This window comes from Streptomyces sp. NPDC051738 (genome assembly GCF_044453205.1).
GTDB lineage: Bacteria > Actinomycetota > Actinomycetes > Streptomycetales > Streptomycetaceae > Streptomyces.
The window spans coordinates 289,943-342,824 of the sequence record NZ_JBITCM010000011.1; the positions used below are offsets into that span (position 1 = coordinate 289,943).

At 71.1% G+C, this 52,882-nt stretch carries 46 protein-coding genes (1 of these 46 only partly in view); 17 read left to right on the forward strand and 29 right to left on the reverse strand.

Annotated elements, in window-relative coordinates; genetic code table 11:
* Positions 1 to 310 carry the beginning of a cholesterol oxidase substrate-binding domain-containing protein gene (locus tag ACIA8X_RS26390; RefSeq protein ID WP_393443363.1) on the reverse strand. 1,382 nt of this gene lie to the left of the window's left edge, so the window shows 310 of its 1,692 coding nt (coding positions 1-310); its start codon is at positions 308 to 310; its stop codon lies off the left edge, out of view.
* Between the two features lie 137 nt (positions 311 to 447).
* Between ACIA8X_RS26390 and ACIA8X_RS26395 the strand changes: the two genes are divergently transcribed.
* The gene (locus tag ACIA8X_RS26395) at positions 448 to 1,431 is read left to right on the forward strand and encodes an aldo/keto reductase (RefSeq protein ID WP_399459230.1); all 984 of its coding nucleotides are present in this window, start codon (positions 448 to 450) and stop codon (positions 1,429 to 1,431) included.
* Between the two features lie 85 nt (positions 1,432 to 1,516).
* The gene (locus ACIA8X_RS26400) at positions 1,517 to 1,999 is read left to right on the forward strand and encodes a DUF6328 family protein (RefSeq protein WP_399459231.1); all 483 of its coding nucleotides are present in this window, start codon (positions 1,517 to 1,519) and stop codon (positions 1,997 to 1,999) included.
* A 29-nt stretch (positions 2,000 to 2,028) separates the two neighbouring features.
* Here ACIA8X_RS26400 and ACIA8X_RS26405 read toward each other — a convergent pair whose 3' ends face one another.
* Positions 2,029 to 3,072: a hypothetical protein gene (locus ACIA8X_RS26405; protein WP_399459232.1), complete on the reverse strand. Its 1,044-nt coding sequence runs from the start codon at positions 3,070 to 3,072 to the stop codon at positions 2,029 to 2,031.
* A 146-nt stretch (positions 3,073 to 3,218) separates the two neighbouring features.
* Here ACIA8X_RS26405 and ACIA8X_RS26410 point away from each other — a divergent pair, with 146 nt between their 5' ends.
* Positions 3,219 to 4,655, forward strand: a complete 1,437-nt coding sequence (locus tag ACIA8X_RS26410; RefSeq protein ID WP_399459233.1) for a serine hydrolase domain-containing protein — start codon at positions 3,219 to 3,221, stop codon at positions 4,653 to 4,655.
* Here the strand turns inward: ACIA8X_RS26410 and ACIA8X_RS26415 are convergent, their stop codons facing one another.
* From ACIA8X_RS26415 to ACIA8X_RS26445, 7 genes are all read right to left on the reverse strand, one after another.
* On the reverse strand, positions 4,656 to 6,275 hold the full coding sequence (locus ACIA8X_RS26415) for a serine/threonine protein kinase (RefSeq protein ID WP_399459234.1): 1,620 nt from the start codon (positions 6,273 to 6,275) through the stop codon (positions 4,656 to 4,658).
* A gap of 155 nt (positions 6,276 to 6,430) precedes the next feature.
* Positions 6,431 to 7,390 (reverse strand): threonine/serine dehydratase, encoded by a 960-nt coding sequence (locus ACIA8X_RS26420; protein ID WP_399459235.1) that lies wholly within the window; start codon positions 7,388 to 7,390, stop codon positions 6,431 to 6,433.
* Positions 7,391 to 7,529: 139 nt separating this feature from the next.
* On the reverse strand, positions 7,530 to 8,600 hold the full coding sequence (locus ACIA8X_RS26425) for a polyprenyl synthetase family protein (RefSeq protein WP_393443349.1): 1,071 nt from the start codon (positions 8,598 to 8,600) through the stop codon (positions 7,530 to 7,532).
* Positions 8,597 to 9,712, reverse strand: a complete 1,116-nt coding sequence (locus tag ACIA8X_RS26430; protein ID WP_393443347.1) for a tetratricopeptide repeat protein — start codon at positions 9,710 to 9,712, stop codon at positions 8,597 to 8,599. Before ACIA8X_RS26430 ends, ACIA8X_RS26425 begins: the two co-directional genes overlap by 4 nt.
* Before the next feature lie 203 nt (positions 9,713 to 9,915).
* Positions 9,916 to 10,593 carry an AIM24 family protein gene (locus ACIA8X_RS26435; RefSeq protein ID WP_393443345.1) on the reverse strand — a complete coding sequence of 226 codons (678 nt, stop codon included), beginning with the start codon at positions 10,591 to 10,593 and terminating at the stop codon, positions 9,916 to 9,918.
* Between the two features lie 76 nt (positions 10,594 to 10,669).
* Positions 10,670 to 12,055, reverse strand: a complete 1,386-nt coding sequence (locus ACIA8X_RS26440; protein ID WP_393443343.1) for a CAP domain-containing protein — start codon at positions 12,053 to 12,055, stop codon at positions 10,670 to 10,672.
* An 88-nt stretch (positions 12,056 to 12,143) separates the two neighbouring features.
* The gene (locus ACIA8X_RS26445; RefSeq protein WP_393443341.1) at positions 12,144 to 13,316 is read right to left on the reverse strand and encodes a serine hydrolase domain-containing protein; all 1,173 of its coding nucleotides are present in this window, start codon (positions 13,314 to 13,316) and stop codon (positions 12,144 to 12,146) included.
* 231 nt (positions 13,317 to 13,547) lie between these two features.
* On the opposite strand from ACIA8X_RS26445, the gene ACIA8X_RS26450 reads away from it, so the two are divergent.
* From ACIA8X_RS26450 to ACIA8X_RS26470, 5 genes are all read left to right on the forward strand, one after another.
* Entirely contained in the window at positions 13,548 to 14,735 is a 1,188-nt protein-coding gene (locus ACIA8X_RS26450) for an ROK family protein (RefSeq protein ID WP_393443339.1), read from the forward strand.
* Positions 14,736 to 14,758: 23 nt separating this feature from the next.
* Positions 14,759 to 16,570, forward strand: a complete 1,812-nt coding sequence (locus ACIA8X_RS26455; RefSeq protein ID WP_393443337.1) for an alpha-galactosidase D — start codon at positions 14,759 to 14,761, stop codon at positions 16,568 to 16,570.
* Between the two features lie 62 nt (positions 16,571 to 16,632).
* A complete protein-coding gene (locus ACIA8X_RS26460; protein WP_399459236.1) occupies positions 16,633 to 19,011 on the forward strand; it encodes a glycosyl hydrolase family 95 catalytic domain-containing protein in 2,379 nt (792 codons plus the stop codon).
* Positions 19,008 to 20,198 carry an SGNH/GDSL hydrolase family protein gene (locus ACIA8X_RS26465; protein ID WP_393443333.1) on the forward strand — a complete coding sequence of 397 codons (1,191 nt, stop codon included), beginning with the start codon at positions 19,008 to 19,010 and terminating at the stop codon, positions 20,196 to 20,198. The genes ACIA8X_RS26460 and ACIA8X_RS26465 overlap by 4 nt, the downstream gene beginning before the upstream one ends.
* Before the next feature lie 107 nt (positions 20,199 to 20,305).
* The gene (locus ACIA8X_RS26470) at positions 20,306 to 20,920 is read left to right on the forward strand and encodes a hypothetical protein (protein WP_399459237.1); all 615 of its coding nucleotides are present in this window, start codon (positions 20,306 to 20,308) and stop codon (positions 20,918 to 20,920) included.
* A gap of 53 nt (positions 20,921 to 20,973) precedes the next feature.
* Here the strand turns inward: ACIA8X_RS26470 and ACIA8X_RS26475 are convergent, their stop codons facing one another.
* Genes ACIA8X_RS26475 through ACIA8X_RS26485 form a run of 3 tightly spaced genes read right to left on the reverse strand, consistent with a single transcriptional unit; the run spans position 20,974 to position 24,486 of the window.
* A complete protein-coding gene (locus tag ACIA8X_RS26475; RefSeq protein ID WP_399459238.1) occupies positions 20,974 to 21,327 on the reverse strand; it encodes a UBP-type zinc finger domain-containing protein in 354 nt (117 codons plus the stop codon).
* Positions 21,328 to 21,340: 13 nt separating this feature from the next.
* Positions 21,341 to 22,813, reverse strand: a complete 1,473-nt coding sequence (locus ACIA8X_RS26480) for an ATP-binding protein (protein WP_399459239.1) — start codon at positions 22,811 to 22,813, stop codon at positions 21,341 to 21,343.
* Positions 22,810 to 24,486: an FAD-dependent oxidoreductase gene (locus ACIA8X_RS26485; protein WP_393443325.1), complete on the reverse strand. Its 1,677-nt coding sequence runs from the start codon at positions 24,484 to 24,486 to the stop codon at positions 22,810 to 22,812. The genes ACIA8X_RS26480 and ACIA8X_RS26485 overlap by 4 nt, the downstream gene beginning before the upstream one ends.
* Before the next feature lie 229 nt (positions 24,487 to 24,715).
* Between ACIA8X_RS26485 and ACIA8X_RS26490 the strand changes: the two genes are divergently transcribed.
* The gene (locus ACIA8X_RS26490) at positions 24,716 to 25,597 is read left to right on the forward strand and encodes a universal stress protein (RefSeq protein ID WP_399459240.1); all 882 of its coding nucleotides are present in this window, start codon (positions 24,716 to 24,718) and stop codon (positions 25,595 to 25,597) included.
* Position 25,598: 1 nt separating this feature from the next.
* On the opposite strand, the gene ACIA8X_RS26495 is transcribed toward ACIA8X_RS26490, so the two are convergent.
* The 4 genes from ACIA8X_RS26495 to ACIA8X_RS26510 form a co-directional block, all read right to left on the reverse strand.
* Entirely contained in the window at positions 25,599 to 26,834 is a 1,236-nt protein-coding gene (locus ACIA8X_RS26495; RefSeq protein WP_399459241.1) for a DUF4032 domain-containing protein, read from the reverse strand.
* Positions 26,835 to 26,875: 41 nt separating this feature from the next.
* Positions 26,876 to 27,622 (reverse strand): MBL fold metallo-hydrolase, encoded by a 747-nt coding sequence (locus ACIA8X_RS26500; RefSeq protein ID WP_393443319.1) that lies wholly within the window; start codon positions 27,620 to 27,622, stop codon positions 26,876 to 26,878.
* A 49-nt stretch (positions 27,623 to 27,671) separates the two neighbouring features.
* Positions 27,672 to 28,865 (reverse strand): acyltransferase family protein, encoded by a 1,194-nt coding sequence (locus ACIA8X_RS26505; RefSeq protein ID WP_399459242.1) that lies wholly within the window; start codon positions 28,863 to 28,865, stop codon positions 27,672 to 27,674.
* A gap of 110 nt (positions 28,866 to 28,975) precedes the next feature.
* Positions 28,976 to 29,605 carry an alpha-ketoglutarate-dependent dioxygenase AlkB gene (locus ACIA8X_RS26510; protein WP_399459244.1) on the reverse strand — a complete coding sequence of 210 codons (630 nt, stop codon included), beginning with the start codon at positions 29,603 to 29,605 and terminating at the stop codon, positions 28,976 to 28,978.
* Between the two features lie 127 nt (positions 29,606 to 29,732).
* Here ACIA8X_RS26510 and ACIA8X_RS26515 point away from each other — a divergent pair, with 127 nt between their 5' ends.
* Both ACIA8X_RS26515 and ACIA8X_RS26520 read left to right on the forward strand, forming a co-directional pair.
* Positions 29,733 to 30,359: a TetR/AcrR family transcriptional regulator gene (locus tag ACIA8X_RS26515; protein WP_393443313.1), complete on the forward strand. Its 627-nt coding sequence runs from the start codon at positions 29,733 to 29,735 to the stop codon at positions 30,357 to 30,359.
* 48 nt (positions 30,360 to 30,407) lie between these two features.
* Complete coding sequence (locus tag ACIA8X_RS26520) at positions 30,408 to 32,081, forward strand: FAD-binding dehydrogenase (protein ID WP_399459245.1); 1,674 nt, start codon at positions 30,408 to 30,410, stop codon at positions 32,079 to 32,081.
* Between the two features lie 22 nt (positions 32,082 to 32,103).
* Here ACIA8X_RS26520 and ACIA8X_RS26525 read toward each other — a convergent pair whose 3' ends face one another.
* Positions 32,104 to 32,454, reverse strand: a complete 351-nt coding sequence (locus ACIA8X_RS26525) for a DUF488 domain-containing protein (protein ID WP_399459246.1) — start codon at positions 32,452 to 32,454, stop codon at positions 32,104 to 32,106.
* Between the two features lie 127 nt (positions 32,455 to 32,581).
* On the opposite strand from ACIA8X_RS26525, the gene ACIA8X_RS26530 reads away from it, so the two are divergent.
* Positions 32,582 to 33,322: a hypothetical protein gene (locus tag ACIA8X_RS26530; protein WP_393443308.1), complete on the forward strand. Its 741-nt coding sequence runs from the start codon at positions 32,582 to 32,584 to the stop codon at positions 33,320 to 33,322.
* An 8-nt stretch (positions 33,323 to 33,330) separates the two neighbouring features.
* On the opposite strand, the gene ACIA8X_RS26535 is transcribed toward ACIA8X_RS26530, so the two are convergent.
* Together ACIA8X_RS26535 and ACIA8X_RS26540 are read right to left on the reverse strand one after the other, a co-directional pair.
* On the reverse strand, positions 33,331 to 33,564 hold the full coding sequence (locus ACIA8X_RS26535; RefSeq protein WP_393443306.1) for a WhiB family transcriptional regulator: 234 nt from the start codon (positions 33,562 to 33,564) through the stop codon (positions 33,331 to 33,333).
* Positions 33,565 to 33,670: 106 nt separating this feature from the next.
* Positions 33,671 to 34,888 carry a saccharopine dehydrogenase family protein gene (locus ACIA8X_RS26540; protein ID WP_399459247.1) on the reverse strand — a complete coding sequence of 406 codons (1,218 nt, stop codon included), beginning with the start codon at positions 34,886 to 34,888 and terminating at the stop codon, positions 33,671 to 33,673.
* Between the two features lie 128 nt (positions 34,889 to 35,016).
* Between ACIA8X_RS26540 and ACIA8X_RS26545 the strand changes: the two genes are divergently transcribed.
* On the forward strand, positions 35,017 to 35,721 hold the full coding sequence (locus tag ACIA8X_RS26545; protein WP_399459248.1) for a TetR/AcrR family transcriptional regulator: 705 nt from the start codon (positions 35,017 to 35,019) through the stop codon (positions 35,719 to 35,721).
* A 110-nt stretch (positions 35,722 to 35,831) separates the two neighbouring features.
* Here ACIA8X_RS26545 and ACIA8X_RS26550 read toward each other — a convergent pair whose 3' ends face one another.
* Positions 35,832 to 36,755, reverse strand: a complete 924-nt coding sequence (locus ACIA8X_RS26550) for a LysR family transcriptional regulator ArgP (protein ID WP_399459249.1) — start codon at positions 36,753 to 36,755, stop codon at positions 35,832 to 35,834.
* An 82-nt stretch (positions 36,756 to 36,837) separates the two neighbouring features.
* On the opposite strand from ACIA8X_RS26550, the gene ACIA8X_RS26555 reads away from it, so the two are divergent.
* Both ACIA8X_RS26555 and ACIA8X_RS26560 read left to right on the forward strand, forming a co-directional pair.
* On the forward strand, positions 36,838 to 37,452 hold the full coding sequence (locus ACIA8X_RS26555; protein ID WP_393443298.1) for a LysE/ArgO family amino acid transporter: 615 nt from the start codon (positions 36,838 to 36,840) through the stop codon (positions 37,450 to 37,452).
* A gap of 79 nt (positions 37,453 to 37,531) precedes the next feature.
* Complete coding sequence (locus ACIA8X_RS26560; RefSeq protein WP_393443296.1) at positions 37,532 to 38,839, forward strand: MFS transporter; 1,308 nt, start codon at positions 37,532 to 37,534, stop codon at positions 38,837 to 38,839.
* Positions 38,840 to 38,868: 29 nt separating this feature from the next.
* On the opposite strand, the gene ACIA8X_RS26565 is transcribed toward ACIA8X_RS26560, so the two are convergent.
* The 4 genes from ACIA8X_RS26565 to ACIA8X_RS26580 all read right to left on the reverse strand — a co-directional run bounded on the left by ACIA8X_RS26565 (position 38,869) and on the right by ACIA8X_RS26580 (position 43,526).
* Entirely contained in the window at positions 38,869 to 39,324 is a 456-nt protein-coding gene (locus tag ACIA8X_RS26565; RefSeq protein ID WP_393443294.1) for a cyclic nucleotide-binding domain-containing protein, read from the reverse strand.
* Between the two features lie 304 nt (positions 39,325 to 39,628).
* Complete coding sequence (locus ACIA8X_RS26570; RefSeq protein ID WP_393443292.1) at positions 39,629 to 39,850, reverse strand: hypothetical protein; 222 nt, start codon at positions 39,848 to 39,850, stop codon at positions 39,629 to 39,631.
* A 35-nt stretch (positions 39,851 to 39,885) separates the two neighbouring features.
* Positions 39,886 to 42,135 (reverse strand): FUSC family protein, encoded by a 2,250-nt coding sequence (locus ACIA8X_RS26575; protein ID WP_393443291.1) that lies wholly within the window; start codon positions 42,133 to 42,135, stop codon positions 39,886 to 39,888.
* 5 nt (positions 42,136 to 42,140) lie between these two features.
* Positions 42,141 to 43,526, reverse strand: a complete 1,386-nt coding sequence (locus ACIA8X_RS26580) for an NAD(P)/FAD-dependent oxidoreductase (RefSeq protein WP_393443289.1) — start codon at positions 43,524 to 43,526, stop codon at positions 42,141 to 42,143.
* A gap of 286 nt (positions 43,527 to 43,812) precedes the next feature.
* Between ACIA8X_RS26580 and ACIA8X_RS26585 the strand changes: the two genes are divergently transcribed.
* Together ACIA8X_RS26585 and ACIA8X_RS26590 are read left to right on the forward strand one after the other, a co-directional pair.
* On the forward strand, positions 43,813 to 44,415 hold the full coding sequence (locus tag ACIA8X_RS26585) for a hypothetical protein (protein ID WP_393443287.1): 603 nt from the start codon (positions 43,813 to 43,815) through the stop codon (positions 44,413 to 44,415).
* 10 nt (positions 44,416 to 44,425) lie between these two features.
* Positions 44,426 to 44,998 (forward strand): fibronectin type III domain-containing protein, encoded by a 573-nt coding sequence (locus ACIA8X_RS26590; protein WP_393443285.1) that lies wholly within the window; start codon positions 44,426 to 44,428, stop codon positions 44,996 to 44,998.
* Positions 44,999 to 45,004: 6 nt separating this feature from the next.
* Here ACIA8X_RS26590 and ACIA8X_RS26595 read toward each other — a convergent pair whose 3' ends face one another.
* The 5 genes from ACIA8X_RS26595 to ACIA8X_RS26615 all read right to left on the reverse strand — a co-directional run.
* Positions 45,005 to 46,909: an AMP-dependent synthetase/ligase gene (locus ACIA8X_RS26595; RefSeq protein WP_393443283.1), complete on the reverse strand. Its 1,905-nt coding sequence runs from the start codon at positions 46,907 to 46,909 to the stop codon at positions 45,005 to 45,007.
* A gap of 130 nt (positions 46,910 to 47,039) precedes the next feature.
* Complete coding sequence (gene glgB, locus ACIA8X_RS26600) at positions 47,040 to 49,253, reverse strand: 1,4-alpha-glucan branching enzyme (RefSeq protein ID WP_393443281.1); 2,214 nt, start codon at positions 49,251 to 49,253, stop codon at positions 47,040 to 47,042.
* Positions 49,254 to 49,256: 3 nt separating this feature from the next.
* Positions 49,257 to 50,618, reverse strand: coding sequence for a maltokinase (locus ACIA8X_RS26605; protein WP_393443279.1), 1,362 nt, complete (start codon positions 50,616 to 50,618; stop codon positions 49,257 to 49,259).
* A 41-nt stretch (positions 50,619 to 50,659) separates the two neighbouring features.
* On the reverse strand, positions 50,660 to 52,378 hold the full coding sequence (treS, locus tag ACIA8X_RS26610; RefSeq protein WP_399459250.1) for a maltose alpha-D-glucosyltransferase: 1,719 nt from the start codon (positions 52,376 to 52,378) through the stop codon (positions 50,660 to 50,662).
* 5 nt (positions 52,379 to 52,383) lie between these two features.
* The coding region (locus tag ACIA8X_RS26615) for a DUF3459 domain-containing protein (RefSeq protein WP_399459251.1) at positions 52,384 to 52,882 on the reverse strand (499 nt) is incomplete at its 5' end.

A 52,882-nucleotide genomic window follows, 5' to 3' on the forward strand; every position in this document is an offset into this window, starting at 1 on the left:
TGCCCTGGGAGATCGTCAGTGGTGACCAGCCGTGCGAGGCACCCCGGGCGCGTACCCTCCAGCCGTGCCGCCAGGCCCAGTTGACGGCGGCGACCACCTGGTCCGGGGTGTCCGGTGCGCAGGCCCACAGCCCGTCGGCGGTGATCTCGCCCACCCAGTTGCGGTACGCGGAGCGGTACAGCGTCACATCGGCAGGGAAGTCCGGTAACTCCTGTGCCGCGACGGCCGGATCCGCAGGGAGCAGGATCGGTACGGCGGCCAGGGCGGCGGCGGTGCGCAGGAAGCCCCTGCGACTGAACTCGTCGATCATGGGCTCACGCTAGGGACCGGCTCGGCGGTCACCACTCGCACGTACCACCCGTTCACTCGTGTGAGTGAATGATTCACAGGTGGCGGCGCGGAGGGGCCCGTTCCGCGCATGCGCATGACGAATGACACACTGACGCCATGGACGAGCGTGTAATCGGCAGGTTGGGACGGCGGGCCTCCGTCGTCGGTCTCGGGACATGGCAGCTGGGCGCCGACTGGGGAGACGTCGACGACAAGGAAGCCCTCGCCGTGCTGGACGCGGCGGTCGAATCGGGGGTGACCTTCTTCGACACGGCCGACGTGTACGGCGACGGACGCAGTGAGCAGACCATCGCCGCCTTCCTGCGCGGCAGGCCCGAGCTGGACATCTTCGTGGCGACCAAGATGGGCCGCCGCGTCGACCAGATCCCCGAGAACTACGTCCTCGACAACTTCCGCGCCTGGAACGACCGTTCCCGGCGCGACCTCGGCGTGGACCGCCTCGACCTGGTCCAGCTGCACTGCCCGCCGACACCGGTCTACTCGACGGACGAGGTGTTCGACGCCCTGGACACCCTCGTGGAGGAGGAGCGCATCGCGGCGTACGGCGTCAGCGTGGAGACCTGCGAGGAGGCGCTGGCCGCGATCGCCCGGCCGGGCGTGGCCAGCGTGCAGATCATCCTGAACGCGTTCCGCATGAAGCCCCTGCGCGAGGTGCTGCCCGCCGCCCGGGAGGCCGGCGTCGGCATCATCGCCCGGGTCCCGCTGGCCTCCGGCCTGCTGTCGGGCAAGTACACCAAGGACACCGTCTTCCCCGCGAACGACCACCGCACCTACAACCGGCACGGCGAGTCCTTCGACCAGGGCGAGACCTTCTCCGGCGTCGACTACGAGTCCGGCGTGGAGGCGGCCGTCGAGTTCGCCGCCCTCGCACCCGAGGGCTTCACCCCGGCCCAGCTGGCGCTGCGCTGGATCATCCAGCAGCCGGGCGTGACCACCGTGATCCCGGGCGCCCGCTCGCCCGAGCAGGCCCGTGCGAACGCGGCCGCCGCCGCGCTCCCGGACCTGTCCGACGAGACGCTGGCCGCGATCCAGGACCTCTACGACCGGCGAATCAAGGAACAGGTGGAAAACCGCTGGTAGACGCGGCACGGCTCCAGGGGCGGCCATACCGCCGCTCCCGGACCCGCGCCGTTTGAGTTTTTCGCGCCGTGGTTACCCGGACCGTATGACGGAGCAGCAAGAGCGGACGGGACGCGACGAGACAGAGGAAGAGCGGGCCGACCGCAAGTGGCTCGAACTCATCCAGGAGGTCCGGGTGGCCCAGACGGGCGTCCAGATCCTCTTCGGCTTCCTGCTCACCGTCGTCTTCACCACCAAGTACGACACCCTCAGCGACACGGACCAGACCATCTACATCGTGACGGTCGTCCTGGGCGCCGCCGCCACCGGCGCCCTGATCGGTCCCGTGTCCCTGCACCGCGTGGTGTCGGGGCGGCGCATCAAACCGCAGGCCGTGGACTGGGCCTCCCGGCTTACCTCCGTCGGCCTGGTCCTGCTGCTGGCCACGATGGCGTCCGCGCTGCTGCTGATCCTGCGGGTCGCCATGAACGATGACTTCGTGCCCTGGCTGGTCGCGGGCGTGGTCGTCTGGTACGTGGTGTGCTGGTTCGTGCTGCCTGTGTGGACACGCCACCGCTACACACAGTGAGCGGTGGCGCGTCGATGGAGTGAGCGCGGCTACTCCTGTCGCGCCGCGCCCTGCCGCGTCCCGCGCAGAGCCGCGATGGCCGTGGCGATGGCCTGCTGAAGCTCCTCCAACTGCTGGACCATGTCGTCCTCGACGAACTCCTGCACATCGTCGAAGGTCAGCTCCTCGAAGACCTTCGTCGCCTTCTGCAGGCTGCTGTAGAACTTCGTCCGCCGCTCCTGCACCCGCAGCTCGGGGTCGGCCTCCACGGCCTCGACGACGAGCGACTTCATGGTGTCGTAGGCCTCCGTGGCCCACTCACCGGTGTCCTCGTCCTCCTCCAGCTCGTCGATGAGCGACAGATGCCGCTCGGCCTCCTGGCGCAGATCCACGGGCGCGTCGACGGTCTGCCCGGCCGGCGTCTTGATCTGACCGGACTCGGCGATCTGGCGGACGTAGCCGATCCGGTCGGCCGACCGGCTCTCGGTGGCCACGGCCTTCTTCAGGTCGTCGGTGCGGACGACGTCCCGCGCCAACTCGGCCTGCAGATCCGGGTCTTCGCGGACCCGGTCCAGGAGCGCCTGGCGGGCCGCACGGGCGGTGGAGGGGTCGGCGAGGATGGCAGCGCGCAGTGCGGTGGGGTTCTCGGCGACCTCCAGGGCCTTCGTCGGGCGGATGCCCTCGGCCTCGGCGGCCTCGGTGATGGCGGTGCCGCGCTCGGAGGTGGCGCTGTTGCGGGAGACGTAGTAGCTGAGCCACACGTCGGCGTCCGGCAGCTCCACCTCCTGGCCCGGCGCGAGCGCCTCGAAGTGCGGGACGAGGCCGTCGTCGGCGGCCCGGTCCCAGGCCTTGTAGTAGCGCATGACGCGCTCCGGGGAGCATCCGGCGAGTTCGGCGAACTCCTTCGCGGACACCTTCGCCGTCTCGTCCGCGCCCTGGCCACCGGGTCGCACGCTGCGCGCCACCATCAGGCCGAAGGCCCACCCTCCGGTCCGCGCGTAGACGCCGAACTCGCGGGCGTCCCGCGCGACGAGGTCGGACAGCGGGGCCGGGGGCGCGGGGGACGTCTCGGGCGGGACGAACGCAAGGGTCACGGATGACTCTCCTGAGCAGTGCTGATCGGATCTGCACATGTGAACAGGGCTGATCGGACCGCACATGTGTAGAGAGGCAGCCTATATGCATGCCCGGCAGCGCCTATTGCCTAGATCGTCGCCGGGCCGTGGGAGAGGATGCCCGCATGAGTGTTCGCCCGCTGCCCTCGGCCGCCCCCGCCGCCCAGGGCGTCGACGCCTCCGGTGTCCTCGCCTTCCTCGACGCCCTCGACGCCGCCCCGGACATCGAGCCGCACAGCCTGATGATCCTGCGACACGGCCGGCTCGTCGCGTCCGGCTGGTGGGCGCCGTACACCCCCGAGCGCCCCCAACTCCTCTACTCGATCAGCAAGAGCTTCACCGCGACCGCCGCCGGGATCGCCGCCGCCGAGGGGCTGATCCGGCTCGACGACCCGGTGATCTCGTACTTCCCGGAGTTCGAGGCCGACATCACCGATCCGCGCAGCCGCGCGATGCTCGTGCGGCACGTGGCGTCCATGGCCAGCGGGCACGAGAGCGACACCCTCTTCGCGGCCTACGGCCTCGACAGCGAGGACCTCGTGCGCGGGTTCCTGCTGATACCGCCGCCGCGCGACCCGGGCACCGTCTTCGCGTACAACCAGTCCGCCACCTTCACCCTCTCCGCCATCGTGCAGCGGGCGAGCGGTCAGTCGCTGACCGAGTACCTCCGGCCGCGCCTGCTGGATCCGCTCGGCATCGGCGACATCGCGTGGTTGAGCGACCGCAGCGGCCGCGAGTTCGGCTTCAGCGGGCTGCACGCCACCACCGACGCCATCGCCCGGCTCGGCCAGCTGTATCTGCGGGGTGGGATGTGGGAGGGCGAACGGCTGCTGCCCGAGTGGTGGGTGGCCGAGGCCACGCGTGCGCAGATCCAGAACGCCGGCGTCAGGCCCGGGGAGGACTGGCAGCGGGGCTACGGCTTCAAGTTCTGGATGTCCCGGCACGGTTACCGCGGTGACGGCGCGTACGGTCAGTTCTGCCTGGTGCTGCCCGAGCAGGACGCGGTGATCGCGACGACCGCGGACACCCGGAACATGCAGGCCGTGCTGAACCTCGTCTGGGAGCATCTGCTGCCTGCGTTCGGGCCCGCGCCCCTGACCGGCGGCGAGGCGGCGGACGCGGCCCTGGCCAAGCGGCTGGCGGACCTCGCGCTGCCGCCCGCGGCCGGCAAGACCGCACCGCCCGAGCGGGCCGAGGCCTGGTCCGCCGGCGCGTTCACGCCGGACGGCGGGGTCTGCGAGCACCTGCCCAAGCTGACCGCGATCGACCTCGCGCCGGGCGAGGACGGCTGGACACTGACCCTGACCGAGGACGGCCACCCGCTGCGGGTGCGGCTCGGGGACGCCGGGTGGACCGTCAGCGACGAGCCGCTGCCCACCGCGGTCAGCGGCGGCTGGACCGACCCGGACACCCTCGTCGTGGACGTCGCCTTCCTGGAGACCCCGCACCACCTGGACGTGACGTGCTCGCTCAAGGACCGTACGTTCAAGGCGAGTTGGCGCACCGAGCCGCTGCACCACCCGCCCCTGCGGGCGATGCGCGCACCTCGGCCGTCGGCCTGATCAGTCCTCGGGCACGCGGAAGGTCCGCAGGACGACGTCCAGGGCCTCCCGGTTGCCGGCGTCGTCCCAGTCGGCCTCCGGGGTCGTCCAGCGCAGCGAATAGCCGCGGTGCTCGCCGATGAGGAAGCCGCGGCCGAAGGTGCGGACACGGGTGTCGTCCAGGTCGGCGAGCCATTGGATGTCGGCGGCCTCGTAACCCTGGTACGTGGTCGCCTCGATGTCACCGACACGCTCGTAGCCGACGCCGGACCGCTTGAGACCGGGCTCGACGGCGTCGCGCCAGACGGCGACGGGGTCGGGACCCACGCGCTCGCTGTAGGTCACCGCGAGGGTGCGCGGATCGTCGGCCGCGCCGAACTCCACCCGGTACGCGAGGCTCGCGGCGCGCGTCGTGCGCAGCGGCTTCCAGCCCTCGGGGAGGGCGACGGAGAAGCCTTCCGGTGACGTGTACGTCCGGAAGCCGTCGGGCAGAGCGGTGCCCGAGGGGGACGCGGTGGGCGAGGGGGACGCGGTGGGCGGCGGGGGCTCCGTCGTTTCCTTCGTGGGGGACGGGGTGGGCTCCGTGGTGGGGGCCAGGCTCGTGGGTTTCTTCGCGGAAGCCGACGGGGTCGGTGCCGCGCCGGCCGCCGACGAACCTCCGTCGTCCTCCCGGCCGTTGGTCACGACCAGGACCGCGGCCGCGACCGTGACCACGGCGAGGGCGGTGCCGGCGACCATGGCACGTCTGCCCCAGCCCGGGCCCACGGCGTACCGACCACGCAACCGGGGTCGTGCCGTCGTCGCCTGCAAGGGAGCCTCGGGGTCCTCGCTGAGGACACGCACGAACGTGTCGCGGATCACCGGTCTGCTCAGCCGCTCCCGGGAGTCCTTGCGCAGCAGCCCCTGCACGGCCTGGGTGAGCGGCCCGGCACGCACCGGGGCCCGCAGCGGAAGCCGGTCCACCCCCTTCAACGTGGCCTCGGGCCGGTCCCGCTCGCGATACGGCGGGCGGCCCTCGACCATCGTGTAGAGGATCGCGCCGAGCGCCCACAGATCGGACGCCGGCCCGATGCGCTCGTCACGGGCCTGCTCAGGGGACGCGTACGACGGTGCGGCGACCCGGGGCGCGAGGGTCGCGCCGGCCAGGCCGAAGCCGGTGACGACGAGGGGGCCCTCCTCGCGCACGAACACCTGGCCCGGGCTCAGCTCGCCGTGCGTGATGCCCGCGACGTGCGCCGCCTCCAGCACGTCGAGCAGTTCGAGGCCGATGCGGGCGGCCCGTACGTAGTTGAACGTGCCCTGCTGGGCGAGGAGTTCGCCCAGCGGCGTGCCGTCGATCCACTCGGTGACCAACCACAGGCTCCCGGACTCCTCGACGGCGTCCAGGACGGTCGCGACCCGGCCCGGACGCAGCAGGCCCATCCGCTCGGACGTCCGCAGGATGCGCGAGGTCGCCCGGCGCCTGGCGTCCGGGCACGGATCGTCGGGCAGCCCGACCTGGGTGAGGAGACACGGGTGTTCGGTCTCGATGTCCTCGCCGTAGTAACTGACGCGGTTCGTCTCGCGATGGACGACATCGACGAGTCGATACCTTCCCGCGACCAACTCGGCTGTGGAGACGCGCGCCTTGACCATGGCCATCCCTCGTTGAACCGTGGCTCTCATTTCTCACAGGAAGTACGAGAGGTGTGGCCGGAAGCGTTCAACGAAATCCTCAACTAAAGGGCGCTTCTTTTCCTTTGCTTCTTACGCGTGAGTAAGCTCGCCAAAAGGCAAGGGAATTGAGCCGCAATGCTTCAGCGAAGGCCGAAATCCGCAGCCCAGCGCAGCACGTCCGCGGTCGTCGCGTTGCCCCCGCACACGACCAGCCCGAGCCGGGCGCCGTCCCCGACCCGCTCCAGCACGCGCCGGGCCGCGGGCAGCAGGCACCCGGCGGCCGGCTCGGTCCACACCTTGGCGTGCTCGGCGAGATCGAGCACGCCCCGCACCGCCTCCCGGTCCGGGACCACGAGCACCTCGTCGACCACGGCGGACACATGGTCGTACGTCAGCTGCGACACACTCGGCGCGCTCAGCGTGGACACGATCGAGGACAGCGCCACCGGCACCGGCCCGCCCGCCGCCAGCGCCTCGGACATCGCCTCGGCGCCCTCGGTCTCCACACCCCAGATCCGCACGCCCGGCCGGCGGGCCCGCAGCGCCACCGCGACACCCGCGATGAGCCCACCGCCCCCGACGCTGACGAGTACGTCCGTGAGGTCGCCGGCGTCGTCGGCGAGCTCCAGCCCGACGGTGCCCTGCCCGGCGATCACCAAGGGGTCGTCGAAGGGGTGGACGAGCGTCAGCCCTTCGTCCCGCAGCCTCGTGACGAGCGAGAACGCGCCGTCAATGTCGTCCGTCAGCCGTACGGAGGCTCCGGCGTCCCGGGCGATCCCGACGGCGCGGGCGGGCGCCGAACGCGGCATCACCACGGTGGCCTTCACCTCCAGGTCGGCGGCCGTCATCGCCAGGGCGATGCCGTGGTTGCCGCCGCTGACCGCCACGACCCCGGCGGCGCGCTGGGCGTCGGTCAGCGACAGCAGCTTCGCCGTCGCCCCGCGGGCCTTGAACGAGCCGGTGCGCTGGAGGAGTTCGAGCTTGGCCGTGACCGGAACGCCGAGCAGGGCCGTGAGGCCGGGGCTGGACACGGTCGGGGTGTGCACGACGTGTCCGGCGATGAGGCCGGCCGCGGCTTCGACGTCCGAGATCCCGATCAAGGCAGTCACCTTTCCGGCGCGGGGCTGTGATCCGTGCCGCTTCGCACCCTGACCGGGGGAGGGGTGCCGGTCAACCCGGTTCCGCCGCGCGCTCCACGGTGGCGTGCCGATCACCGCCGTACAGCGGTGAGCGGGGCCTTCACAGATCGCGCCGCACGAGGAAGCCGATCAGCGACCGCAGCTCCCCGGCAACCTCTGCCTCCAGCGGAACCTCGGCGAGAGCCGCCTCGGCGGCGGTCACCTGACGCCGTGCCTCGGCCAGCCCGGCCGAGCGGCCACCCAGCTCCTCGATCAGCGCGGCCGTACCGCCGGGGTCGGCGGCGGACTCCAGCACCGAGGGGAGCCGACCGGCGGCGGGGGAGTCGAGCGCGGCCAGTACGGGGAATGTCTTCTTCCGCTCCCGCAGGTCTCCGTGCACCGGCTTGCCGGTGACGGCGGGGTCGCCCCAGATGCCCAGCAGATCGTCGACCACCTGGAAGGCGACGCCCAGATGACGTCCCGCACGGTCGAGGGCGGAGACGGTCGCGGGCGGTGCGCCGCCCAGCAGGGCGCCAAGGGCGGCCGCACAGCCCAGCAGGGAGCCCGTCTTGTGCTCGGCCATCGCCCGGTACTCGTCCGGCCGCACCCGCTCGGGCCCGGTCCACGGACGCGTGGCGAACAGCAGGTCGTCTGCCTGCCCGCGCACCAGGTCCTGCAACGCCACGGACAGCAGCCGCACCGCCTGCGGACCCGCCGGTGCCGCGGCGAGCGTCTCGACGGCCAGCGCGAACAGGGCGTCGCCCGCGAGGACGGCGGGCCCGGTGCCGTACGCCTTCCACACGGTGGGGCGGCGGCGCCGGATCGTGTCGCCGTCCATGATGTCGTCGTGCAGCAGGGAGAAGGCGTGCACCAGCTCCACCGCTACCGCCCCCGGCACCCCGACCTGCCCGGGAGCACCGGCCGCCTCGGCCCCGAGCACGGCCAGGGCCTGCCGCACGCCCTTTCCGCCGGAGGCGACGGCAGGCGCGCCGCCCACCTCGCACCAGCCGAAGGTGTACGCGGCCATCTCACCGACCCAGGGATGCATCCGCCCCACGGCGTCGCGCAGCGCGGGCCGCACCAAGGCACGGCAGCGGTCGAGGACTTGGTGGGCGTCGGCCGGTGCCTGCGCCGACGGGGTGACCGGAAGGGCGTCGAACGGAGTCCGCACCGCCGAAGGGAACGTCGTCACCGTACGGCCACCGCCCCGGCGCCCGCCCCCGCCATCGCCGAGGCTTCCTCCTTCTCCGAGGCTTCCTCCTTCTTCGCGGCAGCGTCCTCCAGGGTGTCGAACTCCGCCTGCGCCCGAGCGACCATCTCCCGCGCGTGCCGCAGCCCGATCCGCTCCAACACCCCTGCCAGCTCGGTCAGTTCGGCGGCCGTCTCGGCCCGATCGCGCCCCAGCCGGGCCCGTGACTTGGCCAGCCCGAGTCGGGACAGCGCCTCCCCGCGCGGCTCGCTCATGGCGCGGAACTCCGCGAGCGCCTGCTCGTACAGGGCGCGGGCCTCGGCGTAACGCCCGGCGCGGTACAGGACGTTGCCGCGCATCTTGTGGTTGTAGGCCAGCGCGCTGGAGAGCTTCATCGCGCGGCAGGTGGCCTCCGCCTCGGACAGCAGAGCCAGCGCCCGCTCGACGTTCCCGTCCCGGACGGAGACGATGTCGGCGAGCCCACGCAGCGCCCAGGCGTGACCGCGCCGGTCCTCGGCACGGGCGGCGATCTCAGCGGCCTCCTCGAACAGGGCGAACGCGGTGTCGTACGACCCGGTCTGGCGATGGATCTGGGCGATGCCCTCCAGCGCCCACACCGTGTGCCGCGCCTCACCGCGCCGCCGGGCCTCGGCCAGCAGCTGCTCGTGCAGCCGGTGGACCGCCTCGTAGTCGCCCTGGATCCGGCCGGTCTCCGCAAGGCCGGCCAGCGAGTAGCCGCGTACGACGATGTCGCCGCCGCGCTCACCGAGGTCCGCCGCGAGCTGCAGGAGCCGCCGGGCCAGCGGGAACGCACCGCGCTGCCGGGCCAGGGTGCCGCCGCTCCACAGCGCCCAGGCCATCGCCCCGGTGTCGCCGGCCTCCCGGGCGGCGCGGTAGCTCGCCTTCCACGCCCGGTCCGCGTCCCCGATCTGCCCCAGCCGGCGGTGCGCCTCGGCGACCGCGAGCCCCGAACGCGCCGCCTCGCCGTGCTGTCCGGCCCGCTCGGCGGCCTTCAACTGCTCGGTGCCGGCGGCCAGTACGTCGGTCAGCGAGGAGTTGACGGACAGGGTGGTCAGGGCGCCCTGGTACTCCGGGGCGAATGCCTTGCCGTACATGTATGCCTCTCGATCCGGTATACACGCCATCTATACGCTGGGTGTATACATGGGCGGTATAGTGCGTCGAAAATGAGCCCTGGCCAGAAGGCCAGGGCGTCATCGGTGACGGTCACCTGATGGTCTTCACTTGTTGTCGATCAAGACGTCGGCAGAGCGGACAGGGTTGCTCGTGAGGCGCAGATCACCTCGCGAGGGTGGTGTCAGTGCTGCTGGGGCTTCTGCGGTGTCGCCTCACTCGGCCGTACGACGACGTAGCCCTGGCCCTGCAGCATCAGCTGGACGGCCTCCCCGGAGCCGCCGCGCAGCATCGAGCCCAGGGACTGCGAGCGGTGCAGCGAGGTCTGCAGCCCGGCGGTCCAGCCGACCACCGCGTCCGTGTCGACGTACACCGGGTACTGGGGTGAGACGGGGATCACCAGGGGGTTGCCCTCGCAGACCAGCCCCAGCCTGCCCTGGCCCGTGAAGACGCTGTTGAACAGTCCGCCGCCGGTGATGCCCGCACCCTTCACCGTAGCTATCCGGTACGACAACGAGGCGTCGAAACACAGGACGTTGCGGCCGTTGACCGTGAACTCGTCGCCGGGGTCGACGTCGACGATGAAGCAGTTCTGCGCCTCGTGCGCGAACCAGGCCTCGCCCTGCCCCCGCACCGCCATCAGCGGCAGCCCCTCACCGGTCACGGCCCGCTTGAGCATGCCGCCCACGCCCTGGCCCTTGCGCTCGAACTGGAGGTTGCCGCGGTAGGCGACCATCGCGCCCTGGCGGGCGTGCATCTCGCCGTTCACCGCGTACTTGACGCACTTGGCGTTCTCGATCGTCATGCCCGGTGCCGTGGCCGGCTGGACCATGTGCTCGCTGGAAAAGAGGTCACCCTTCATACGGGCATCCTGTCCCGGACGGTTACGTTCCGACCAGATCGCGGTGTGTCGCCGTCTGAGCCTGCTTCTGGGCCCGTCAGGCGCCGAAGAGTTGTGTCCAGTACGTGCCCGCGGGACCGCCGCCCGCGAAGCCGATCCCAATGTGCGTGAAGTCGCGCTTGAGGATGTTGGCGCGGTGGCCCGGGCTGTTCATCCAGCCCTCCACGACCTCGGCGGGGGAGCGCTGGCCGCAGGCTATGTTCTCGCCGATCGCGCGCATGCGGGAGCCCGCGGCGGCCGCACGGTCCCAGGGCTGGGTTCCCTCCGGCGAGGTGTGGGAGTAGAACGCGCGGACCGCCATGTCGGTGCTGTAGGCCTGTGCGGCGGTGCCGAGCGCGGGATCGACGGCCAGGGCGCGCAGCCCGGCCCTGGCCCGCTCGCGGTTGGTGAGGTCGACGACCTCCGCCGCCGTGCGGGACAGGTCCCCCGGCGTGAGAGGCCTGGCCCACAGCGCGGTCCAGTACGTGTCGCCCGAGCGGCCGCCCCTGACGTACGCCACGGCGGCGTGGGTGAAGGCCGGGTCGTGCAGGGTGCGGCGGGGCTGCTCGGTGCGCAGGCAGTACGCGACGAACTCGGCGGGGGTGCGCGGGCCGGAGACCAGGTGTTCGCCAACGGTGAGATACGCGTACCCGGTGGCGGTGACGCGCTGGTACACGGAGACGCCGTCGCGGCCCTCCACACCGAGCCGGCCTGCCGCGGCCATGGCGGCGGCGTGGGCCTGAGCGGCGGTGGCGAGGCGGGCGTCGAGAGCGACGGGCGGTGAACCGGCACCGGCGCGGGCGGAGTTGACCAGGCCGAGGAAGCCGTCGGGATCGGGGGAGGCGACATGCGGGGCGGTGACGGCGGACAAGGTCTGCATCGTGCTCGTGGGCCGTACGACGGGCATCGGCGCAGCGCCGGCCACGGGCGGCGCGGGTGCCGACGGGACCGGCGACGGCGTGGCGTCCTCGACGACGTCAACCCCGAAGTCGCGCGCGATCCCGGCCAGTCCGTCCGCGTACCCCTGCCCGAGAGCCCGCAGCTTCCAGCTGTCGCCGCGCCGGTAGATCTCCGCGAGCAGCAGCACGGTCTCCTGTCGCGGGCGTGGCGGGGCGAACCGGGCGATCGGGCGGCCACCCGGGCCGGTGACGTGGAGCGTGGGGGCGGGCAGGCGGCCCAGGGGAGTGCCGGGGTCGGCGGGGCTGACGACCACCGTGACCCGCGTGGCCCCGTGCCGCAGTCGCGGCGGATCGACCGTCAGGGTGTCGCCGTGGAGCCGGGCGCCCGGCGCGGACGGCTGGTTGTAGAACACGAAGTCGGCATCGCCCCGGACCTTGCCGTCGTCGTCGGTGATGAGCGCGGACACATCGAAGGGGCCGGGCACCCGGACGGTCACACTGCCGCCCGGGAGGGGCAGATTGCCCCCGGGAACCAACTCGCTCATCGTGCCGTCCTGGTGGGTGGTTCGAGATCCGGTGGGGATGTCCGGAAAACGTCCAGCGGATCTCGCGGGTTCCCACCCGACGTGCGCGCTACTTCACCTGCTTGCCGCAGAACGCGGACTCCAGGGTGCCCAGCATGGAGTTGAGGACCGTGCCGTTGTTGGAGGTGTTGGCGAGCGCGGTGAGGCTGCGCTTGCCGTCCTTGGAGGCGAAGGCGTAGGTGTAGTAGCCCTGGACGGCGCCCGTGTGACCGTACACGGAGATCCCGCATGACAGATGACGGCGCCGCAGGCCCAGCCCGTACTCCTGCTTGGTCCCCGACGGCACCCATCGCTGCATCTGGGCCAGCTGTGCCCGGGAGGTCAGCCGGCCGCCGAGCAGCGCCGACAGGAAGGTGTTGAGGTCCCGCGTGGTGGAGATGACGGCGCCCGCGCTCTGCGCCCAGGACACCGTCTGCTCGGTGGCGTCGACGAGCTTCGCGCCGGCGGCGTCGGGAGTGAGGTACCCGCGCGCGTGCCGACCGGGGATCTTCGTGCCGGGGTGCACATAGAAGGTGTCGCGCAGGTGGAGCGGCTCGATGATCCGGTTCTGGTACTCGGTCCGCACGGAGTGCCCGGTCAGCTTCTCGATGAGCATTCCGGCGACCACGAAGTTGGTGTTGGAGTAGGAGTACGCGCCGCCCGGCTTGGTGGTCCGCGGCTTGCTCAGGGACCGGTTCACCAGCTGCCGGTAGGTGAAGACCTTCTTCCGGACCGCCTCGAAGCCGGGAACCGTCCGCGCGAACATCTCGTTGGTGTAGTCGTGCAGGCCGCTACGGTGGCCGAGCACATGCCGGACCGTGATGCGGTCATCGGGCAGCAGCCCCGGCAGATAGCGGTTGACCGGGGTGTCGAGCTTCAGCTTCTTCTCGTCGGCCAGTTGCAGCAGGACGACCGCCGAGAAGATCTTGGTGACGCTTCCGATGCGGAACCGGTCGGTGTTGCTGATCTTCCGTCCGGTTTCGCGATGGGCGACGCCCGTGGCCGCCCAGTGGACCGAGCCGCCGTCGTCGAGCCGCGCCATCGCGCCTGGGGCACCCTGCCCGCGCACCGTGCGCAGGACGTTCCACAGGCCCGTGACATCGGGTTTGGGCAGGGCGGCCGCCGAGGACTCGGCCCTGGTGGTGGCGCCGGGCGCCAGGGCTGTGGCGTGCGCGGGAACCGCCAGGAGCGACACCACGGCCGCCGTCACCGCCGTACCCCTGACCACCGTTGCTGAGACCATCCGGCTGACTCCCGTCTCTGTCGATGTGCTGCCGACCTTTGATGCAGATGTGCTGCTGAACACGAGAACGATCACCTGCACGCGGGGCAACCTTCTCGCATCCCGTCACATCGCCACAGACGACGCACAGTTGGACAGTCAGGTATCACCGGGTGGGAGTCCTTTGAGGCTCCCTGTGGGAATCCTGTTTCTTTTATTGACGGCGGAAAATAAGACCTCTAGGTTCCGGACATGCCCTCGATCCGCCGCGCCGAGACGTTCCCGGCGAACACGCCGGCCGCCTCGCAGATCTTCACCACGGTCCTGAGCCATGGGCCCCTCACCCGCCTGGAGGTGGCCCGGCGGGCGGGACTGTCCCCGGCCGCCGTCACCAAGGCGGTGCGGCCCCTGATCGAGGCCGGCTACCTGGTGGAGGACGTCGACGAGCCCGCCCGGCCCGCGCTCGGCCGCCCCGCCAACCCCGTACGGGTCGACGGGGGACGGGCGCTGTTCATCGGCGTCAAGGTGACCGGCGACGAGGTCATCGCCGTGCTCACCGACCTGTGCTGCCGCATCCGCGTCGCCCGCCACGCGCCGCTGGCGGACCGGAAACCGAAGGCCGTGCTGGCCTGCGTCGCCGAGCTGACGGGCGAACTGCTCGCAGAGGCAGGCGACTTGAGGGTCCCCGTCCTCGGACTCGGCATCGCCGTCTCCGGTGACGTGGACCGCGGTGCGGGAGTCGTCCGCTACTCGCCGTTCCTGGAGTGGCGGGACGTACCCCTCGCCGAACTCGCCGCCACGACCACCGGATTGCCGGTCACCGTCGACAACGACGTACGGGCCCTCACCGTCGCCGAGCAGTGGTTCGGCGCAGGCGTGGGGCTGTCCGACTTCGCCGTGGTGACGGTCGGCGCGGGCATCGGGTGTGGGCTCGTGGTGCACGGACGGGTGGTCGCCGGGGCGCACGGTGTGGCCGGAGAGATCGGGCACGTCACCGTCGATCCGGCCGGTCCGCCCTGCCACTGCGGCAACCGCGGCTGCGTGGAGGCCATCGCGGGGGACGCCGCGATCCTCCGGCGGATCCGCGCGACCACGGGCGTCGAGGTCGCCGACACCGCGGAAGCCGTGGCCCTCGCCCACCGCGGTGTCGCCGGGGCGCGCGAGGCCTACGCCCGGGCCGGCGAGGCGATCGGCCGCGGCATCGCCACCGTGGCCAACCTGCTCGGCCCCGAGCGGGTGATCATCTCCGGCGAGGGTCTCGCCGCCCACGACCTGTTCGCCGAACAGATCCGCGACGCCTTCGCCGCGGCCGCGTTCGGCTCCGCCGACCGGTGCGACGTACAGACCCGCCCACTGCCCTTCGAGGAGTGGGCGCGCGGGGCCGCGGCCACCGCGATCCAGTCCTTCATCAGAGCCGACGACCAGCGCCAGAGCCGCTGAACCAACCCCTGGAGGTACGACCCATGCGGTCATCCTCGTACTCCGTCATGCCCGCACGCGCCCTGAGAGCCGTGGTGGTCCTGGCCCTCACCGCCGGTGTCACCGCCGCCGTCCCCAGCGCGCAGGCCGAGACCACCACGCCCCCGGCCGCCCCGACCAGCACCGCGGTGGCCGCCAAGCCCTACATGGGCTGGACGAGCTGGACCATGCAGTCGTCGAAGTACCCGGGCCTCAACCCCAAGGGCGACTACAGCTACCTGTCCGAGGCCAACGTCACCAAGCAGACCGACGCCATGGCCGCCAAGCTGAAGAAGTACGGCTACGAGTACGTCAACATAGACGCCGGCTGGTGGATGGACTGGTCCTGGAAGTCGCAGTTCGACGAGTACGGCCGGCAGAAGGCCGACCCGGTGCGCTTCCCGAGCGGCATGAAGGCCGTCGCCGACCGCATCCACTCCAAGGGCCTCAAAGCCGGCATCTACCTCCCGGTCGGCCTGGAGAAGGGCGCGTACAACGACGGCAAGAACCCGATCTGGAACGCCGACGGCTGCACCACCGGCGACATCGTCTACGACGACCTGCGCACCACCAACGGCTGGGACAGCGCCTACAAGATCGACTTCTCGGATCCCTGCGCGCAGAAGTACATCGACTCCCAGGCGCAGATGTTCGCCGACTGGGGCTACGACTTCCTGAAGCTCGACGGCGTGGGCCCCGGCTCCTTCAAGAGCGGCGACAACTACAACAACGTCGCCGACGTCGCCGCCTGGCAGCAGGCCATCAAGGCCGCCGGCCGCCCCATCCACCTGGAGCTGTCCTGGTCCCTGGACTACGGGCACGTCGAGGACTGGAAGAAGTACTCCAACGGCTGGCGCATCGACACCGACGTCGAGTGCTACTGCAACACCCTGGTCACCTGGGAGAACTCGGTCGACGACCGCTGGGACGACGCCCCCGCCTGGACCGCCCACGCCGGCCCCGGCGGCTGGAACGACCTCGACTCCCTCAACGTCGGCAACGGTGAGATGGACGGCCTGACGAAGGCCGAGCGGCAGAGCTACGCCACCCTGTGGGCCATCGCCAAGTCCCCCCTCTTCACCGGCGACGACCTCACGAAGCTCGACTCCTACGGCCTGTCGCTGCTGACCGACCGCGACGTCATCGGCATCAACCAGAGCAGCGCCCCGCCCGCCGAGCCCGTCACCGCATCCGACCCGCAGCAGGTCTGGGCCGCGAAGTACCCCGACGGCACCTACACCGTGGCCCTGTTCAACCTCTCCGACGCGCCCGCCTCGGTGACCGCCAACTGGTCGACCCTCGGCTTCAAGGGCAAGGCCTCGGTGCGCGACGTGTGGAACAAGGAGAACCTCGGCACCTACTCCGACAAGATCACCCAGGCGCTCCCCGCACACGGCTCCCGCCTGTTCACCGTCACCCCGCGCGGCACGGACCTCGCCTGGACCGCCCACGAGGCCGAGGCGGGCACCCTGAGCGGCAACGCCTCCGTGGCCGACTGCTCCGCCTGCTCCGACGGCCGCAAGGTCGGCAACCTCTACGTCGGCGGCAAGGTCACCGTCAACGACGTCGTGGTGGCCAAGGCCGGCACCTACCAGGTCAAGGTCGCCTACGTCAGCGGCGACTCCCGCTCGGTCTCCGTGTCGGCCAACGGAAGCGGCGGCACCTCGCACAAGTTCGCGTCCACCGGGGACTGGTCCACCGTCAACAGCGTCTACGTGCCGGTGAAGCTGAAGGCCGGGGCCAACACGATCACGTTCGACAGCGGGACCGGCTACGCGCCGGACATCGACCGGATCGACGTACAGAAGTCTCTCTGACCTTCCTCCACCGGGGCCCGGCCGTGCGCCGGGCCCCGCCCGAGACGCATCCGGAGCCGCACATGGGCACCAGCCCGAACGAGCCGAGCCGAAGAACCCTCCTCTCCCTCGCCACCACCGCGGGCCTCACCGCCGCCCTCGGCACGCTGCCCGCCTTCACCGCCTCCGCCGCGCCCGACCGCCCCGCCGCCGGGGTCCCGCTGCCCGCCGACGCCTCCCGGCACCGGCTGTGGTGGCAGGCACCCGGCGACGAGGGCTCCCTGATCGAACAGGGCCTGCCCGTCGGCAACGGCCGCATCGGCGCCCTCGCGAGCAACGACCCCGGCCGCGAACTGCTGCTGATCACCGACGCCACCATGTGGACCGGCGGCCTCAACGACACCCTCGACCAGGACGGCCAGTTCCCCTACGGCCGCTCCGACTTCGGCTCGTTCACGCTGCTCGCCAAGCTCACCGTCGACATCCTTGACCACGACCTCGGCGCCGTGGGCGGCTACCGCCGCACCCTCGACCTCGCCCAGGGCCTCGTCACCAGCTCCTACGTCCGCTCCGGCGTCACCTACCGGCGCGAGATGTACGCCAGCCACCCCGACGACGCCATCATCCTGCACTTCACGCAGAGCGGCGGCGGCCACTACACGGGCTCCCTCACCCTGACCGGCACCCACGGCGAGACGCCCACCGCCGCCGAGTCCTTCGGCGCGACCCTCCCCAACGGCCTGCGCTACGGCGCCGCCCTCAAGGCACGCGGCAGCGGCGGCAAGGTCACCGTGCACGGCACCCGGATCGACTTCTCCGGCTGCAAGGACCTCACCGTGGTGGTCAGCGCCGGCACCAACTACGCGCCCGACGCAGGGGCCGGGTTCCGCGACCCCGCCCTCGACCCGGAGCGACTGGCACGTACGAAGGTCCGGGCCGCCTGCGCCGTATCGGCCGACGCCCTGCGGCGCACCCATGTCGCCGACTACCGCGCCCTGTACGGACGTCTCGACCTCTCCCTGGGCCCTTCCACGGCCGCGCAGCGCGAACTGGACACCTGGGAGCGCCTGCACGCCCGCACCCGCGATCCCGAACCCGACCCCGAACTGGAGGCGGCCTACCTCCAGTTCGGCCGCTACCTCATGATCTGCGGCTCGCGCGACAGCCTGCCCCTCAACCTCCAGGGGCTGTGGCTGGACGGCAACGACCCGGACTGGATGGGCGACTACCACACCGACATCAACATCCAGATGAACTACTGGATGGCCGACCGCACGGGCCTGTCGTCCTGCTTCGACGCCCTCACCGACTACTGCGTCGCCCAGCTCCCGTCCTGGACCGACACCACCCGCCGCCTCTTCAACGACCCGCGCAACCGCTACCGCAACTCCACCGGCGAGAACGCCGGCTGGACCGTCGCCATCTCCACCAACCCCTACGGCGGAGGCGGCTGGTGGTGGCACCCGGCGGGTAACGCCTGGCTGTGCACCACCCTGTGGGAGCACTACGAGTACACCGGGTCGCGCGAACACCTGACGAAGATCTACCCGCTGCTGAAGGGCGCGTGCGAGTTCTGGGCGGCGCGGCTGCTCACCACCACCCTCCCCGGCACATTGAAGGAGGTCCTGGTCGCGGACAGCGACTGGTCGCCGGAGCACGGCCCGCTCGACGCCAAGGGCATCACCTATGCTCAGGAACTGGTGTGGGCGCTGTTCGGGAACTACTGCACCGCGGCGGCCGAGCTGCGGAAGGACACCGACTACGCGGACCGGATCGCCGCACTGCGCAGGAGGCTGTACCTGCCGCGGGTCAGCCCGACCACCGGCTGGCTGGAGGAGTGGATGTCCCCCGACAACCTCGGCGAGACCACGCACCGCCACCTGTCCCCGCTCGTCGGCCTGTTCCCCGGCGACCGCATCCGCCCCGACGGTTCCACCCCGGCCGACCTCGTCGCCGGCGCCACCGCCCTGCTCACCGCGCGCGGCATGGAGAGCTTCGGCTGGGCCAACGCCTGGCGCAGCCTGTGCTGGGCCCGCCTGAAGGACGCGGACAAGGCGTACCAGCTGATCGTCAACAACCTCCGCCCGTCCACCGACGGCAGCAACGGCACGGCGTTCAACCTCTTCGACATCTACGAGGTGGAACGCGGCCGGGGCATCTTCCAGATCGACGCCAACTTCGGTACGCCGGCCGCGATGGTGGAGATGCTGCTGTACTCCCGGCCGGGACACATCGAACTCCTCCCGGCACTCCCCGACGCCTGGGCCGCCTCGGGGTTCGTCAAGGGCGTGTCCGCACGCGGCGGCTTCGAGGTCGACCTGAGCTGGCGCGACGGGAAACCGACCGAGGCCCGTGTCCGAAGCGTCGGCGGTCGCACGACGACGGTCGCGTACGGCGACGAGTCCCGCACGGTCACCCTGAAGCCCGGCGCCTCCGTCACCCTGAAGGACCTCGCCCGGTGAGGGCCCATCTCCCGCTGGCAGCCGTCCTGTTGACGCTCGTCGCCTGCCAGTCGGCGCCCGCCGAGGCGACCGGTGCCGGGAGCGGCGTGGTCACCTGGGCGGCGAGCGCCGACCGCATGGGCGACGGTGTCGCCGGCCGCAGCTACCGCCTCGTCGTGCACACCAGCGTGGGCGGCACCGACGTCCGGATCCGGCTCTCCAACGCCTTCGGGGACCGGCCGTTGACCTTCGACAACGTCCACGCGGGCATCCAGGAGCAGGGCGCCGAGCTGCGGCCGGGCAGCAACCGGCGCCTGGCCTTCGGCGGTGCGCGCACGGTCACCGTGCCGGCGGGCGGCACCGTGTGGAGCGACCCGCTGCCCGGCAGGCTGCCCGCCGCGACCAACCTGGTCGTCAGCCTGCACAGCCCGGACGCGGGCGGCCCCGCGAGCGGCCACTGGATGGCCATGCAGACGTCGTACGCCACCCAGGGCGACCACACCGCCGAGGAGAGCGGCGCCGCCTGGACCATCCCGACCGGCTCCTGGTTCTACCTCGACGCCGTCTCCGTCCGCGCCCCCGCGGGCACCGGAGCCGTGGTCGCCCTCGGCGACTCCATCACCGACGGCTGGCAGTCCACGTCCGACCTGAACCGCCGCTGGCCCGACTACCTGGCCCGCCGCCTGAAACGGGCCGACACGACCGTGCGGGGCGTGGCCAACGAGGGCATATCCGGGAACAAGGTCCTCACCGACCTTCCCGGGCAGAGCGCGCTGAACCGGCTGGAGCGGGACGTCCTGTCCCAGCCGGGCGTGCGCACCGTCTTCCTCTTCCAGGGCGTGAACGACATCAAGGCCCACTCGGGCGTCACGGCCGAGGACCTGATCGAGGGTTACCGCGAGATCGTGGACCGGGCGCACGCGGCCGGGAAGTGCGTCGTGGTCGCGACCGTCGGCCCCTTCAAGGGCTGGCACGAATGGGACCCGGCCGCCGAGGCCGTCCGCCAGGAGGTCAACACCTTCATCCGCACCAGCGGCGAGTTCGACGCCGTCACCGACTTCGACCGCATCCTGCGCAGCCCCTACGACCCCGCACGGATGCTCCCCGCCTTGGACGGCGGCGACCACATCCACCCCAACGACAAGGGCATGCAGGCGATGGCCGACGCCGTCGACCTGAACGCCCTGGAGTGCACCGCCACCGACTGATCAGCACGGGCCAGGGGGACCCGGTGCGGAACGCCTGAGCTGCGGGGATAGGGTGCAGCCTGGCTCGTCTGCGTCGTCCCCCCACTCGAAGGATCAGCCGGCTCCCCATGACAGACACCCGCACCGACTCCCGTACGGGCTCCCGGACCGACTCCCGCCCCCGGCGACTCCTGGTCCGGGTGATCCGCTGGATCTTCGGCGGCATCGCCGCGTTCGTCGCCGCCTTCTGGCTCGTCACCGCGTCCCTCGATCTCGCCCTGTCCGCGGGCCTCTACGGCACACCGGGCACGTACAAGGTCGAGCGCTGCTACGACACGAACGACAGCCGCAAGAGCTCCGACATCTCCTGTTACGGGGACTTCACACCGGACGGCGGCGGTGCCGACGACGCCTTCTACGTCCACCTTGAGGACACCGGGCACGACTACCCGGACGGCACCGAGTTCGCCGCCCGGGAAGGGCTCGAAACGCAGTCCATTCAGCGGGCCGGGATCTGGGGCGTCGTGGGCGAGCTGTGGCAGGTCGGGTTCGCCGCGGCTGCCCTCACCTGGCTCGCGTACCTGGTGGTCAGGCCGCCCAAGTCGGGCAAGCCGAACCGGAGTCGGGAGCCCTCGCGGCGCGAGAAGGCGGCCGAGCGGGTGGGGCTCGGTATCTTCGCCTGCGCTGTTGTGGGTGTCCTGGGCTGGGCCGTCAACCTCGCGTGGTCGATCGCTGCCTCCTAGCGGCGGACCGCTTCGAGCGCCGGGCACGCAAAGTCGCGGGCCACGCGAAGTCGCTAGTCGCGCAACGTCTTCGCCCAGTCCGCCGGCACCCGCCCCGCGGGCCCCGGTGTCGGCTGATCCGCCGGATGACTGACCGGAGGCGCCAGCTCGGGCCCGGACTCGAACAGCTCGTTCGTCTCGTAGCTCCAGTACCACGCCTCACCCGGCTCGAAGCTCTGCACCAGAGGGTGCCCGGTGTCCCGGTAGTGCCCCGTCGCGTGCTTCGCGGGTGAACTGTCGCAACACCCCACGTGCCCGCACTGCGCGCACCGCCGCAGATGGAACCACCACCCGCCGGCCGCGTCGCACTCCACGCACCCGCCGCCACTGGGCGGCACGCCTGGGTCGATCCCCTTCTCGGCACTCATGCGGACTCCTCACTCATGCGGACTCCTCGGCAAGGTCGATCTCGGGTGTGTCGTTCTCGGCCGCGGTGAGCGGAAGCAGCACCTGGAACCGCGTGTCACCCGGCACCGACTCCACCTGGATGTTGCCGTGATGCTTGTTGACCACGATCCGCCAGGAGATGTCGAGGCCGAGCCCGGTGCCCTCACCCACGGGCTTCGTCGTGAAGAAGGGATCGAAGATCCGCCCCCGGTTCTCCGCCGGGATGCCCACCCCTGTGTCACGGAACTCCACCAGCAGCCGGTCGTGATCCGGTGCCGTGCGCACGGTCAACGTCCCTTCGCCGCCCGCGCTGTTGATCGCGGCGACCGCGTTGTCGATGAGGTTCGTCCAGACCTGGTTGAGCTCCGCCGGGTACGCGGGGATCTTCGGCAGCGTACGGTCGTACTCCTTGACGACCTTGATCTGCCGGCCGATCTTGCCCGACAGCATCAGCAGGGTGCTGTCGAGGAGTTCGTGCACGTCGGCGTTCTGGAAGGGCGCGCGGTCGAGCTGGGAGTACTGCTTGGCGGCGTCGACGAGATGCGAGATGCGCGCGGTCGAGTCGTTGATCTCGTCCATCAACAGCTCGGTCTCGACGGTGTAGTTGAGCCACCCGATCGCGTTCGGCAGGATCTCCTCGTCCACCGCCGTCGCGACCTGGTCCAGCCAGTCCACGTCGAGACCGGCCTGCACGAAGGTCGGCGCGATCCGCCAGGCCTGCTGGATGTCGTGGTCGTCGAGCCAGTCGGTGACCGCGTCCTCCCGGTCGGCGGCCTCCAGCGGACTCAGCGTGGGGGCCTTGGCGACCCGCTCGGCGGTGCGTTCCTGGATGTCGATGAGGTTCGCCATGACCTCGGGGGAGTAGGAGCCCTGCGCGATGATGGCCAGCTTGTGCCGCATCTTGCCCACCCGCTCGCGCAGCGTCGCGGTCGCCCGTACGGCCGCCGCCGCGGGGTTGTTGAGCTCGTGCGTGAGCCCGGCGGACAACGAGCCCAGCGCCAGCAGCCGTTCGCGCTGCCCGATGGCCCGCTGGGTGCTCTTCGAACCGAAGAAGAGCCCCTCCAGCAGATGCACCGCCATCGGGAACCACTCCTGCATGATCTCCGCGAAGGTGTCGGCGGGCAGCACGAAGAACCGCGTCGGCTCGGTGACGCGCATGGAGTTGTTGTAGGCCTGCCGCACCCGGTCACCCAGGTACGCCTGCATGGACCCGGCGTACACCCCGCGCTGCGAGGTCCGGGTCACCTCCACGTCGTCCCCGCCGACCCGGCGGGACAGCACGACGGTGCCCTCGATCATCACGTAGAAGCAGGTGGCGGGGTCGCCCTCGGTGTACACGGGCCCCGGCTCGAACCTCTCCACCCGTCCCTCGCCGCACAGCCTGCCGAGCTGCTCGGGGGAGAGCTTCTCGAACAGGAACAGCGACCCGATCTCCCCGGGTTGGCACGGCATCAACTGCCCGCTCATGACTGCTCCAGGTAACGGTGGACGAGCATCACGGCCATGGCTCCCTCTCCGACGGCGGACGCGACCCGCTTCGCGGACTCGGCGCGCGCGTCGCCCGCCACGAACACGCCGGGAACACTGGTCTCCAGGTGGTACGGCGGCCGGTCCAGCTCCCAGCCCGCCGGCGGCCGTCCGTCGGACGTCAGGTCGGGCCCGGCCAGGATGAACCCGCGGCCGTCCCGCAGCACCGCCTCGTTCAGCCAGTCGGTGAGCGGGGCCGCGCCGATGAACACGAACATCCACTGGGCGTCGACGAGTTCGCTCCGCCCGCTGTCCACCTCGCGCAGCGTCAGCTGCTCCAGATGGTCGGAGCCGTGCGCGGCCTCGACGACCGTGCCCGTGCGCACCGAGATGTTCGGCGCCTCGTCGATCTGCTGGATCAGGTAGTGCGACATGGACGCCGACAGCGACGCCCCGCGCACCAGCAGCGTCACCGACTTCGCGCCCCGCGACAGATACATCGCCGCCTGCCCGGCGGAGTTGGCGCCGCCGACGATGTACACGTCCTGGCCCTGGCATGCGGGCGCCTCCGTCAGTGCCGACCCGTAGTACACCCCGCAGCCGGTCAGGTCGTCGCAGCCGGGCGCCTGGAGCTGCCGATACGACACACCGGTCGCCAGGATCACGCTGTGCGCGGCGACCGCCGAGCCGTCCGAGAACCGTACGATCCGGGCGGCGCCGCTGACCTCCAGTCCCGTCACCTCGCGCGCGGAGAGGATCTCGGCGCCGAACTTCGTCGCCTGCCGGCGGGCGCGGTCGGTGAGTTGTGCGCCCGACACTCCGTCCGGGAAGCCCAGGTAGTTCTCGATCCGGGAGCTCTGCCCGGCCTGCCCGCCGGTCGCCGACCGCTCCACCAGCACCGTCCGCAGCCCTTCCGACGCCCCGTACACGGCGGCGCCGAGCCCGGCAGGCCCGCCGCCGATGACGACGAGGTCGTAGAAGTCGGCCGTCGGCGTCGTGGCCAGCCCCACCTTCGCGGCCAGCTCGGGCGCCTCGGGCGCGACGAGGGCCGTACCGTCCGGCGTGACCACCAGCGGCAGCCGCTGCCCGTCCTGCCCGGCGGCGGCCAGCAGTCGCTGCCCCTCGGGCTCGTCGGCCGAGTACCAGCGGTACGGCACCTGGTTGCGGGCGAGGAACTCCCGCACCTCCGACGACCGTGCCGACCAGCGGTGTCCGACCACCTTGGTGCTGGGCACCGGCCGGTAGTCGCTGCGCCGCCAGGCCTCCAACAGGTCGTCCAGGACCGGATAGAGCTTCTCCTCCGGGGGGTCCCAGGGCTTGAGGAGGTAGTGGTCGAGATCGACGACGTTGATCGCGTCGATCGCCGCGTTGGTGTCCGCGTAAGCGGTCAGCAGCACCCGGCGCGCGCCCGGGTACACGTCCAGGGCCTGTTCGAGGAACTCGATGCCGTTCATCTGCGGCATGCGGTAGTCGGCCAGGATCACGGCGACGAGATCACCGCGCAGCTTCAGCTCGCGCAGCGCTTGCAACGCGGACTCGCCGGACTCCGCGCGCACGATCCGGTGCGACTCGCCGTAACGCCGTCGCAGGTCGCGGGCGACCGCCCGGGACACTCCCGGGTCGTCGTCCACGGTCAGGATGACGGTCCGCGCCGTGTCGGCGGCCTGTGCCATACGTCTCCCACCCCGAGGGTCGCGTACTCGACGCGGCGGTGGACGTCCGGATGGCGCAGTCGCCGCGCCGACTCCGGCCCCATCGTATGTTCGATCCGCCCGCTTCGCTCGGGCATGTGCGAGGTGGGCACGCTGCGTCGGTTTCGAGTGTCATGGGCACAGCGTGGTGAAGTGAAGACTGGGTACCACGGACGGTGACCGCGACCGCGACACGAGGAGGCAGCCGGAAATGACGCGCCCGATCACGGCAGGGGTGGACGGATCGGAGGAGAGCCTCGCCGGGCTGGCCTGGGCCGCCCGCGAGGCGGTCCGCCGGGGGCTCGCCCTGCGGCTGGTGCACGCCTGGCGGTTCCAGCCGCACGAGGCGCTCGACGCGGGATACGCCAAGGACGCCGACACCCAGGGCCGGTGGGTGCGGGAGGGGCTGACCGAGGCCGCCCGTTCCGTCACCGAGCGGCACCCCGGCCTCGACGTCACCACCGACGTCCTCGACGGTGGGCCCGCCGAGACACTGGTAGCCGCGGCGGCCGAGGCCGAGATGCTGGTGCTGGGGTCACGGGGCCACGCCGCCGTGGTCGGGTTCCTGCTGGGCTCCGTCGGACAGCAGGTGATCGCCGGGGCCGCGCGGCCCGTCGTCCTCGTACGCGCCGACGACCAGCCCTCGGCGGAGGCCGCCGGACGCGAGGTCGTCGTGGGACAGCAGGGCGACCCGGACGACAGCGCCGCCGTGCTGCGGTTCGCGTTCGAGACGGCCGCGGCGCGCGGAGCGACCGTGCGCGCCGTACGGGCCTGGACCCTGCCGCCGCTGTTCGCCTACAGCCCGGGCTCCCTGAAGCTCCTCGACGAGGCCGGTGGCCTGGAGCCGTACGAGAAGAAGGCGCTGGGCGAGGCGCTGCTGCCGTGGCGGGAACGCTTCCCGGACGTCCGTGTCGTCGAGCACGTCGAGATGGGCAGTGCCGGGCAGGTGCTGCTGTCCGTCGCCGGGCGGGCCCAGCTGATGGTCGTGGGGCGCCGCGCCCGCCGTACGGCCGTGGGCGCCCGGATCGGCTCGGTGGCACACGGCGTTCTGCACCACGCGGACTGCCCCGTGGCCGTGGTGCCGCACGACTGAGTCAGTCGGACGTCGTCGGCCGCAGCGTCTCGCGGGCCGTGGGCAGAATGTTGTTGAGGTAGTCCTCGACCACCGCGTCCAGGCCGATGTCGTGCTGCGCCCGCTCGGACAGGTACCAGCGGTGTTCGAGCAGCTCGTGGTAGATCTCGGCCGGGTCCATGGAGCCGCGCAGCTCCAACGGCACGGCCCGCACGGTGGGGCGGAAGACGTCGCGCACCCAGCGGTGCGCGAGCACCTCGGGGCGGGCGCCGAGCGGGTCGCCCGGGGCGTAGTCGTCCTGGGTGGCCATCCAGCTCTCCAGGTCGTTCAGAAGCCGTCGGGCCTGGTTCTCCTCGGTGTCCAGGCCCGTCAGGCGCAGCAGTTGACGCTGGTGGTGGCCGGCGTCGACGACCTTCGGCACGAAGGTGACCGTGTCGCCGTTGGTGGCGTGCTCGATCTGCATCTCGGCCACGTCGAAGCCGAGCTCGTTCAGACGGCGGATCCGGCGCTCGATGTAGTGGTACTTGCCCGCCGGGTAGACCGAGGTGCGGGTCAGCTCCTGCCACAGGCTCCGGTAGCGGGCGCAGATCTCGGTGCCGAACTCGATCGCGTCGACGGAGGGGTGCAGCGCCCCGGACGCCTCCAGGTCCAGCAGCTCGCCGCTGATGTTGACCCGGGCGAGGTCCAGGTCGTACTCGCGCTGGCCGGTGCTGAGCTGCGGGTGCAGATCGCCCGTCTCGGCGTCCACGAGGTACGCGGCGTAGGCGCCGGCGTCCCGCCGGAACAGTGTGTTGGACAGCGAGCAGTCGCCCCACGCGAACCCGGCGAGGTGGAGGCGGACCAGCAGCACGGCCAGCGCGTCCATGAGGCGGTGCATGGTCGCGGGGCGCATGGTCGTCTCGAACATCGAGCGGTACGGCATCGAGCCGCCCAGGTGCCGGGTCACCAGGACCGACTCCAGGGGGCTGTCGCCGGCGTCGGTGCGCCCGGTGACCACGGCCAGCGGGTCCACCGCCGGGATGCCGATGCGGTCCAGGTCGCGCAGCAGCTCGTACTCGCGCAGCGCCGGGCGCTCGGCGAGTTCCTTGACCGCGATCACCTCGTCGCCGGCGCGGGCGTAACGCACCACGTGCCGGGATATACCGCGCGGCAGCGGGACGAGGACGTCCTCCGGCCACTGCTCCAGAGGCAGATGCCAGGGCAGCTCCAGCAGGAGCGCGGGGTGCTCCGGGTTGGTCGCGCTGATCTGCAGTGCCATGGGCCGTTCGTCCTCGCCTCGCCGGTGATCGTCACCTCACCCTAGAGCGCGCGTTCCCGGGCCTGAAGCGCGGCGTCGCCCACCGGGCCGCGGTGCACGGGGCCGTGGCCGGGCAGCAGGACGTCGCCCTTGAGCCCTTCGAGCACGTCCAGCGAGGCCACGGCACGGGACCGCTCGCGGTGGAACATGTCCGGCAGCAGCTGCGGCCCCTTGACCCGTGAGGTGGGGTGCCCGCTCACCAGGGCGTCGCCCGCGATCACCACACCGGCGTCCGGCAGATGGAAGGCGCAGTGCCCGTCGGTGTGGCCGGGCGTGTGCACCGGGAGGGGACGGCCGGGCAGGTCCAGCGGACCGGCCGACGGGAACGCCTCGGGGGAGACGACCGGCACATGCGCGGTGCCGCCGGAGCGGATCGCGTGGATCGCCCAGGGCAGGACCCCCGGCCGCCAGCCGTTCTTCAGGACCGTCCCCACGCTCACCTGGTGCAGGAACTCCCGGCGGGCGTGCGGCACTTCGGCCTCGTGAAGGTAGATCGGCGTGCCGTACGTGTCGCGCAGGTACTCGGCGTTGCCCAGGTGGTCCGTGTGCGCGTGGGTGATCAGTACGGCCGTGACCGCCTCCGGCGAACTCCCCACCTCCGCGAGCGAGGCGAGCAGCGTGGCCCGGTCCCCGGGGTAGCCGGTGTCGATCAACGTCACCGCGTCGCCCTCGGTCAGGATCACCCAGTTCGTGTTGCTGCCGTGCACCAGATGGGTGCCGTCGGCGACTTGCTGTATGTCTACCCGCATGATCGTCCCGCGTGGTGAGGTCCGTGCCCGACGGGCACAGCAAAGCAGATCAAGATGAAAGCGCGTTCGGCGGGGCCGGACGCATCCCGAACAGGAACCGCGTGAGGCGCGTTCTGCGCACCACGCACTCGTACAGCACGAGGATCACGGCCAGCGAACCCGTCACGATCACCGTGTACTCGACCACGATCGGCGCCGACCAGCCCACCACGCCGTACGCCAGGACGACCACGACCGGCTGGTGCAGCACGTACAACGGCAGGGCGGCGACGCCCAGGTATCCCATCACCGGCCCCGGGCGGGCCCGCGCGCCCCGCTGTTCGCGCGGCCGGTCCAGCGTGCCGAGGATGGCCACCACGAGGCACCAGCCCGCCGCGCTGAACAGGGCGCGGGTGACCAGCGCGAGCGGCGTGCGGTCGGTGAACGGGTCGTCCAGGGTCATGAATCCGGGCCCGCACGCGGCGAACAGGACCACCCCCGCCACGCCGAGCGGCCGGGCGAGCCGGCGCATGACGGCCCGGATCCGCTCGTCCCCGGCGAGAGCGAAGCCGTAGAGGAAGAACACCAGGTAGGCCCAGTGGTGCCAGGCCGCGTAGTCCTCCTCCATGCCCAGCGGCACCTGGAGCAGCGCGAGCGGCAGCACGGGCAGCACAAGCAGGGCCGGGTGCCGGGCGACGATCTCCGCGGCACGGTCGCCGCCGGCCGCGAGACGTGCCGTGACCGGAGCCAGCAGCAGGCAGAACGCGAGCAGCAGGAGCACGAACCACAGATGGCCGGACTCGAAGTGCTCCCCGCCGAGGAAGAACGGGAAGTCGGCGAGGTCGAGGTGGACGGTGAAGTAGCGGGGCAGGAAGCGCCCGTACGACTCGTCGTAGGCCGGGTCGGCGGCGCGCAGCCGCAGCCACTGGGGGAGTGGGTTCAGCACGACCATGGTGAAGACCAGGGGAACTCCCAGACGCACCAGGCGTTCCCGGGCGAAACGGCCGGCGCCGCGGCGGCGCACGGAGTACCGGGCACCGAGCCCGGCTACGAGGAACAGCACAGGCATCGCCCAGACCACCGCGAACCCGGCGAGGACCGTGATCGCCTCCGTGGTCTGCGCGTTCTGGACGTAGTAGTCGCCCTCCGTGGCGAAGACCAGGGCCGCGTGGAAGAAGACCAGACCGAGGACGACGAGGACCCGCAGCACGTCCAGTTCGCCGCGCCGGGGAGCCGTGGCCGGTGCCTGCGTCCGAGCGCTCATCCGCATCAGTGTGGCGGCACTGCAGGGCTCCGCCCAGAGGAAGGGCTGCCTCCGGCACCGTCCGCCGGAGGCAGCCCCCGCGCGCATCCGAAGCGTCCGCCTCTGACGCCTCAGTGCACGCCGTTCGGGCGGAACTGCACGCTGATGCGCGGTCCCGCGGCGCGCGTGGTCTTCGGTACCGAGTGCTCCCAGGTCCGCTGGCAGGAGCCGCCCATCACGATGAGGTCGCCGTGCCCCAGCGGACGGCGCACCGTCTCGCCACCGCCGCGCATCGGACGCAGCAGCAGATCCCGGGGCGCGCCCACGGAGAGGATGGCGACCATGGTGTCCTCGCGCGCGCCCCGCCCGATCCGGTCCCCGTGCCAGGCCACGCTGTCCCGGCCGTCGCGGTAGTAGCAGAGCCCCGCCGTGGTGAACGGCTCGCCCAGCTCCTCGGCGTAGTGCGCGGTAAGCGTGTCCCGGGCCTCCGCGAGCACCGGGTGCGGGAGTACGTCGTCCGCGCCGTAGAAGGCGAGCAGACGCGGTACGTCGACCACGTGGTCGTACATCGTGCGCCGCTCCGCACGCCACGGCACCTCGGCGGCGAGCTCTTCGAACAGCGCGTCGGCCCCGCTGAGCCAGCCGGGCAGGACGTCGATCCAGGCGCCGAGGGCGAGCCGGGTGCGGCGGATCCCGGCCGGCCGCCCGAGCCGTAGCTCGTCGGTCTGGTCGAACAGGGAGCCCTGGAGGTGCGTGGTCATGGATCCAGCGTACTCCTGAATCGAAAACCTGTTCCCATTCGGTGCCGGATCCGTGACGGATCCGGCCGGGCCCTGTTGGATACATTCGTGTATCGGATACATTCATGTATCGAACGGAGGTCGGGACATGGTGGTGGAGGGCACGACCGGGCGCGTCACCAAGCGCCGCGTCCGCACGCGGGCCAATCTCCTCGATGCCGCGTTCACGGTGTTCGCGGCCAAAGGGTTCGGCCGCGTCTCCATCGAGGAGGTCTGCGAGGCCGCCGGCTACAGCAGAGGCGCCTTCTACTCCAACTTCGACAGCCTGGACGAGTTGTTCTTCGCCCTGTACCAGCAGCGCGCGGACGTGATCGCCGAGCAGGTGTCCGGGGCGCTCGCCGTCGACGGGCCGGGCCTGGACGTGCCCGCCGCCGTGGACCGGGTGACCGAGGTGCTGCTCCTGGACCGCGACTGGCTGCTGGTGAAGACGGACTTCCTGGTCCATGCCGCGCGGGACCCGGCCGTCGCCCAGACCCTGCTGGAACACCGCGCCCGGCTGCGCGGGGCGATCGCCGACCGGCTCGCCCGCGCGCGGGGACACACCGCACTGCCCGCCGTGCTCGGCGACATCGACGGCGCCGCCCACGCGGTGGTCGCCGCGTACGACGGCGTCACCACCCAACTGCTGCTGGACAAGGACGTCGAGCACGCCCGCGTCTGGCTGGGGCAACTGCTCACCGCGCTGCTCACCGACGGCAGCGACACCACCGCATAGCCACACCACCGCATAGCCACACCACCGAATGAGGAAGGGACGGTCGCCATGGACGCCGAAGTCATCGTCGTCGGAGCGGGACTCGCGGGCCTGGTCGCCGCGAGCGAACTGACCAGCCGGGGCCGCAGGGTCGCGCTGGTGGACCAGGAGAACGCCGCCAACCTCGGCGGGCAGGCCTTCTGGTCCTTCGGCGGGCTGTTCCTCGTCGACTCCCCGGAGCAGCGGCGTCTGGGCATCAAGGACTCCCTCGACCTGGCCTGGAACGACTGGCAGGGCAGCGCCGGGTTCGACCGGGTGGACGACGAGGACTCCTGGGCGGTGCGCTGGGCGCGCGCGTACGTCGAGTTCGCGGCCGGCGAGAAGCGGGCCTGGCTGGACGGGCACGGCATCAAGTTCCTGCCCACGGTGGGCTGGGCGGAGCGCGGCGACCTGCGCGCCCACGGCCACGGCAACTCGGTGCCCCGGTTCCACATCGCGTGGGGCACCGGTACCGGCGTCGTCGAGCCGTTCGTGCGGTACGCCAAGCAGGCCTCGCGCGATGGGCTGCTCACCTTCTACCACCGCCACCAGGTCGACGAGCTGGTCATCGAGGACGGGGCGGCGCGCGGCGTGCGCGGCACGGTGCTGGCCGAGGACAACTCGCCCCGCGGTGTCGCCTCCAACCGCGACCGCGTCGGCGAGTTCGAGCTGACCGCACAGGCCGTCATCGTCACCACCGGCGGCATCGGCGCCAACCACGACATCGTCCGCCGCTACTGGCCCGAACGGCTCGGCACCCCGCCGGCCGAGATGGTCACCGGCGTCCCCGCCTACGTCGACGGGCGGATGCTCGACATCAGCGCGGAGGCGGGTGCACGGCTGGTCAACCGCGACCGCATGTGGCACTACACCGAGGGCCTGCAGAACTGGGACCCGATCTGGCCCGGCCACGGCATCCGCATCCTGCCCGGCCCGTCCTCCCTGTGGTTCGACGCCCTCGGCCGCCGCCTGCCCGACCCGTGTCTGCCGGGCTACGACACCCTCGGCACCCTCAAGTACCTGCGTACGACCGAGGACATCGCGGGCTACGACCACTCCTGGTTCATCCTCACCCAGAAGATCATCGAGAAGGAGTTCGCGCTGTCGGGCTCCGAGCAGAACCCCGACATCACCGCCAAGGACCGCGCCGGGTTCCTGAAGGAGCGGGTGCTCGGCAAGGGCGCCCCGGGGCCGGTGGCGGCGTTCCTGCGCAACGGCGCGGACTTCGTGACCGCCCCGAACCTGGAGCAACTGGTCGAGAAGATGAACGAGTTGACGGAAAAGCCGCTCCTGGACGCGGAGGGCCTGCGGCGCCAGATCGAGGCCCGCGACCTCCAGATCACCAACCCCTACAGCAAGGACGCCCAGGTGCAGGGCATCCGCAACGCCCGCCGCTACATCGGCGACCGCCTCGGCCGCGTCGCCACCCCGCACCGCATCCTCGACCCCGCGGCCGGCCCCCTGATCGGCGTGAAGCTGCACGTCCTGACCCGCAAGACCCTCGGCGGCATCCAGACCGACCTCGACTCCCGCGCGCTGGGAGCCGACGGGACGCCGATCGACGGCCTGTACGCGGCCGGCGAGGTCGCCGGCTTCGGCGGCGGCGGCGTCCATGGCTACAACGCCCTGGAGGGCACCTTCCTCGGCGGCTGCCTCTTCTCGGGCCGCGCGGCGGGCCGGGCGGCGGGGCGGCAGACGGCCTGACGGTGACGTACGGCCCGTCTTCTCAGGCTTCGAGGAGGCGGGCCAGCACGGCGGCGTGGCTCTGCTCGGGCGACTTCGACGCGGTCAGCAGGGTCACGTCGCCCTTGCTCGCCCATGCCCGTACGTGATCGAGGAGTTCGGCCGCCTCGGGGACGGCCAGCTCCGCCTCGTAACGCTCGGCGAACTCCTCGTACGGCCGCTCGTCCGCGTGATACCAGCGTCGCAGCTCCGTGGACGGGGTGAGCCCCTTGGGCCACTCGTCGACGCGGGCCGCCTCCTTGGACAGCCCGCGCGGCCACAGTCGGTCGACCAGGACGCGCATACCGTCCTCGGGCTCGGGTGCTTCGTACACGCGGCGGATGCGAACGCTCATGACCGGGCCTTTCTCGGACGCTCGCGGTCGGATGCGAGCCCCTCGGATGCGCGTGGAGACCCGCCGAATCCGACGAATCATCACATTTACTTACAAGTTTCTTACAAGTGTCGGTCAAGGTCGATGCATGATCTCGCACAAGTCCCGTGTCGCCCTGCTGGTCGCCTCCCTGCTGCTGACCGGCTGCGGCGCCGGTGCCACAGCGACGCCGGATGACGAGCCCGCGGTCTCCCGCACCCCCAGGCCCGACGCCGCCGCCGGCGCCGCCGTCGAGGCGGCCACGCGGAAGCTGCCCGGACTTGGCCCGGTGACCTGGGCGAGTGTGCCGTCCTACACCCGACAGGCCCTCGTCGTGACCGGAGACGGCAGGGACTCCTCACACTCCACCGTCGTCCTGTACGAGCGCACTGACAGCGGCTGGAGGGCGGGCGGCAGCTGGCCCGCTCGCAACGCGCTGCGCGGCTGGACCGACCACCACGTGGCCGGCGACCTGCGCTCACCCATCGGGGTCTTCACACTGACGGACGCCGGGGGCCTGCTGAATGACCCCGGGACCAGACTGTCGTACGACTACGGCGACGGATTCATCGCCAGCGGTACCGGCTTCGAGGGCGAACCCCTCGCCGGTTCCTTCGACTATGTGATCGCCATCGACTACAACCGCAGGACCGGCACCTCGCCCCTCGACCTGACCCGCCCGCTCGGCACTGAACGCGGTGGCGGCATCTGGCTCCACGTGGACCACGGAGCGCCCACCCAGGCCTGCGTCAGTCTCGCGCGGGAGCACATGAGGCTGTTGCTGCTGGCGCTCGACCCCGACCGGTATCCCGTCGTCGTCATGGGTGACGCCGAGTCACTCGCCCGCTGACGAGACGGTCACCCGGCCCGCTGCCGCAACGCCCTTCGCTCGGCCTCGCTCGTGCCGCCCCAGATACCGATGAACTGGTCCATGTCGAGCGCCCAGCGCAGACACTGGTCCCGGACCGAGCAGCGCCGGCAGACGGCCTTCGCCTGCTCCGTCTGCAACACGGTCGGTCCGGACGTGCCGATCGGGTAGAAGAGGTCGGGGTCCTCATGGCGGCAGGCGGCGCTGTTTCGCCAGTTGTCCATCAATGTCACCTGCGATCGTCGAACGTGCCCTCGGTGGATGCATTACTCGTTTTCGAGTCGCCTGTCGATGCGCGAGTGAAACCCCGTGGGACCCCGTCGGATCCGGTCACTGTTCGCGCATGCCCCACGGGGAGCCGTACGCGGTCAGCAGATCCAGGAAGGGGCGGGCCGGGAAGGCCTCGGGGCCCAGTACGCCCGCGCCCGACCAGGCGCCGGTGGCGAGGAGTTCGAGGGCCACGACCGGGTTGATCGCGGTCTGCCACACCACGGCCTGACTGCCGTACTCCGCCATCGACCACTGGTTGTCGACCACGTGGTACAGGTACACCTCGCGCGGCTTCCCGTCCTTGACGCCCCGCACCCAGGTGCCCGCGCAGGTCTTGCCGTGCATCCGCTCGCCCAGGGTCGCCGGGTCCGGCAGACACGCGGCGACGACGTCCCGGGGCGAGACCCGCACCGGCCCGTCGGCGCTCGGCACGGTCACCGGCTCGGTGCTGTCCAGGCCCAGCAGATGCAGCGTCTGCAGCGTGCTGACGAACTCCTCGCCGAGGCCGTACTTGAAGGTCACCCGGCGCGCGTCGACCCAGCGCGGCATCAGGAGCACCTCCTCGTGCTCGACGTTCACGCACTCGACGGGGCCGATCCCCTCGGGGAAGTCGAACACCTCAGGCTCGCTGAAGGGCTCGGTGGTGAACCAGCCGCGGTCCTTCTCGTAGACCACCGGCGGATTGAGGCACTCCTCGATCGTGGTCCAGATGCTGAAGGACGGCGCGAAGTCATAGCCGTCGACGGTGAGGTTCGCGCCGTCACGGACGCCGAGCTCCTCGATCTCGTCGAAGAGCTCGGCGGCCGCGTACCGGGCGAACACGTCCGACAGGCCCGGCTCCACGCCCATGCCGACGAGGGCCAGCGCGCCCGCCTTCTCCCAGTCGGCCGCCTGCTCGAACTGGGCGTCGCCCAGCTTGACGCCGCACTCCTCATAGGGCCGCTGCGGATGCGGCCGCGACAGCGACATGGCCATGTCCACGTAGGTGGCCCCGGAGGTACGCGCGGCCTGGAACAGCGGCATCACGAAGCGCGGGTCGGTGGCGTTGAGGAGCACGTCGCACGCGTGCCGCTCCAACAGGGCGGTCACCGCCGTCTCGTCGTTCGCGTCCACACGCTCGGCCCGGAACCGGGCGTCGCCGCCCAGCGCGGCCACGGCCGCCTCGGCACGCGCGAGGTCGTAGTCGGCGACCACCATCGCCTCGAAGAACGGACGCCGGGCCGCGATCCGGGTGACGGCGGTACCCACACCACCGGCGCCCACGAGCAGTACACGCATGACATGACTCCCTCGACTGAAGGTCTACGACGTAGTGGGGCCCCGCCGGAGATACAACGCCGCCCGGTCACGTAAGGTCAATGGCGTTGGCATAAGGCGGGGCGGGCTGCAAACGGACGGAGAGCATCGTGCCGAAACCAGTCGTTCCCGAGGAGGAGCGGCGCCGACGACGTCCCACGAAGAGCGGCACCGTGCTCTCCGAGCGGCTCATCGTCGAAACGGCGCTGCGCATGCTGCGTGAACACGGCAGCGCCGGTCTCACCGCCCGCCGTCTCGGCCTGGCCCTCGACGCCGACCCCAGCACGCTGTACCGGTACTTCCGCGGCATGGACGAGCTGACCCTCGCCATCGGCGACGCCCTCATCGGCCAGGCGCTTCAGGGCTGGGAGCCGACGGGGGAGTGGCGTGAAGACCTGCGCGCCGTCGGGCTGCGCATCCACGCCGCGTACGTCGCCCATCCCCAGGCCGCCGTGCTGACCACGAACCGGGTCACCGGGCGCGCCAACGAACTCGCCGCGGACGAGGCCGTGTTGGACATCCTGCGCAGGGCGGGATTTCCGCTGGCGGACACCGTTCGCATTTACCACGCCTTCATCGACCAGACCCTGGCCTTCGCCGCGCTCGACGCGGCGTCGTTGGCTCTGCCGAGTGAGGCGTTGCGGGCTGACGAGCGTATGTGGCGGTCGACGTACGCGCGGTTGCCGCGGGCCACGCATCCTCGGATCTCCGAGGCGGCGCCTCTGCTGGCCACTCGGATGGTGACGAGTGCTTATCCGACGGCTCTGGAGATGCTTCTCGACAGCGTGGCCGGGCAGTTGGAGGCGTTGCGTTAACTGTCCACTGGTCGCGCCACGCGGCTGCGGCGCCGTCGTGGATGGTCGCGCAGTTCCCCGCGCCCCTTGAGGGCGTTGCAGAAAACGTCGGCAGAATCCGCCCGACCTGCTCAGCCGCGCAGCGACTCCGCCGCTGTTTCCGTCACCGCCTTCGTCACCGCGGCCAGCGCCGGCGAGTCCAGTTTCCACTGTTGCCAGTACAGCGGGACGTCGACCGGGCGGTTCGGGGACAGTTGCACGAGGCTGCCGTCCTCGAAGAGTGGTTTCGCCTGCACCTCGGGGAGCAGGCCCCAGCCCAGGCCTGCGGTCACGGCCGACAGGAAGCCCTCCGAGGTGGGGACGTAGTGCCGTACCGCACTCGCGCCGGCGCGAGTGCGACGCAGTGCGCGGACGAACGCGTCCTGGAGATCGTCACTGCGGTCGAAGGTCATCACCGGCGCCCGCGCGAGCGCTTCCCGCAAGGAGCCGCCGAGGTGCCGCTCGGCGAACTCCGGGCTCGCCGCGGCCAGATAGCGCAACCGGCCGAGCGGACGTACGGAGCAGCCCGCCACCGCGTCGGGTGCGGAGGTCACCGCGGCCATCACCAGCCCCTCCCGCAGCAGCGTCGCCGTACGGCTCTCGTCCTCCCGCCGCAGCTCGAAGCAGAGCGGCGGCTCCTGGGGCACCCGCCTGAGCGCCGTCAGGAACCACGTCGCCAGCGAGTCGGCGTTGACCGCGATCGACACCCGGGTCGCGTCGCCGTCCCCGCTCAGCCCCAGCTCGGCCCGCGCATCCCGCTCCAGCCGCGCCAGCTGACGTGCGAAGCGGACGACGACCTCACCCGACTCGGTCGGCCGCACCGGCTTCGTCCGCACCAGCAGCACCCGCCCCGTGCGCTGCTCCAGTGCCTTCACCCGCTGGCTCACCGCCGACGGCGTCACATGCAGCGCGGCGGCGGCCGCGTCGAAGGTGCCCTCGTCCACCACCGCGAGCAGGGTCCGCACCTGGTCGAGGGGAAGCTCCGTCAGCTCTGTCCGCATCAGTTCCCGTCCCATGCGCTACGTTCTTAAGCCGTGCTAATGATACGTAAGAATCTTTAGCTGTACGTCAAGAGATCGCTTCCCTAGCGTCAATGGCATGACAAACGCCTTGACCACCGCTGCCGCCGGGTTCGGCACCGGCCTCTCGCTCATCGTCGCCATCGGCGCGCAGAACGCCTTCGTCCTGCGTCAGGGGATCCGGCGCGACGCCGTCCTCGCCGTCGTCGGCATCTGCGCCCTGTCCGACGCGCTCCTCATCACCCTGGGCGTGGCCGGTGTCGGCGCGGTGGTCGTGGCGTGGCCCGGAGTGCTGACGGCGGTCGCGTGGATCGGCGGGGCGTTCCTGCTCTGCTACGGCGCTCTCGCCGCCCGCCGGGTCTTCAGGCCTGGCGGCGCCCTGTCGACGGACGGCGACGCGTCGGGGTCACGGCGACGGGCGGTGCTGACCTGCCTCGCGATGACCTGGCTCAATCCGCATGTCTACCTCGACACCGTGTTCCTGCTCGGCACGGTCGCCGCCGACCGTGGCCCGATGCGCTGGACGTTCGGGCTCGGCGCGGTACTGGCGAGCCTGTGCTGGTTCGCCGCGCTCGGCTTCGGGGCGCGGCTGCTGAGCCGCCACCTGGCGAAGCCGGGGGCCTGGCGCGTGCTGGACGGCCTGGTCGCGGCGACGATGATCGGGCTGGGTGCCACCCTCATCGCCGGAAACTGAGACGGGGATCCGAACACCGGTCCGGTGCTGTCATAGTGATCCACGGCTGAGAAAGATGTAGCGAGCATCCAGGAAGCGCGTGGACACCAGCGAGAGCAGTACCGAACCACAGGAGAAGGACCCTTCCGCGGTGCCACCCGAGCGGCGCGGCTGGCGCCGCTGGGCGATGGACACCCGACCGCTGCGCCGCCCGGCCTACCGCCGCCTGTGGTCCTCGACCATCGTCACGGCCGTCGGCAGCCAGCTCACGGCGGTCGCGGTGCTCAAGCAGATCTACGACATCACCGGCTCCTCGGCGTGGGTCGGCGCCGCGAGCCTCGCCGGACTGCTGCCGCTGGCGGTGTTCGCACTGTGGGGCGGCGCGATCGCCGACAGCATGGACCGGCGCAAGCTGCTGCTGATCACCAACAGCGGCATCGCCGTCACCTCGGTGCTGTTCTGGCTCCAGGCCGTCACCGGCCTGGACTCCGTGCCCACGCTGATGGTGCTGCTCGCCGTGCAGCAGGCGTTCTGGGGGCTCAACGCCCCGGCCCGCAACGCCTCCATCGCCCGTCTGGTCCCGGCCGACGAGCTGCCCGCCGCAAGCGCCCTCGGCTCGACGGTCATGCAGACCGGTCAGGTGGTGGGGCCGCTCCTGGCCGGTGTGCTCATCCCCGTCATCGGCCTGGCCGAGCTGTACCTCATCGACGCGCTCGCCCTGTGCGTCACCGTCTGGGCGGTCGTACGGCTGCCCGCGCTGCCGCCTCTCGCGAGCACGACCGGCACGAGGAAGCCGCGCGCGGGCGTGCGCGAGATCGCTGAGGGCTTCCGCTACATCGCCCTGCACAAGGTGCTGTTGCTCTCCTTCCTGGCCGACGTCATCGCGATGGTCTTCGGCATGCCCCGCGCCCTGTTCCCCCAACTGGCGAGCCAGACCTACGCGTCGTACGGCGAGGGGCTTGCCCTCGGTCTGCTCTTCGCGGCGATCCCGATCGGCGCGGTGGCGGGCGGGCTGTTCTCCGGCACGTTCTCCCGGGCCCGCCGGCACGGCTGGATGGTGATCGGCGCGGTCGTCGCCTGGGGCGCGGCCATCACCGGCTTCGGGCTGAGCGGCAGTCTGTGGCTCGCGGTGGTGTTCCTGGCCCTCGCCGGGGTCGCCGACATGGTCTCGATGGTGTTCCGCGGGGCGATCCTGCTGTCCGCCGCCAGCGACGAGATGCGCGGCCGGATGCAGGGCGTCTTCACGGTCGTCGTCGCGGGCGGACCGCGCCTCGCCGACGTCCTGCACGGCACGACGGGCTCGGCCTTCGGCCCGCGCACGGCGACCGTGGGCGGCGGCCTGCTGGTCGTCGTCCTCATGCTGGGCCTGGCCGTCGCGGTCCCGGCCCTGCGCCGCTACCGGATCTGACGCGGCAGAGGGCACACCCCGTCCGGCGTTCAGAGCACGCTGCGCCGGTGCTGCCCGTAGTGCTCCATCAGCTTGCCCCGGGTCATCTCCAGCCGGTACGCGAGGATTTCGGCGACGTGTCGCACCAGCGACATCCCGAGCCCCGGATCCTCCTCGCACAGCCGCAGCACCTCCGCCGCGTCGAACTCGTAGGCCCGCACGGGGCTGAAGGCCTCCGCCCCGAAGTCCCACTGGTACGGCGGGAACAGCCAGGACCAGCCGAGCAGGTCGCCCGCTCCGAGGCTGGCGACGGTGACCCGCTGGATGGACGTCACACGCTGGTCGAGGGAGACGGCGCCCGAGCGGATGACCCAGAAGCGGTCGGCCGCGCCGCCCGCCTCGAAGATCCGGGCGTCCTCCGGGAAGGAGACCTCCCGTGCGAGCGACATCAGACGCTCGCGCTGAGGCTGCGGAAGGGCGGTGAGCAGTTTGATCGCTTTGGTCATGACACGGGGCTCCTCGCCGAGGACTGAGGTTCCGGTGCTTTCCCTGCGTCCATTTCAGCCGCTGCCGCCGCGCTGAGCACCTCGGCGGAAGGCGGTTTCGGCCGGGAATCTCGCGCGGCGGGCGGTCGAGGGCATGAAAAAGCCCTGGCTGGACGGGGGAGACCAGCCAGGGCCGTAGGTGGTGGTGCAGGGGGGACGAATGCGGTCTACCCCGTGACCACGTATGTATGAACCGTAAACCATCTAGGGGGAATCTGCGCACCCGAGACCGGGGTGAGTGACCGGTTTCACTCCGATCCGAGTTTCAGGTCCGTTCGGAGCGCTTCCCCGGGGTCACGATCTCGTCCAGCACCGCGATCACGGTCTCGTAGGCCAGCGTCCGTACGGCGGCGTCGCGGGCCGCCTCCGGATCGGTCGACCTCAGCGTCTCGCTCCGCGCCCGCCACGTCCGCTCCTCCTGCCGGGCAGAAGTCCTGGCGCGCTGCATCCGCCGCAGCAGTTCGTCTGAGTCCACGACATCGGTCATGTCCTACGCATACCCCGTATCGCCCCGATGACCGGTCATCCCTCCGGCGCCTTCACCGGCACGCCCAGCGGACGGGCCAGACCGGCCACGCCCTCGTCCAGGCGTTGCAGATGCCGCAGGACGCGATCGGTGACCCGGCCGTAGCGCGGGGCGCCGGGGATGTCCGGTCCCAGGAGCGAGGCGATGCTCGGGCCGGTCTCGATGCCGTCCGTCGCCTGTTCGCCGGTGACCTGAGCGGAGATCGCCTCGATGTTGTGCGCGATACGCCCCGCGGCCCGGCGCAGCCGTGGATCCGCCGCGATCGACGGGTGGGTCGGCAGCAGCTCGGCCGTCGCGGCGAGGGAGCGCGCGTGATACGCGCACGTCTCCAGCAGCGCGACGACATAGCGGGCGGTCTCGCGTCGCGCCCGCAGGGGCGTGACCGGATGCGTGAGCGGCTGGGTGGCGGCCCGCAGATCGGCCAGCGCCTGGTCCAGGTCGCGCGCCTGGTCGAGCAGTTCGTCGGGCGGCCCGCCGCTGAGCTGCTCGACGGCGCTGCGGGTGACGTCGCCGAGCCGTTCCAGCACGGTGGCGAGGAGTTCGTTCGTACGGCGGTCCGTCCGCACCGGCAGCACGAAGGCGGCCGCGATCACCCCGCACGCCGCGCCGAGCGCCGTCTCCTCGATGCGCAGCACCAGCACCGCGAGGCTGTAGGTGTGCAGCAGGGTGTAGAGGAGGCCCAGGGCCGCGGTGACGAAGAAGGACACCAGCGTGTAGGACAGCGGCGCCGAGTAGAACATCGCGAAGACGAACAGCAGCACCAGCGCGAACGCCGTCCAGGTGTGGTGTCCGACGGCGCCCGCCAGCACGATGCCGGCCAGGACGCCGAGGACGGTGCCGAGCAGGCGGCGGTAGCCCTTGACCAGGATCTCGCCGGTGGACGCGGTGTTGAGGAACACGATCCAGCAGGTCAGTACCGCCCAGTACCAGCGGTCCCGGGACAGCATCTCGCCGCCGACGATGGCCAGCGTCGACCCCACGGCGACCTGCACGGCGGCACGTGTGGTGGGCCGCCGCAGACCTCGGAGCTCCGCCGCCGGCTCCTCCTCCTCGGCGTCGAGCACGGCGTCCTCCGCGTCCAGCTCCTCGCGCGAGCGGGCCGTGGCAGGCGTGTCGTCGGCCTCGTCCTGGGCCCCGCCGAGGGCGATCCGCAGCCCGAGGACGGCGCGGGCGGCCTCGCCGACGCGCCGGAAGACGTCCTGTACGGCGGGGGAGGCGTCGGGCAGGTTCTCCTCGTCGCGATAGCCGAGGAGCCGGTTGCGCAGGTGGGACACCGAGGTTCCGGCGGCCTGGTCGACGGAACGCAGGACGAGCAGGCGCAGCGCCTCCAGATCACGTCGCAGCGTGTCGGTCGCCGTGTCCCGCACGGGCTGCCGCCCGCCCGAGGGGACCGGCGCGTCCGGCAGATGCAGGGTCAGCGTGTCCACCCGCTCGGCGCCGCGTGCCCGCAGCAGTGACAGCCCCAGACGCTCGGCGGCGATCTCGGCGTCCGCGACGCGCCGTTGGATCAACCGGGCCGCGGCCTCGTCGGCGGTCCCCTCCGCCAGCCGGCCCTGGATCAGCAGCGCCGTCTCGTGCAGGCGCGCGGTGCCCTCACGCACCCGCTCCAGCGCCCGGTCCGCCTCCTGCGGGCCGGCGTCCAGCAGGTCGAGCTGCGCCGACAGCAGCTGGGCCAGCCGGGCGCGGAAGGCATCGCGCAGCCGCTGGAGCACCCCCGTCGGAGTCTCGGGCACGAGCACGAAACGCACCAGCGCACTGCACCCGAAGGCCACCGCGACCGCGCCGCACAACTGAGGCAGGTCGTCGACGGTGGCGCCGACGAAGAGGGACATGAAGTAGATCTGGAAGCCGATCAGACCGAGTGCGGTGCCTCGCTCGCCGAATCGCCTGCCGTAGACGGCACAGAAGATGAGCGCGACGAAGACCAGGTCGCCGACCAGGACGTGGCTGTGCAGAACCGCCGCCACCGTCATCGACGCCAGCGCCACCGGGAGCCCCAGCGCGAGCGTGAGCGCCTGCTGTCCGCGCTGTTTCTCCCGGATGGCGAAGGTGGCGACCATCGCGGCCAGGGCCCCCGCCACCAGGTGGGTCACATCGGTGCCCAGCAGGGCGAGCACGGCGAGCGCGAGGGCGATCGCTCCCGCCGTCCGCAGCCCCGCGCTCAGCCGCAGCAACCCCGGGTCCGAGGCCGCGACCCGGTCACGCAGTCGCGCCCGGACCGGCCCTCCCGCCGCCGAGGTGGTCACCTCGCTCAGCCGGACGTCTCCTCCGCAGAGCCCTTCCCGCCGGCCTGCGCCCGCAGCTGCTCCGGCGTCAGATACGCGTGGACGAACTCGAAGTCCTTCAGCTTGGCCGGACTGCGGGACAGGAACCCGGTGCGCACGAAGTCATCCCCGGCGACGGCGTTGAGCAGCCAGTTCGTCATGACGCGGGTCTTGGCGACGTTGGTGCGCAGCGCCGACCAGTGGTAGCCGCGGGCGACGGCCATCGCTGGCAGGCCCTTCAGCTCGATGCCGATGGGCTTGGAGACGGCGTCGCGCCCGCCGAGGTCGACGACCAGGCCGAGGTCCTTGTGCTTGTACGGCCGCAGCGGCTTCTCGCGCAGGGCCGCGATGACGTTGTCGGCCACGACCTTGCCCTGGCGCATGGCGTGCTGGGCGGTGGGCGGGCAGACGGCACCCTCCTCGTCCTTCGCCACATCGGGCACCGCGGCGGCGTCGCCCAGCGCGAACACCCCGTCGTGCCCGGGCAGGTTCATCTCGGCGGTGACCGCGAGCCGGCCCCGGACGGTCTCCGCGCCCAGCGTGCCGATCAGCGGGCTGGCGACGACACCGGCGGTCCAGATCAGCGTGCGGGTGGGGATCACCCGGCCGTCGGTGAAGGTGACCTCCTCGGGGCCCGCCTTCGCGATGGACACGCCGAGGGAGATCTCGATGCCCCGCTTGCGCAGGATCTTCTGCGCGTCGTCGCCGAGCTTCTCGCCCAGCTCGGGCATCAGCCTCGGCGCGATGTCGATCAGATGCCACTTGATGAGACTCGGATCGAGCCGCGGATAGCGCTTGACCGCGTTGTGCGTCAGCATCTGCAGACAGGCGGCGGTCTCGGTGCCCGCGTACCCGCCGCCGACCACCACGAACTGCAGCCGTGCCGCGCGCTCGTCGGGATCCTGGCTGGCGTCGGCGAGGTCGAGCTGGGAGATGACGTGGTCGCGGAGGTAGGCCGCCTCCGCGAGCGACTTCATGCCGAACGCGTGGTCGGTGAGTCCGGGGATGTCGAAGGTGCGCGTGATGCTGCCGGGTGCCAGCACGATGTAGTCGTAGGGCTCGTTGACGATCTTGTCGGTAATGGTGCGGACGACGCAGACCTTGGCCGCGAGGTCCACGCCGATGGCGCCACCCGGGATGATCCGGGTGCGGTACCTGCGGCTGCGGCGCAACGAGACGGCGATCGACTGGGGCGTCAGGACGCCGGAGGCGACCTGGGGCAGCAGCGGCAGATAGAGCTGGTAGGAGGACGGCGTCACCAAGGTGATCTCGGCCTCGTCGGGGGAGAGTTTGCGTTCCAGCCGGCGTACACAGCCGACTCCGGCGAAGCCTGCGCCAACCACCAGGATCCTGGGTCGTGTCACGGTGATCATCCCTTCTGCGGCTCCAGGCCGTGTGCCTCGACGACGTTCGTCTGCCCCTGGATCGCTGCTTCGCACGCCTCGATCCCACCGTGCCACCGGTCGTTCCGCCAGCCGGGAGCAGCAGGCAGATGAATGCGTCGTCAGCCACCTTGCCCCAACCCGTGCGGGGGCACACCGGTTCGGCGATGAAAGACATGTGCGCGTGATCTCTTGACGGTTCATTGGTCTGGACCTAGCCTCCGACTCGCTCGTCCAAAACAGGGACCGCAGTTCATGTACATGAATTGGAGGCAGGATGTTCGCACGCCTGCGCACCCTCACCGTCACCTCCGCACTGTGCGCCACCTCCCTGCTCGCCGCACCGCACGCCTTCGCCGAAGTCGAACCAGGCGGCTGGCAGTCGGTGTCGCCCAGCTACTCCGTGCAGGAGCGGGGCTGCGGCCAGGTCGACGGCCTGACGTTCCGGCTCACCTGCTCCACCGCGAGCGGCGACCAACGGGCTGAACGGCGCTACGCCACCTACACCGGGGGAACGCGCCAGTTCGAGGGCTACTTCCGCATCACCAGCCTCAGCGGCACCCGGATCAGCCTCAAGCAGACCTTCCACGAGTCGGGCTCCGGCCCGTACTTCATGCTCGCCGTCGAGCGCGGCGGCAGGCTGTACGCCGTGCACGGCGGCACCACGCTCTCCAACGCCGGGACCGTCGGCGCGACCGTCCGCGTCAACACGGTCCACCAGGTCGGCGTCGAACACCGCACCTACATCAACGGCTCGCTCAAGCACACCTACGCGAGCCCCGGCGGCAGTTTCTACGACAAGTTCGGCGCCTACCGCACCAACAGCGGCAACGGGACGGCCACCGTGGAGTGGAGCGACATCCGCTTCTGGCGCAAGTAGCGGTCGCCGTATGCGAGGAAAGGCGCGCATCGCAGCGTCGGCAGCGCTCGTCCTGGCGCTGTCGGCCTGCTCGGCCGGCCCGGAACGGCCCCTGCGAGGTGTCCTCGCGACGCCCACCGACGTCGACCTCGACTGGACGGACGGACGGCCAGGAGTCGCCGGCCACATCCTGGAGTTCGCGACCGAGGAAGCGGGCCCCTACACCGTCCTGGACCATCTGCCCCGGCAGGTGTCGAGTTACCGCCACCCCGACCTCATGCCGAACACGACGTTCTTCTACCGACTGTGGAGCTACCGAGGCCCCGTGTCCCGGCCGGCCCGCGCCGAACTGCCGGACGGCATCCGCTTCACCTGGACCGACACCTCCTCGGACGAGGACGGATTCCTCCTGGAGGCGCGCAAGCAGAACGGCACCAGGTACGAACCCGTCGCCGTCCTCGATCCTGACGTCACCGGTACGACACTGGCGACGCTGCCCGGCGACGAACACGCCACCTTCCGGGTTCGCGCCTTCGTCCTCGGAGAGCGGTCGAATGTCGTACGGCTCACCACCGGCGAGAAGCCGCTCGCCACAGGCGGGTAGCCGTACTCAGCGGAAGACGTTGTCCGCGTCGTCCCAGTGCGCGAGCTCGTCCGACAGATGCTCCCGGGGCGCGCGCGAGCGGGCCTGGTACATCGCGTCGATCTGCAGCGCGTAATGCCGCACGATCGCGTCCCGGCGCAGCTTCATCGACGGCGTCAGTAAACCGCTCGCCACGTCGAACGGCTCCGGCAGCACCCGGAACACACGGATGGACTCCGGCCGCGACACCGCGCTGTTGGCGGCGGCCACGGCCCGGGCGATCTCCTCCCGCAGCGTGTTCTCCTCCCGTGCCACCCGCGTCCGCGCGTCGCTGCGGGCCGCGACGGAGTCCCGCCAGAACGCCAGGAAGTCCGGGTCCAGGGTGATCAGGGCACCGACACAGGGCCGGTTGTCGCCCACGACCACCGCCTGATGGACCAGCGGATGCATCCTGAGCCGCTGCTCCAGCAGCGCCGGGGAGACACTCTTGCCGCTGCTCGTGACGATGACGTCCTTCTTGCGCCCGGTGATCGTGAGATAGCCGTCGGAGTCCAGCCGCCCAAGGTCACCGGTGGCCAGCCAGCCGCCGCGCAGCGCCGCCCGCGTCGCGGCCTCGTCGTGGACGTAGCCCTGGAACACGGACGGCCCGCGCACCAGGATCTCCCCGTCGTCGGCCACCAGGAGGTCGATGCCGGGCAGCGCCTGCCCGACCGTCCCCGACATCTCCCGCCCCAGCGGCTGGGCCGTGACCCCGCCGCTGGTCTCGGTGAGCCCGTACCCGTCGTTCACGTAGATGCCGACGCCCTCGTAGAAGAGGGAGAGTTCACGGTTCAGGGACGAGCCGCCGGACGTCCCGAGCATCACCCTGCCGCCCAGCGCGGCGCGGAACCTGCGGTACACCGTCCGCTCGTACAGCGCGTGTTGCAGCCGCAGATCGAAGCCGGGCCCCGGCCCGCCGCCCAGCCGCTGCCGTTCCAGCGCCGCCGCGAAGTCCCGGGCGGTGTCGGCGGCCCGCTCGAACAGCGCGCCCCGGCCCGCCTGTTGGGCCGTGCGCAGCGCGTTCTTGTAGATCTTCTCGAAGATCGACGGTACGGCGCAGAAGTAGGTGGGCTTGAAGGAGCGCAGGGCGGCCGACAGCCCCTCCTCGCCCAGGTCGGGTTCGTGGCCCATCATCATGCCGCCGCGGATACACAGGGTCTGCACCAGGAGGCCGTACACATGGGAGAAGGGCAGGAAGGCGAGCACGGACGCCTGCCCGCCCGGCGGCACCACCTTGTGGCCCCAGCCCTGGAGCAGCGTGTCGCAGGTGCTCGCCAGATTCCGGTGACTCAGAGCGCAGCCCAGCGGCCGGCCCGTCGTGCCCGAGGTGTAGGCGACGACCGCGGTGGAGTCCGGCAGCACGATACGGCGCAGCGACTCGACCGTGGCGAGCGGAATGAACTCACCCCGCTCCACGAGCTGTTGCAGCCCGCCCGCGTCCAACTGCCAGACATGGCGCAGTTGCGGCAGCGACCCGCACACCGAGCCCACCGTCATGACGGCCTGTTCGTCCTCGACCACCACGGCCACGCACTCCGCGTCCCGCAGGATCCACTCGACCTGATCGCGCGAGGCCGTCGGATAGATCGGGACCACCTCGGCGCCCACCGCCCACAGCGCGTGGCTGAGCACCGTCCACTCGTACCGGGTGCGCGCCATGATGGCCACGCGATGGCCCGGCGAGATCCCGGACGCGATCAGGCCCTTGGCCAGATCGGTGACCTCGTCGCGCATTTCGGCGGCCGTCACCTCCTCCCAGACGGTGGAGGAGGGGTCGGGGCGGCGCGCGAGCAACGGCAACGTGGGATTGTGGGCCGCCGTCTCGAAGACGCTGTCGGCGAGCCCGCCGGTCAGGCTGGTGACGGTCGGGGGAGCGAGGCCGAGATCGCGCATGCGCTGCTCCTGATGCGTACCGGGTGTGACGTAACCGATGAGTTCCGTTATCAACGGTGCCCGAATCTAGCCCAGCCGAGAGCGGACGGTGCCCGGAACTGACAATTGACCCCGTTCGGTGATCCCGGCCTCAAGGGCAGGGCGACAGCCACACCGTGGCGAGCGGCGGCAATGTCAGCCGGATGTGCCCGTCCTCCGGCTTCACCGGGGAGGGGTTGGTGACATCGCCGCCGCCGTAGCGCGCGGCGTCGGTGTTGAGGGTCTCCTGCCAGGCGATGACGTGGTCCGGCGCCCAGAGGCGGTAGTCGTGGCGGACCACGGGGGAGAAGTTGCTGACGGAGAGCAGCGCGGTGCCGTCGGCCCCGAACCGCAGGAAGGCGAAGACGTTGTCGTCGGCCGCGTCCCCCAGCACCCACTGGAAGCCACCGGGGTCGGTGTCCCGCTCCCACAGGGCCGGAGTCGCCCGGTAGCACGCGTTGAGGTCACGCACCAGGTCCTGCACGCCCCGATGGTCGCCCGCCGACGCGTACCCGGGATCGAGCAGCCACCACTCGGGACCGTGCGCCTCCGACCACTCCGCACCCTGCGCGAACTCCTGCCCCATGAAGAGCAGTTGCTTGCCGGGATGGGCCCACATGAAGCCCAGGTACGCCCGGTGGTTGGCGCGGCGCTGCCACCAGTCGCCGGGCATCTTGGAGACCAGCGCCTGCTTTCCGTGCACGACCTCGTCGTGGGAGATGGGCAGCACGTAGTTCTCGCTGTAGGCGTACACCATCGAGAAGGTCATCTCGTTGTGGTGGTACTTGCGGTGCACCGGCTCCTTGCCGATGTACTGCAACGAGTCGTGCATCCAGCCCATGTTCCACTTCAGCCCGAACCCCAGCCCGCCGCTGTCCGTCGGCCGGGTCACCCCGCCCCAGGCGGTCGACTCCTCCGCGATCGTCACGACCCCCGGATTGCGCCGGTACACGGTCGCGTTCATCTCCTGCAGGAACGCCATCGCGGCCAGGTCCTCCCGCCCGCCGAACGCGTTCGGCGCCCACTGCCCGGAGTCCCGCGAGTAGTCGAGATAGAGCATCGAGGCGACGGCGTCCACCCGCAGCCCGTCGATGTGGAACTCCTCGCACCAGTACGTGGCGTTGGCGACGAGGAAGTTGCGCACCTCGGTGCGCCCGTAGTCGAACTCGAACGTCCCCCAGTCCGGGTGCTCGGCCCGCCGCGCGTCCCCGGGCTCGTACAGCGGATCCCCGTCGAAGCGGCTCAGTGCCCAGTCGTCCTTGGGGAAATGGGCGGGCACCCAGTCCACGATCACGCCGATGCCGGCCTGGTGCAGGGCGTCCACCAGGTACTTGAAGTCGTCGGGCGTACCGAGCCGCGCGGTCGGCGCATAGAAGCCGGTGACCTGATAGCCCCAGGAACCGGCGAACGGATGGTGCGCGACCGGCATGAACTCGACGTGGGTGAAGCCGAGGCCGCCCACATACGCGGGCAGCTCCTCGGCGAGTTGGCGGTACGTCAGCCCCGGCCGCCACGACGGGAGGTGGACCTCGTAGACCGAGAAGGGGGCCTCGTGCACCGGGACGTCACCCCGGTGCGCCATCCACTGCGCGTCGCTCCACTCGTAGTGCGAGGCGTGCACGATCGACGCCGTGTCCGGCGGGACCTCGGCGCGGCGCGCCATCGGATCGGCCTTGAGGAACCGGCCGCCATGTCGGGAGGTGATCTCGAACTTGTATCGGGTGCCCTCGCCGATGCCCGGCAGGAACAGCTCCCACACCCCGGACGCCCCGAGGGACCGCATCGGGAACGCCGTCCCGTCCCAGCAGGTGAAGTCCCCGGCGACCCGGACGCCTTGCGCGTTCGGCGCCCACACCGTGAAGCGGGTGCCGGGCACGCCCTGATGGGTCATCGGCTCGGCGCCGAGCGCCTTCCACAGCTCCTCGTGCCGGCCCTCGCGGATGAGGTGCAGGTCGAGCTCGCCGAGGGCGGGCAGGAAGCGGTACGGGTCATGGACCTCGCGCTCGTCGGACCCGTCCTCCGTGTACGACACCAGCAGCGTGTACGCGGGGACGGCGTCCAGCGGCAGCACACCGGAGAAGAGCCCGCCGCCCTCCGAGACCAGCCCCGTGCGCTCGCCGTCCACGACCACGCTCACCGCACGCGCGAACGGGCGCAGCGCCCGGAAGGCGATCCCGCCCGGCACCGGACGGGCGCCGAGCAGCGCGTGCGGATCGTGGTGGGCGCCCGACAGCAGGCGATCGCGGTCGGCCGGATCGAGTTCGGGCGCGGCGGCGCTCGGGCCGGGTCCGGCCGGTTCGGGGCGCGAAGTCTCGTGCAGGGCCATGGGTCAGGCTCCTCTCACGGCGAGGCGTTCGATCGCCGCCATCGGTACGGGCAACCAGTCGGGCCGGTGCCGGGACTCATACAGGACCTCGTAGACGGCGCGGTCCGTCTCGTACGCACGCAGCAACCCGTGCTTCTTGCGCGGATCCCACCCGGCGCCGGCGGCATAGCCCGCGCAGTAGGCCTCCCGGCAGCGGCGCGCCCACTCCGGACGCCACGGGCGGCGCTGCCGGGCGGCGTAGTCGAAGGAGCGCAGCATGCCGGCGACGTCCCGCACCGGCGAGTGGACACCGCGCCGCTCGGCGAGCGGGCGGGACGGCTCACCCTCGAAGTCGATGACGAACCACTCCCGGCCGGCCCGCAGCACCTGACCCAGATGCAGGTCGCCGTGGATGCGCTGGGCGGGCGGCCCGGGATCGCAGGCGGCGAGGGCGCCGAAAGCGGTGCGCAGGCCGGGGACGTACGCCCGCAGCGCGGGGACGAAGTGCGCGGCGTTCTCCAGGCGCTCGGTCATCGCCGCCGCCATCGGGCCGTTCTCGCCGCGGGCCCGGGAGGGGAACGCCGACGCCAGCGCCAGGTGCACCTCCGCCGTCGCCCGGCCCAGCTGACGGGCCTCCGCCGTGAAGTCGCCGCCCGACGCCAGCGCGTCCAGCGCCAGCGTCCAGCCGTCGGAGGCGTCCCGCAGAAACGGCTGCAGCACGCCGAGCGTCGCCTCCCAGGGGTGCGTCGTCCGGAACCAGGCCACGGGGGCCGGTACCCGACGGCAGCCCTGCTCGGCCAGCGCGCCGGACAGCTCCAGATCGGGGTTGACGCCCGGCTGGATGCGCCGGAAGAGCTTCAGGATGTACGTGTCGCCGTACACCAGCGAGGAGTTGGACTGCTCGGCGTCCAGCAGCCGCGGCACGAGCCCCGCGGGCAGCGACACGGACGGGTCCGCCTCGAAGCACAGCGGGCCGGCCGCGCCCGGATGCCGCAGGCGGTCCAGCAGCAGCTGGGCCGAGCGGGGGTCCTGCAGCGCGTCGAAGACGGTCAGACCCGCCAGCGGCCCCTCCTGCGCCTGGCCGATGAGCGCCCGGCCGAGCCGCGGCGACAGATGCTGCCGTACGCCCAGCAGCAGTTGGTAGCAGTCACCGGCCGGGGGAGTGCCGCCCGGTGAGGGCACCGCCGAGTGACCGGCGTGCACCAGCAGATGCAGACAGCCCGGGAACAGCTCCGTCATCGACAGCAGCGCCAGGTCGGTGACGGGCCGGTCCTTGCCCGCGAACCAGCGCTGCCGTGGCAGCCACTCGCGCAGCAGCCCGGCCAGTGATGTCATCGGGCTCGCGTCGACCGTACGGCTCGGTCGGGGAGATGCGGTCTTCTGCATGGTGACCCGTCCTTTCCTCGGCACACGCTCGAAGCTCAGGCTCAAAGCCGTCTGCCGATGCGGGATGCGACTCGGGTGAGCCGGAACCAGTAGAAGCCGTGGCCCCCGAGGGTCAGCAGATACGGCAGCTCGCCGATCGCCGGGAAACGGACCCCGCCGAACAGCTCCACCGGGTGGCGCCCGCTGAACTCGCGCAGGTCGAGCTCGGTGGGCTGCGCGAACCGCGCGAAGTTGTTCACGCAGAGCACGAGGTCGTCCTCGTACTCGCGCAGGAAGGCGAGGACCGCCGGGTTGGAGGACTGGAGTTCCGTGTAGGTGCCGAGTCCGAAGGCGGGGTTCTGCTTGCGGATCTCGATCATGCGACGGGTCCAGTGCAGCAGGGATGACGGGGATGCCATCGACGCCTCGACGTTCGTCACCTGGTAGCCGTAGACGGGGTCCATGATCGTGGGCAGGCAGAGCTTCCCCGGGTCGCACGTGGAGAATCCCGCGTTGCGGTCCGGGGTCCACTGCATCGGCGTGCGTACGGCGTCGCGGTCGCCGAGCCAGATGTTGTCGCCCATGCCGATCTCGTCGCCGTAGTAGAGGATCGGGCTGCCCGGCAGGGCGAGCAGCAGGGCCGTGAACAGCTCGATCGAGTGACGGTCGTTGTCGAGGAGCGGGGCCAGCCTGCGCCGGATGCCGATGTTGGCGCGCATCCGCGGGTCCTTGGCGTACTCCGCCCACATGTAGTCGCGTTCCTCGTCGGTGACCATTTCGAGGGTCAGCTCGTCGTGGTTCCGCAGGAAGATGCCCCACTGACAGCCCGAGGGAATGGCCGGGGTCTTGGCGAGGATTTCCGAGACCGGGTAGCGGGATTCCCTCCGGACGGCCATGAAAATGCGCGGCATGACGGGGAAATGGAAGGCCATGTGGCATTCGTCGCCGCCGTTTTGGAAGTCGCCGAAGTAGTCGACGACGTCCTCCGGCCATTGGTTGGCTTCCGCCAGCAGCACCGTGTCCGGATACATCGCGTCGATCTCGCGGCGGACCCGCCTCAGGAACTCGTGCGTCGCGGGCAGGTTCTCGCAGTTCGTGCCCTCCTCCGCGTACAGGTAGGGCACGGCGTCGAGCCGGAAGCCGTCGATGCCGAGGTCCAGCCAGAACCGCAGGGCGGCGAGGATCTCCTCCTGCACGGTCGGGTTCTCGTAGTTGAGGTCCGGCTGGTGGGAGAAGAAGCGGTGGAAGAAGTACTGCTGGCGAACGGGGTCGTACGTCCAGTTGGAGGCCTCGGTGTCGACGAAGATGATGCGGGCGTCGCCGTAGGCCTGGTCGTCGTCGGCCCATACGTAGTAGTCGCCGTAGGGGCCGTCGGGGTCCTTCCTCGATTCCTGGAACCACGGGTGCTGGTCGCTGGTGTGGTTCATGACGAAGTCGATGATGATGCGCATGCCGCGCTGGTGGGCGGCGTCGACGAATTCGACGAAGTCGGCGAGGTCGCCGAATTCGGGGAGTACGGCGGTGTAGTCGGAGACGTCATAGCCGCCGTCGCGCAGGGGTGACTGGAAGAAGGGCGGCAGCCACAGGCAGTCGACGCCGAGCCATTGCAGGTAGTCGAGTTTTGAGGTCAGGCCTTTGAGGTCGCCGACGCCGTCGCCGTTGCTGTCCTGGAAGGAGCGGACCAGGACCTCGTAGAAGACGGCGCGCTTGAACCAGTCCGGGTCACGGTCCTTGGCAGGCGTGTCCTCGAAGGTGTCCAGCACGGGCTCGTTGACGGTCATGACGCTCACGACCCTCCGATCTGCGGTGGGGATGCCTGGACATGGAGCACGTGCGCGGGCGCCCTGCCGGGCTGCAGACGTACGTAGTTGGTCCTGCCCCAGCGGTAGGTCTCACCCGTCAGTTCGTCGTGCACGGACAGGGAGGCATCCCAGTCCAGGCCGAGTTGCGGCATGTCCAACGAGACCGTGGCCTCCTGGGTGTGGCGGGGATCAAGGTTGGCGACCACCAGAACCGTGTCCGGGCCCGTGCGCTTGCTGTACGCGATGAGCGCGTCGTTGTCGGTGTGGTGGAAGCGGAGGTTCCTCAGCCGGTGGAGGGCGGGATGGGCCCTGCGGACGGCATTGAGCCTGGTGATCAGGGGGGTGATGGTGCGGCCTTCGCGTTCGGCGGTTTCCCAGTCGCGGGGGTGGAGTTGGTATTTCTCCGAGTGGAGGTATTCCTCGCTGCCTTTGCGCAGGGGGGTGTTCTCGCAGAGTTCGTAGCCGCTGTAGATGCCCCAGGTG

Coding starts and splice junctions, on each gene's coding strand:
- ACIA8X_RS26395 (WP_399459230.1), top strand. CDS start 448: ATGGACGAGCGTGTAATCGGCAGGTTGGGACGGCGGGCCTCCGTCGTC.
- ACIA8X_RS26400 (WP_399459231.1), top strand. CDS start 1,517: ATGACGGAGCAGCAAGAGCGGACGGGACGCGACGAGACAGAGGAAGAG.
- ACIA8X_RS26410 (WP_399459233.1), top strand. CDS start 3,219: ATGAGTGTTCGCCCGCTGCCCTCGGCCGCCCCCGCCGCCCAGGGCGTC.
- ACIA8X_RS26415 (WP_399459234.1), bottom strand. CDS start 6,275: ATGGCCATGGTCAAGGCGCGCGTCTCCACAGCCGAGTTGGTCGCGGGA.
- ACIA8X_RS26430 (WP_393443347.1), bottom strand. CDS start 9,712: ATGTACGGCAAGGCATTCGCCCCGGAGTACCAGGGCGCCCTGACCACC.
- ACIA8X_RS26435 (WP_393443345.1), bottom strand. CDS start 10,593: ATGAAGGGTGACCTCTTTTCCAGCGAGCACATGGTCCAGCCGGCCACG.
- ACIA8X_RS26440 (WP_393443343.1), bottom strand. CDS start 12,055: ATGAGCGAGTTGGTTCCCGGGGGCAATCTGCCCCTCCCGGGCGGCAGT.
- ACIA8X_RS26445 (WP_393443341.1), bottom strand. CDS start 13,316: ATGGTCTCAGCAACGGTGGTCAGGGGTACGGCGGTGACGGCGGCCGTG.
- ACIA8X_RS26450 (WP_393443339.1), top strand. CDS start 13,548: ATGCCCTCGATCCGCCGCGCCGAGACGTTCCCGGCGAACACGCCGGCC.
- ACIA8X_RS26455 (WP_393443337.1), top strand. CDS start 14,759: ATGCGGTCATCCTCGTACTCCGTCATGCCCGCACGCGCCCTGAGAGCC.
- ACIA8X_RS26460 (WP_399459236.1), top strand. CDS start 16,633: ATGGGCACCAGCCCGAACGAGCCGAGCCGAAGAACCCTCCTCTCCCTC.
- ACIA8X_RS26470 (WP_399459237.1), top strand. CDS start 20,306: ATGACAGACACCCGCACCGACTCCCGTACGGGCTCCCGGACCGACTCC.
- ACIA8X_RS26475 (WP_399459238.1), bottom strand. CDS start 21,327: ATGAGTGCCGAGAAGGGGATCGACCCAGGCGTGCCGCCCAGTGGCGGC.
- ACIA8X_RS26480 (WP_399459239.1), bottom strand. CDS start 22,813: ATGAGCGGGCAGTTGATGCCGTGCCAACCCGGGGAGATCGGGTCGCTG.
- ACIA8X_RS26485 (WP_393443325.1), bottom strand. CDS start 24,486: ATGGCACAGGCCGCCGACACGGCGCGGACCGTCATCCTGACCGTGGAC.
- ACIA8X_RS26490 (WP_399459240.1), top strand. CDS start 24,716: ATGACGCGCCCGATCACGGCAGGGGTGGACGGATCGGAGGAGAGCCTC.
- ACIA8X_RS26495 (WP_399459241.1), bottom strand. CDS start 26,834: ATGGCACTGCAGATCAGCGCGACCAACCCGGAGCACCCCGCGCTCCTG.
- ACIA8X_RS26500 (WP_393443319.1), bottom strand. CDS start 27,622: ATGCGGGTAGACATACAGCAAGTCGCCGACGGCACCCATCTGGTGCAC.
- ACIA8X_RS26505 (WP_399459242.1), bottom strand. CDS start 28,865: ATGAGCGCTCGGACGCAGGCACCGGCCACGGCTCCCCGGCGCGGCGAA.
- ACIA8X_RS26510 (WP_399459244.1), bottom strand. CDS start 29,605: ATGACCACGCACCTCCAGGGCTCCCTGTTCGACCAGACCGACGAGCTA.
- ACIA8X_RS26515 (WP_393443313.1), top strand. CDS start 29,733: ATGGTGGTGGAGGGCACGACCGGGCGCGTCACCAAGCGCCGCGTCCGC.
- ACIA8X_RS26520 (WP_399459245.1), top strand. CDS start 30,408: ATGGACGCCGAAGTCATCGTCGTCGGAGCGGGACTCGCGGGCCTGGTC.
- ACIA8X_RS26525 (WP_399459246.1), bottom strand. CDS start 32,454: ATGAGCGTTCGCATCCGCCGCGTGTACGAAGCACCCGAGCCCGAGGAC.
- ACIA8X_RS26530 (WP_393443308.1), top strand. CDS start 32,582: ATGATCTCGCACAAGTCCCGTGTCGCCCTGCTGGTCGCCTCCCTGCTG.
- ACIA8X_RS26535 (WP_393443306.1), bottom strand. CDS start 33,564: ATGGACAACTGGCGAAACAGCGCCGCCTGCCGCCATGAGGACCCCGAC.
- ACIA8X_RS26540 (WP_399459247.1), bottom strand. CDS start 34,888: ATGCGTGTACTGCTCGTGGGCGCCGGTGGTGTGGGTACCGCCGTCACC.
- ACIA8X_RS26550 (WP_399459249.1), bottom strand. CDS start 36,755: ATGGGACGGGAACTGATGCGGACAGAGCTGACGGAGCTTCCCCTCGAC.
- ACIA8X_RS26555 (WP_393443298.1), top strand. CDS start 36,838: ATGACAAACGCCTTGACCACCGCTGCCGCCGGGTTCGGCACCGGCCTC.
- ACIA8X_RS26565 (WP_393443294.1), bottom strand. CDS start 39,324: ATGACCAAAGCGATCAAACTGCTCACCGCCCTTCCGCAGCCTCAGCGC.
- ACIA8X_RS26570 (WP_393443292.1), bottom strand. CDS start 39,850: ATGACCGATGTCGTGGACTCAGACGAACTGCTGCGGCGGATGCAGCGC.
- ACIA8X_RS26580 (WP_393443289.1), bottom strand. CDS start 43,526: ATGATCACCGTGACACGACCCAGGATCCTGGTGGTTGGCGCAGGCTTC.
- ACIA8X_RS26585 (WP_393443287.1), top strand. CDS start 43,813: ATGTTCGCACGCCTGCGCACCCTCACCGTCACCTCCGCACTGTGCGCC.
- ACIA8X_RS26590 (WP_393443285.1), top strand. CDS start 44,426: ATGCGAGGAAAGGCGCGCATCGCAGCGTCGGCAGCGCTCGTCCTGGCG.
- ACIA8X_RS26595 (WP_393443283.1), bottom strand. CDS start 46,909: ATGCGCGATCTCGGCCTCGCTCCCCCGACCGTCACCAGCCTGACCGGC.
- glgB (WP_393443281.1), bottom strand. CDS start 49,253: ATGGCCCTGCACGAGACTTCGCGCCCCGAACCGGCCGGACCCGGCCCG.
- ACIA8X_RS26605 (WP_393443279.1), bottom strand. CDS start 50,618: ATGCAGAAGACCGCATCTCCCCGACCGAGCCGTACGGTCGACGCGAGC.
- treS (WP_399459250.1), bottom strand. CDS start 52,378: ATGACCGTCAACGAGCCCGTGCTGGACACCTTCGAGGACACGCCTGCC.